At 61.9% G+C, this 57,671-nt stretch carries 48 protein-coding genes and 2 pseudogenes (2 of these 50 running past the window's edge); 22 read left to right on the top strand and 28 right to left on the bottom strand.

Translation table 11 applies throughout. The features are described from left to right. Positions 1 to 814, bottom strand: partial view of an aldehyde dehydrogenase gene (locus tag A7317_RS14900; RefSeq protein ID WP_024074616.1) — the 5' portion only. It extends 635 nt beyond the left edge of the window; 814 of the gene's 1,449 nt are visible here — the first part of the coding sequence; it begins with the start codon at positions 812 to 814; its stop codon lies beyond the left edge, outside the window. Between the two features lie 76 nt (positions 815 to 890). Next, positions 891 to 1,721, bottom strand: a complete 831-nt coding sequence (locus A7317_RS14905; RefSeq protein ID WP_010567568.1) for a p-hydroxycinnamoyl CoA hydratase/lyase — start codon at positions 1,719 to 1,721, stop codon at positions 891 to 893. A gap of 213 nt (positions 1,722 to 1,934) precedes the next feature. Here A7317_RS14905 and A7317_RS14910 point away from each other — a divergent pair, with 213 nt between their 5' ends. Next, positions 1,935 to 2,423: a MarR family winged helix-turn-helix transcriptional regulator gene (locus A7317_RS14910; protein ID WP_024074615.1), complete on the top strand. Its 489-nt coding sequence runs from the start codon at positions 1,935 to 1,937 to the stop codon at positions 2,421 to 2,423. A gap of 5 nt (positions 2,424 to 2,428) precedes the next feature. Here A7317_RS14910 and A7317_RS14915 read toward each other — a convergent pair whose 3' ends face one another. Continuing rightward, entirely contained in the window at positions 2,429 to 3,745 is a 1,317-nt protein-coding gene (locus A7317_RS14915; RefSeq protein WP_081329207.1) for an OprD family porin, read from the bottom strand. Positions 3,746 to 4,050: 305 nt separating this feature from the next. On the opposite strand from A7317_RS14915, the gene mhpT reads away from it, so the two are divergent. Continuing rightward, on the top strand, positions 4,051 to 5,280 hold the full coding sequence (gene mhpT / locus A7317_RS14920) for a 3-(3-hydroxy-phenyl)propionate transporter MhpT (protein WP_069076179.1): 1,230 nt from the start codon (positions 4,051 to 4,053) through the stop codon (positions 5,278 to 5,280). Here mhpT and A7317_RS14925 read toward each other — a convergent pair. From A7317_RS14925 to A7317_RS14935, 3 genes are all read right to left on the bottom strand, one after another. After that, positions 5,277 to 6,224, bottom strand: coding sequence for a SphA family protein (locus A7317_RS14925; RefSeq protein WP_069076180.1), 948 nt, complete (start codon positions 6,222 to 6,224; stop codon positions 5,277 to 5,279). The two genes, mhpT and A7317_RS14925, sit on opposite strands and share 4 nt — an antisense overlap. Positions 6,225 to 6,305: 81 nt before the next feature. Continuing rightward, on the bottom strand, positions 6,306 to 7,073 hold the full coding sequence (locus A7317_RS14930; protein ID WP_069076181.1) for a coniferyl-alcohol dehydrogenase: 768 nt from the start codon (positions 7,071 to 7,073) through the stop codon (positions 6,306 to 6,308). A 57-nt stretch (positions 7,074 to 7,130) separates the two neighbouring features. Continuing rightward, positions 7,131 to 8,606, bottom strand: coding sequence for a benzaldehyde dehydrogenase (locus A7317_RS14935; RefSeq protein ID WP_024074609.1), 1,476 nt, complete (start codon positions 8,604 to 8,606; stop codon positions 7,131 to 7,133). Positions 8,607 to 8,876: 270 nt separating this feature from the next. On the opposite strand from A7317_RS14935, the gene A7317_RS14940 reads away from it, so the two are divergent. Beyond that, complete coding sequence (locus tag A7317_RS14940; RefSeq protein WP_069076182.1) at positions 8,877 to 10,634, top strand: sigma-54-dependent Fis family transcriptional regulator; 1,758 nt, start codon at positions 8,877 to 8,879, stop codon at positions 10,632 to 10,634. A gap of 105 nt (positions 10,635 to 10,739) precedes the next feature. After that, entirely contained in the window at positions 10,740 to 11,351 is a 612-nt protein-coding gene (locus A7317_RS14945) for a TetR/AcrR family transcriptional regulator (protein WP_069076183.1), read from the top strand. A 19-nt stretch (positions 11,352 to 11,370) separates the two neighbouring features. On the opposite strand, the gene A7317_RS14950 is transcribed toward A7317_RS14945, so the two are convergent. The 11 genes from A7317_RS14950 to A7317_RS15000 all read right to left on the bottom strand — a co-directional run bounded on the left by A7317_RS14950 (position 11,371) and on the right by A7317_RS15000 (position 24,371). Then, positions 11,371 to 11,850: a DUF3237 domain-containing protein gene (locus tag A7317_RS14950; RefSeq protein WP_069076184.1), complete on the bottom strand. Its 480-nt coding sequence runs from the start codon at positions 11,848 to 11,850 to the stop codon at positions 11,371 to 11,373. Positions 11,851 to 11,892: 42 nt separating this feature from the next. Next, positions 11,893 to 12,996 (bottom strand): polyamine ABC transporter substrate-binding protein, encoded by a 1,104-nt coding sequence (locus tag A7317_RS14955; protein WP_069076185.1) that lies wholly within the window; start codon positions 12,994 to 12,996, stop codon positions 11,893 to 11,895. 40 nt (positions 12,997 to 13,036) lie between these two features. Next, positions 13,037 to 14,374, bottom strand: coding sequence for an alginate export family protein (locus A7317_RS14960; protein ID WP_069076186.1), 1,338 nt, complete (start codon positions 14,372 to 14,374; stop codon positions 13,037 to 13,039). A 117-nt stretch (positions 14,375 to 14,491) separates the two neighbouring features. Further along, entirely contained in the window at positions 14,492 to 15,754 is a 1,263-nt protein-coding gene (locus A7317_RS14965) for a serine hydrolase domain-containing protein (protein WP_069076187.1), read from the bottom strand. A 248-nt stretch (positions 15,755 to 16,002) separates the two neighbouring features. After that, positions 16,003 to 17,613 (bottom strand): gamma-glutamyltransferase family protein, encoded by a 1,611-nt coding sequence (locus A7317_RS14970; RefSeq protein WP_069076188.1) that lies wholly within the window; start codon positions 17,611 to 17,613, stop codon positions 16,003 to 16,005. A gap of 17 nt (positions 17,614 to 17,630) precedes the next feature. After that, a complete protein-coding gene (locus A7317_RS14975; protein WP_024074601.1) occupies positions 17,631 to 18,722 on the bottom strand; it encodes a polyamine ABC transporter substrate-binding protein in 1,092 nt (363 codons plus the stop codon). 20 nt (positions 18,723 to 18,742) lie between these two features. Then, positions 18,743 to 19,522 carry an amino acid ABC transporter ATP-binding protein gene (locus A7317_RS14980; RefSeq protein WP_024074600.1) on the bottom strand — a complete coding sequence of 260 codons (780 nt, stop codon included), beginning with the start codon at positions 19,520 to 19,522 and terminating at the stop codon, positions 18,743 to 18,745. Between the two features lie 2 nt (positions 19,523 to 19,524). Beyond that, positions 19,525 to 20,301 carry an amino acid ABC transporter permease gene (locus A7317_RS14985; RefSeq protein WP_024074599.1) on the bottom strand — a complete coding sequence of 259 codons (777 nt, stop codon included), beginning with the start codon at positions 20,299 to 20,301 and terminating at the stop codon, positions 19,525 to 19,527. A gap of 12 nt (positions 20,302 to 20,313) precedes the next feature. Then, positions 20,314 to 21,120, bottom strand: a complete 807-nt coding sequence (locus tag A7317_RS14990) for an ABC transporter substrate-binding protein (RefSeq protein ID WP_069076189.1) — start codon at positions 21,118 to 21,120, stop codon at positions 20,314 to 20,316. A gap of 74 nt (positions 21,121 to 21,194) precedes the next feature. Then, positions 21,195 to 21,863: a GntR family transcriptional regulator gene (locus A7317_RS14995; protein WP_024074597.1), complete on the bottom strand. Its 669-nt coding sequence runs from the start codon at positions 21,861 to 21,863 to the stop codon at positions 21,195 to 21,197. A 309-nt stretch (positions 21,864 to 22,172) separates the two neighbouring features. Further along, positions 22,173 to 24,371: a TonB-dependent receptor gene (locus A7317_RS15000; protein ID WP_069076190.1), complete on the bottom strand. Its 2,199-nt coding sequence runs from the start codon at positions 24,369 to 24,371 to the stop codon at positions 22,173 to 22,175. Positions 24,372 to 24,697: 326 nt separating this feature from the next. Between A7317_RS15000 and A7317_RS15005 the strand changes: the two genes are divergently transcribed. The 8 genes from A7317_RS15005 to A7317_RS15040 all read left to right on the top strand — a co-directional run bounded on the left by A7317_RS15005 (position 24,698) and on the right by A7317_RS15040 (position 33,205). Beyond that, complete coding sequence (locus tag A7317_RS15005) at positions 24,698 to 25,942, top strand: MFS transporter (protein ID WP_069076191.1); 1,245 nt, start codon at positions 24,698 to 24,700, stop codon at positions 25,940 to 25,942. A gap of 12 nt (positions 25,943 to 25,954) precedes the next feature. After that, complete coding sequence (locus A7317_RS15010; RefSeq protein ID WP_069076192.1) at positions 25,955 to 26,137, top strand: hypothetical protein; 183 nt, start codon at positions 25,955 to 25,957, stop codon at positions 26,135 to 26,137. Positions 26,138 to 26,183: 46 nt separating this feature from the next. Further along, complete coding sequence (locus A7317_RS15015; protein ID WP_024074593.1) at positions 26,184 to 26,699, top strand: sigma-70 family RNA polymerase sigma factor; 516 nt, start codon at positions 26,184 to 26,186, stop codon at positions 26,697 to 26,699. Next, positions 26,700 to 27,677, top strand: a complete 978-nt coding sequence (locus A7317_RS15020; protein ID WP_024074592.1) for a FecR domain-containing protein — start codon at positions 26,700 to 26,702, stop codon at positions 27,675 to 27,677. It abuts the gene before it with no gap. Positions 27,678 to 27,821: 144 nt separating this feature from the next. Then, positions 27,822 to 30,194, top strand: a complete 2,373-nt coding sequence (locus A7317_RS15025) for a TonB-dependent siderophore receptor (RefSeq protein WP_371128908.1) — start codon at positions 27,822 to 27,824, stop codon at positions 30,192 to 30,194. Positions 30,195 to 30,258: 64 nt separating this feature from the next. Further along, positions 30,259 to 31,413 carry an ABC transporter substrate-binding protein gene (locus A7317_RS15030; protein WP_069076193.1) on the top strand — a complete coding sequence of 385 codons (1,155 nt, stop codon included), beginning with the start codon at positions 30,259 to 30,261 and terminating at the stop codon, positions 31,411 to 31,413. After that, a complete protein-coding gene (locus A7317_RS15035) occupies positions 31,410 to 32,456 on the top strand; it encodes a FecCD family ABC transporter permease (protein ID WP_024074589.1) in 1,047 nt (348 codons plus the stop codon). Before A7317_RS15030 ends, A7317_RS15035 begins: the two co-directional genes overlap by 4 nt. Further along, complete coding sequence (locus tag A7317_RS15040) at positions 32,450 to 33,205, top strand: ABC transporter ATP-binding protein (RefSeq protein ID WP_069076194.1); 756 nt, start codon at positions 32,450 to 32,452, stop codon at positions 33,203 to 33,205. The genes A7317_RS15035 and A7317_RS15040 overlap by 7 nt, the downstream gene beginning before the upstream one ends. A 73-nt stretch (positions 33,206 to 33,278) precedes the next feature. On the opposite strand, the gene A7317_RS31605 is transcribed toward A7317_RS15040, so the two are convergent. From A7317_RS31605 to A7317_RS15050, 4 genes and pseudogenes are all read right to left on the bottom strand, one after another. Next, positions 33,279 to 34,139 carry a sensor histidine kinase gene (locus A7317_RS31605; protein ID WP_404940811.1) on the bottom strand — a complete coding sequence of 287 codons (861 nt, stop codon included), beginning with the start codon at positions 34,137 to 34,139 and terminating at the stop codon, positions 33,279 to 33,281. Then, a pseudogene (locus A7317_RS31610) lies at positions 34,140 to 34,628 on the bottom strand (response regulator transcription factor); the annotation flags it as partial. A gap of 54 nt (positions 34,629 to 34,682) precedes the next feature. Further along, positions 34,683 to 36,995: pseudogene (locus A7317_RS31615) on the bottom strand (ATP-binding protein); the annotation flags it as partial. A 25-nt stretch (positions 36,996 to 37,020) separates the two neighbouring features. Beyond that, positions 37,021 to 38,121, bottom strand: coding sequence for an ABC transporter substrate-binding protein (locus tag A7317_RS15050; protein ID WP_150095232.1), 1,101 nt, complete (start codon positions 38,119 to 38,121; stop codon positions 37,021 to 37,023). 475 nt (positions 38,122 to 38,596) lie between these two features. Here A7317_RS15050 and A7317_RS15055 point away from each other — a divergent pair, with 475 nt between their 5' ends. From A7317_RS15055 to A7317_RS15090, 8 genes are all read left to right on the top strand, one after another. After that, the gene (locus tag A7317_RS15055) at positions 38,597 to 39,649 is read left to right on the top strand and encodes an ABC transporter substrate-binding protein (protein ID WP_069076197.1); all 1,053 of its coding nucleotides are present in this window, start codon (positions 38,597 to 38,599) and stop codon (positions 39,647 to 39,649) included. 322 nt (positions 39,650 to 39,971) lie between these two features. After that, complete coding sequence (locus tag A7317_RS15060; protein ID WP_024074584.1) at positions 39,972 to 40,898, top strand: ABC transporter permease; 927 nt, start codon at positions 39,972 to 39,974, stop codon at positions 40,896 to 40,898. Beyond that, positions 40,899 to 41,693, top strand: coding sequence for an ABC transporter permease (locus A7317_RS15065; protein ID WP_024074583.1), 795 nt, complete (start codon positions 40,899 to 40,901; stop codon positions 41,691 to 41,693). A gap of 270 nt (positions 41,694 to 41,963) precedes the next feature. Then, complete coding sequence (locus tag A7317_RS15070; protein ID WP_069076198.1) at positions 41,964 to 43,424, top strand: NAD-dependent succinate-semialdehyde dehydrogenase; 1,461 nt, start codon at positions 41,964 to 41,966, stop codon at positions 43,422 to 43,424. A gap of 159 nt (positions 43,425 to 43,583) precedes the next feature. Then, positions 43,584 to 44,672 (top strand): ABC transporter ATP-binding protein, encoded by a 1,089-nt coding sequence (locus tag A7317_RS15075; RefSeq protein WP_024074581.1) that lies wholly within the window; start codon positions 43,584 to 43,586, stop codon positions 44,670 to 44,672. A 262-nt stretch (positions 44,673 to 44,934) separates the two neighbouring features. Beyond that, positions 44,935 to 46,221, top strand: coding sequence for a 4-aminobutyrate--2-oxoglutarate transaminase (gabT, locus tag A7317_RS15080; RefSeq protein ID WP_024074580.1), 1,287 nt, complete (start codon positions 44,935 to 44,937; stop codon positions 46,219 to 46,221). Between the two features lie 97 nt (positions 46,222 to 46,318). Further along, complete coding sequence (locus A7317_RS15085; RefSeq protein WP_024074579.1) at positions 46,319 to 47,005, top strand: hypothetical protein; 687 nt, start codon at positions 46,319 to 46,321, stop codon at positions 47,003 to 47,005. 38 nt (positions 47,006 to 47,043) lie between these two features. Beyond that, the gene (locus tag A7317_RS15090) at positions 47,044 to 47,535 is read left to right on the top strand and encodes an Lrp/AsnC family transcriptional regulator (RefSeq protein WP_024074578.1); all 492 of its coding nucleotides are present in this window, start codon (positions 47,044 to 47,046) and stop codon (positions 47,533 to 47,535) included. Between the two features lie 86 nt (positions 47,536 to 47,621). Here A7317_RS15090 and A7317_RS15095 read toward each other — a convergent pair whose 3' ends face one another. The 4 genes from A7317_RS15095 to A7317_RS15110 form a co-directional block, all read right to left on the bottom strand. After that, complete coding sequence (locus A7317_RS15095; RefSeq protein WP_024074576.1) at positions 47,622 to 48,332, bottom strand: cupin domain-containing protein; 711 nt, start codon at positions 48,330 to 48,332, stop codon at positions 47,622 to 47,624. 14 nt (positions 48,333 to 48,346) lie between these two features. Beyond that, positions 48,347 to 49,630 carry an NAD(P)/FAD-dependent oxidoreductase gene (locus A7317_RS15100; RefSeq protein ID WP_081329206.1) on the bottom strand — a complete coding sequence of 428 codons (1,284 nt, stop codon included), beginning with the start codon at positions 49,628 to 49,630 and terminating at the stop codon, positions 48,347 to 48,349. A gap of 60 nt (positions 49,631 to 49,690) precedes the next feature. Continuing rightward, positions 49,691 to 50,395, bottom strand: coding sequence for an HAD-IA family hydrolase (locus A7317_RS15105; protein WP_024074574.1), 705 nt, complete (start codon positions 50,393 to 50,395; stop codon positions 49,691 to 49,693). Between the two features lie 142 nt (positions 50,396 to 50,537). Next, positions 50,538 to 51,485 (bottom strand): LysR family transcriptional regulator, encoded by a 948-nt coding sequence (locus A7317_RS15110; RefSeq protein WP_024074573.1) that lies wholly within the window; start codon positions 51,483 to 51,485, stop codon positions 50,538 to 50,540. A 139-nt stretch (positions 51,486 to 51,624) separates the two neighbouring features. On the opposite strand from A7317_RS15110, the gene A7317_RS15115 reads away from it, so the two are divergent. Beyond that, positions 51,625 to 53,052, top strand: coding sequence for an aldehyde dehydrogenase family protein (locus A7317_RS15115; protein WP_024074572.1), 1,428 nt, complete (start codon positions 51,625 to 51,627; stop codon positions 53,050 to 53,052). A 37-nt stretch (positions 53,053 to 53,089) separates the two neighbouring features. On the opposite strand, the gene A7317_RS15120 is transcribed toward A7317_RS15115, so the two are convergent. From A7317_RS15120 to A7317_RS15130, 3 genes are all read right to left on the bottom strand, one after another. Continuing rightward, the gene (locus A7317_RS15120) at positions 53,090 to 54,823 is read right to left on the bottom strand and encodes a GMC family oxidoreductase (protein ID WP_024074571.1); all 1,734 of its coding nucleotides are present in this window, start codon (positions 54,821 to 54,823) and stop codon (positions 53,090 to 53,092) included. Between the two features lie 9 nt (positions 54,824 to 54,832). Further along, positions 54,833 to 55,882: an ABC transporter substrate-binding protein gene (locus A7317_RS15125; RefSeq protein ID WP_024074570.1), complete on the bottom strand. Its 1,050-nt coding sequence runs from the start codon at positions 55,880 to 55,882 to the stop codon at positions 54,833 to 54,835. A gap of 228 nt (positions 55,883 to 56,110) precedes the next feature. Continuing rightward, a complete protein-coding gene (locus A7317_RS15130) occupies positions 56,111 to 57,022 on the bottom strand; it encodes a LysR family transcriptional regulator (RefSeq protein WP_069076199.1) in 912 nt (303 codons plus the stop codon). Between the two features lie 107 nt (positions 57,023 to 57,129). Here A7317_RS15130 and A7317_RS15135 point away from each other — a divergent pair, with 107 nt between their 5' ends. Continuing rightward, on the top strand, positions 57,130 to 57,671 hold the 5' portion of the coding sequence (locus tag A7317_RS15135) for a tartrate dehydrogenase (RefSeq protein WP_069076200.1). 538 nt of this gene lie beyond the right edge of the window; only the first 542 of its 1,080 coding nucleotides appear in the window; the start codon lies at positions 57,130 to 57,132; its stop codon lies off the right edge, out of view.

Consider the following 57,671-nt stretch of genomic DNA (forward strand, 5'->3'; position numbering starts at 1 on the left):
CCGCCGCGACCGCAGCGTCGAGGTCGGCGTCGTCGAGCACCAGCAACGGCGCCTTGCCACCCAACTCCAGCAAAGCCGGCTTGAGGTGACGCGCCGAGAGCTCGCCGACAATCCGCCCCACATGGGTCGAACCGGTAAAGTTGACCCGGCGCACGGCCGGGTTGGCGATCAGCCGCGCGACAATCGCCGCGGCATCCGCCGGGGCATTGCTGATGACGTTGACCACGCCGTCACCCAGGCCGGCATCCTGCAACACCTGGCCGATCAGGCGGTGCACTGCCGGGCTCAGCTCCGAGGCCTTGAGCACCACGGTATTGCCGCAGGCCAGCGGCATGGCGATGGCACGGGTGGCGAGGATCACCGGGGCATTCCACGGCGCAATGCCCAGCACCACGCCGCACGGCTGACGCAAGGCCATGGCGAAGCTGCCGGGCACATCGGAGGGGATCACCTCACCGGTGATCTGGGTGGTCATCGACGCGGCTTCGCGCAGCATGTTGGCCGCCAGGCGCACGTTGAAGCCATACCAGTTGGCCATGGCGCCGGTCTCGCCGGCGGCGGCAATGAATTCGGCGCTGCGCGCCTGCAATTGCTCGGCAGCCTTGAGCAAGCGGGTGCGGCGTTCGTTGGGCGCCAGCGCCGCCCACGCGGGGAACGCGGCGTGAGCGGCCGCTACGGCGGCATCGGCATCTTCCAGGGTCGCGGCGGCAACCCGCGAGACCACTTCACCGGTCACCGGGTTGCGGCGTTCGAAGGTTCGACCGTCACGGGCGGGGCACGCCTGGCCGCCGATCAACAGGGGCACGTCCAGCATGGTGATTCCTCTTTATTGTCTTTATCGGGAATACGTTCAAGCAGGGTACAACGGCGCGGCCAGATGGCCGCGCCCTTCAGCGTTTATACGCCTGCAGGCCAGGCTTGATGCTCTTGTCGTCAAGGAACTGCTTCATGCCCTGCTCGCGGCCGCCTTCGGTGTCGAGCAGGCGCGACTGATCGAGCTTGGCGTAGAGGTAATCCTCGTTCTGCTCCCAGGTCAGTTCGCGGCAGCGCTTGAAGCCATGCTTGGCGGCACGCAGCACCACCGGGTTTTTCTCCAGCAGGTTGCGCGCCAGTTCAATGGTCACTTCGCGCAGTTGGGCCAGGGGCACGCTTTCGTTGACCAGGCCCATTTCGGCGGCTTTCTGCCCGCCAAACGTCTTGCCGGTCATGATGTAGTACAGCGATTGGCGATGGCCCACGGTATCGGCCATGGCTTTGCTCACCAGGTTGCCCGGTGGGATACCCCAGTTGATTTCCGAGAGGCCGAAAGTGGCTTCGTCGGCGCAGATCGCCAGGTCGCAGGCCACCAGTGGGCTGAAGCCGCCACCGAAGCACCAGCCATTGACCATGGCGATGGTGGGCTTGGCGTACATGCGCAGCAATTTCCATTGCCATTGCGAGGCTTCGCGGCGGATTTTCTCCTGGAGGATTTCCGGGCCGGCGTCCACCTCGCGAAAGTACTCCTTGAGGTCCATGCCAGCGGTCCAGGCTTCGCCGGCACCGGTCAACACCAGCACGCCGGCGGCAGGGTCCTGCTCGAGGGTTTCCAGCACGTCGATCATTTCCCGGTTCAGGGTCGGGCTCATGGCGTTGCGCTTTTCCGGACGATTGAGAATGACCCAGGCAATGCCTTCTTCGATCTCAACCTTGACGGTGGTCCAACGGCCTTCGTAATTGCTCATGGCGGTACGCTCTTGTTCTGGGTTTGAAGATGATTCGAAATTAAACCGCAAATATAGTTATGTCAATTAACTATTAATCCGCATAACCAATATTTTTTCGCTGTAAAACCTACGCTGTGCGGGCGTTATGAAAAGCCGGCATAGCCATGGCGCTCCAACCTCGGCAAACTAGATAGCCTTCTTAACCTCCACCTTCTGAGGATTGCACTGTTAATGGCCAAGCCTTCCAACCTCGCCGACGCCAGCCAGGCCCTGCCTGATCCCAACGAGGCACGCGTGCCAATGGATTCGGCCCTGGACGACCTGATCGGTTACGCCATGCGTCGCGCCCAGCTCAAGTTGTTCCAGAACCTGATTGGCCGTCTTTCCGACCACGACCTGCGCCCCGCCCAGTTCTCGGCCCTGGCAATCATCGAGCAGAACCCTGGCCTGATGCAGGCCGACCTGGCTCGCGCCCTGGCCATCGAGCCGCCCCAGGTGGTGCCGTTGCTGAACAAGCTGGAAAGCCGTGCGCTCGCGGTGCGAGTGCGTTGCAAGCCGGACAAGCGTTCCTACGGGATCTTCCTCAGCAAGACCGGCGAAACCCTGCTCAAGGAGCTCAAGGACATTGCCGCCCAGAGCGACCTCGACGCCACGGCCGCCCTCGACGGCCAGGAACGTGAAGAGCTGCTGCGCTTGCTGAAGAAGGTCTATCAGGACTGACCGGCTTACCAGAGCGCCACGGTGTAGAGCACCAGGAACCGGGTCTGGTTTTCATCGCGAAAGGCCGCGCCGCCTGGGAAGTCATTGCGGTAGATCGACTTGCGCGCCATCAACCCGACGTTCTTCAGCGGGCCGCTCTGGATCACATAGCCCAGCTCCATCTGGAACTCGCGCTCCTTGCGATCCTCGGCGTTGAACGCTGCCAGTTCGATGTTGTCGCCACGCACATACCGCAGCCGGCTCTTCAGCCCAGGCAGGCCCGATGCCGCGAAGTCATAGTCGTAGATCGCTTGCCACGTGCGCTCCTTGGCATTGAGAAAGTCCGAACTCATGGTCAGCTCACTCATGCCCATCAGCTCGGTGCCGGAGATATAGGGCGTGGCCGTCTGCCCACTGGAATGCATGTAGCCCAGGCTGAATCGGTGACCGCCCAGGCGGTAGCCGAATAACGCCGAGAGGTTGCGGTTATCCACGTTGCCCGCCTTGGCGCTGCCGTCCTCGCGACTGAAGAAACTGCGCAGGTCGCTGGTGAGCACGCCATCGCCCACGGGCAGATTGTGCAGCAGCGCCAGGGTGTCCTGCTGGTAGAGGTCCGCGATTTGCGAGTGATAGACGCGCAGGCTGAGGTCTTTGTTGACCTGGTAATCACCGCCCACGTACGCCAGGTGCGAGGTGGTGGCGGTGGGGTTGAAACGCCGGTTGGGCGAGGCGATGGTCATGGCCTGGTAGTCGGTGGAATCGCGCTTGTTGATGCGGTCGATGTAGCCGGTATTGAGGGTCAGGCCATCGATGTCCTTGGAGCTCAAGGTGGTGCCGCGAAAGGTTTGCGGCAACAGGCGCGAGGGGCTGGCAAAGGCGAACGGCAGGAAGATCGATACGTCGCCGGTCTTTACGGTGGTTTGTGCAAACCGCAACTTGGCGGTCGGTGCCAGGCGCGAGTATTCATCGGCGGCACGCTTATCACTGGCCGACACCGGCAACAACTCGGTGCCGCTGCGGTCCGGCGACGAGTCGAGCTTGACCCCCATCAGACCGCGGACATCCAGGCCAAAACCCAGCGGGCCTGGGGTATATCCCGACTCCAGGTTGACGATAAATGCCTGGGCCCATTCCCGCGCGGCGGTCTTCGCACCGTCGTCCTTGTAGTCGCGGTCCAGGTAGTAATTGCGCAGGGTCAACGTGCCGTGGCTGTCGTCGACAAAGCCTGCCGCCCAAAGCGGGGTGGGCAGCACGCTCAAGGCCAGCAACGCCATGAGCAGGCACGCAGGGTTGTTCGGCACACGGGCGACGGCTACAGCGTCTTCCATAGGGAGTTCTGGCATGTTCGTTGTCCATTTTTTGTTGTTGTTTTTGGGGTGGCACAGGCTCGGCCCACTGGGCTTGGCGAACAAAGAATGGAAACAGCCGACGCTGCTCGTCAACTGCGAATGACCGATAATCGAACATTAATAAAGATATCTATTTTTAAGTCGATCACAGATACGAACCACAACTACCTGTATTTAAAGTACTTATTTATTTATTTTGGCAATTTTCATCCGCCATTCATTTTTTAGTTATCTTTGTTATCTTAATCACCAGCAGCCATTCGTGCTTGCCACCACAACAAAAACAATGAGGTTTGCCCATGGACAGTCCATCGCGTCGTTCGACGCTGACTATCGCGTTGTGCTTTATCGTTGCGCTGATCGAGGGGTTCGATCTGCAGGCCGCCGGAACCGCTGCCGCAGGATTGCGCCAGAGTTTTGCCCTGGACCCGAAGATGCTCGGCTGGGTATTCAGCATCGGGATCATTGGCCTGCTGCCGGGGGCGTTCTTCGGTGGTTGGGTCGCTGACCGCATCGGGCGCAAGAAAATCCTGGTGATCGCCGTGCTGCTGTTCGGCCTGTTCTCCCTGAGCACTGCGTTTGTGGAAAGCTACCCGAACCTGCTGTTGGTGCGTTTTCTCACCGGCCTGGGGCTGGGCGCCGCGCTGCCCAACCTGATCGCGCTGTGCGCCGAAGCGGTCAGCGAACGCAACCGTGGTACCGCCATCAGCGTCATGTACTGCGGCGTACCGTTGGGGGGCGCATTGGCGGCCGTGGTGGCGATGTTTTCCAGTGAACACTGGCAGACCACCTTCATCATCGGCGGCCTGGCCCCCTTGCTCGCCGTGCCGTTGATGATCCTGTTGCTGCCTGAATCCACCGCCTTTCGCCAACAGCGCGACAACACCCCCGGCGCCCGCCCCTCCACCGGCCAGGCGCTGTTCGGCGAAGGTCGCGCCCGCACCACACTGGCCTTGTGGCTCAGCTACTTCTTCACCCTGACCGTGATGTACATGCTGCTGAACTGGCTGCCGTCGCTGTTGCTGGAGCAAGGTTTCAGCAAACCCCAGGCGGGCATGGTGCAGATGCTCTTCAATATCGGCGGCGCCCTGGGTTCGCTGCTCGGTGGCGTGCTGCTGGACCGGTGCAACGCCGTCAAAGTGGTGCTGTCCGTGTATGCCGGGTTGCTGGCGGCGTTGGCAGGGGTCGGGTTGTCGGTGGGCATCGTGCCCATGGCCATTGCCGGGTTTGCCGCCGGCCTGTTCGTCATGGCCGCGCAGTTGGTGCTGTACGCGTCGGCACCGCCCTCCTACCCCACCTCGGTGCGTGCCACCGGTGTCGGTGCAGCGGTGGCCGTCGGCCGCCTGGGTTCGGTAGCCGGGCCGCTGGCGGCCGGGCAACTGCTCGCCGCTGGCGCCGGCACCGCCGGGGTACTGCTGGCGACCTCCCCCGGCGTAGTGATCGCCGCACTGACCATCATCAGTGTGATGGTGCGTACGGCGCCACTGAACCTGCCCACCCCGGCAGCGGCCGGGCACACCAAGGCCTAGAACTTGTGCAGCCAGTTGAGCACCAGCTTGTTGCCCTGCGTACGGTTCTCAGCCTGCTGCTCGAAGTAAGCGTTCACCGATAGCACGTTCTCCTTGTTGAAGGCATAGACCAGGCCTGGGCCCACGGCCCAGACCTTCTCCCGACGCCCGCTCACGGCGTGCCCATCGACCTTGGTGTCGGTGATCTGCTTCAACCAGTAGCCGTTCACCCCCACGCTCAGTTGCTGGCTCAAGGCATATTGCAGCGTCAGGTTGGCATGCAACGCCTGGCCGGCCTGGGTATCGGAAACATCCCCAAAGCCGGCCTGCGGGTCATCATTCTTGCCATTCCACAGGTACATGAAACGCCCGCTCGCCGACCACTGCGGGTTGAACCAGTACGTCGCCGCGTAATACGGGTTGAATGACCAGAAATTGCTGCCGGGGTTGATCGAGCGCTTGCGGTCATAGGCCCCCACCGGCACCGAGATATCGGCTTCGACACGTTGGGTCAGCAGTGGGCTGCCATCGGCGCGGCTCAGGGTCGGCAGTTGCAGGAAGGGCCCCACAATCACATCACCAAAGCCAGCCCGCGAACTCAGCGCCGCATTGTTCAACCCATCGTCGACATCCACGTGGGCCAGGGAGGTGTTGATCAGGGTGAACCCCGGCATCGCACCATTGGCCAGGGGTTGGCCGAGGTAGATGATCTGGGTGGTAGGCGCCACCACCTCCAGGTCCTGCTTGGGCAATGCCAGCTTGTGGCCGTTGGCATCATTGAAGCGGCTGGCCCGGGAGTACGTCAGGTATTCCTCCAGGTACCAGCCCGGGCCGGCCGGCGCAGGTGAGCCGTCGTAGAAACTGGTGCTGCCCAGGTTGAGTCCGGGCAAATCGTAAGCGTGTGCAGTCGATGTCAGTGCGACAAAAGTCATGGCCGCAACCGCCCGCAAGATAGGCTTGAGCATCTTGTATGTCCTGTATTTTTGTTGTTGTTCAAGACCCCCGGCACGGTGGATCCGCACCGGGGTTTACCGCCGTTACAACCTTTACACGTAGGTCGCCGCCAACCCACCATCCACCGGCAGGTTGACCCCGTTGACCCAGCGCGCAGCGTCCGAGCAGAGGAAGGCGATCACCGCGGCCACCTCATCGGCCAGGGCCGGGCGGGTCATGCGCTGGTTGTCCGCGGCCACCCGCTCCGGCCCGAGCATGCTGACGAAATCGCCGAGAATCGGGGTGAACACCGGCCCCGGCGCGACGCAGTTGATACGTACCGAGTGATCACGAAACCAGCCCTGGGATTGCTGGAAGCTCCACACGATCAGCGCTTCCTTGAAGTACTGGTAACAGCTGGCCTGCTCCACCGGATTGGCCGCCAGCCACTGCTGCCCGGCCTCGAAGCTGTGCGTCGCGGCCAGGGCCTTGTGCAGTTCCAGGCGTTGCGGCCATTGCGCACCGAGGACCGAGGCGACATTGACGATGCTGCCGCCCGCCGGCATGCGTGGCAGCAGCGTTTGGGTGAGATGCCGCAACCCCAGGTAATTGACCTCGGCCACCGTTTGCACCGGCGCCGTACCGGGCACGCCGGCGATGTTGCACAGCCCATCGACGCGCGCCGGCAGGCGCGTCACCAGCGCATCGATGCTGGCCGGATCGCCCAGGTCGGCCTGGAAGAAGCCATCCAGGGTCAGTTGCGGTGCATGGCGATCGACACCGATCACCGTCGCCCCCTGGAAACGCGCGAGCCGTGCCAGCTCGGCGCCAATGCCGGAAGCGACACCGGTGACGATCAAGGTTTTGTTGTGCAGGTTCATGTTCAAGCCCTCTTGTTTTTGTATAGGCATGCGTGTTTCAACCCCATGGGCCGGGGCTTAGAAGGGATAGGTCGGCGGCGTATTTTTCACCGTGACCCATTGCCACTGGCTGTATTCGTCCCAGTCGGCCGGCCCGCCCACGCTGCCGCCATTGCCGGAGGCACCGCGCCCACCGAAAGGGTTGATGCATTCGTCGGCCACGGTCTGGTCGTTGATGTGCAGCAGGCCGCAGTCGAGCCGCTCGCCGATGGCCATGGCGCGCCCGACCGACGGCGAGATGATGGCCGCCGAGAGGCCGTACTCGGTGCGGTTGGCCAGTTCGATGGCCTCCTCGTCGGTGGTAAAACTGACGACCGTCGCCACCGGGCCGAAAATTTCATCCTCGAAGGCGCGCATGCCTGGACGCACACCACTGAGTACGGTGGGCTGGTAGAACAACCGGTCGTATTCGCCGCCCGCCTCCAACCGCGCGCCGGCCTGCAGGCTGTCGCTGACAATCTCGTGCACGCGCTGCAATTGCCGTTGATTGATCAACGGACCGAGTGCGGCTTCACCTCGCGCGGCATTGCCCACGGTCAGTGCCCGGGCCTTGTCCACCAACTTGCGCGTGAGGCGTTCGGCGATGGATTCATGGGCGAGAATCAAGCCGGTCGCCATGCAGATCTGCCCCTGGTGCAGCCAGGCGCCCCAGGCTGCGTTGCTCGCGGCCAGGTCCAGATCAGCGTCTTCAAGAACGATCAGGGGGTTTTTGCCGCCCAGTTCCAGCGCGACCTTTTTCAGATGCCGCCCGGCCACCTCGGCGACTTTGCGCCCGGCCGCCGTGGAACCGGTGAACGCGATCATCCGCACATTCGGGTCGCGGCACAGCGCTTCACCCGCCGGCGCGGCACCGGGCAATACGTGCAACAGCCCCTTGGGCAAACCCGCCTCTTCAAACAGCCGGGCGATGATAAAACCACCGCTGACCGGCGTCTGTGGATCGGGCTTGAGCACCACCGCATTCCCCGCAGCCAGGGCCGGCGCCACCGAGCGCAGCGACAGCACCAGGGGGAAATTGAACGGTGAAATCACCCCGACCACGCCATGGGGCTGACGCCGGGCGTAAGACAGGCGACCGGCCGCACTGGGCAGCACCAGCCCATGGGGTTGGGACAACAGCCCCGCCGCCTGATGCAGCAGCACAATGGCCTCGCGCACCTCGTGTTCGCCCTTGAACAGCGCGCCGCCGGTTTCCCGCGCGACGTACAGCGCCAGTTCGGCAAAGGCCTGCTGAGCCAGGTCCGCCGCCTTGCGAAACACCTCGGCGCGTTCCCGTGGGCCGAGGGCGGCCCATGCCGGCTGCGCCAGGGCCGCACTCCGGCAAGCGATGGCGATATCGGCCGGGTTGGCCATGGCGCACTGCATCAACGGCTCGCCGGTGGCCGGTTCGATCACCGCGCTCAGGGCTCCCGAAGCGGGTCTCCAATCGCCGTTGAACAGGCATTCGGACTCAAGGGCCCGCTGTAGAAAATGGGTGGTTTCAGACACTGACATGGCAACTCCCGGTTCTTGTAATTGTCATCGCCTGCACACTGTGCAAACGCCGCATCAAGCCTTGAGCAAAGGCTGTGCCGCTTGCACACCCTGGCGCTGACATAACGCGCCGAAGGCTCTGGACCAAGGGTTGCCACGCACGGCCCATGGACACCCCGCAGCGCGGCGGTAAAAACCAGGCCGCTGGCACTTGTTCAATTGATAAGGTTATGTTTAATAACTATCTTCGCAGTTGCTCATATCGTTCACTCGCTTTGCAGGGGCATAACAATGACTAATCCCCACAGCGCGCTGCCCGACGACCGGGTGGCCACCGCGTCTTACCATCCGAGGGGCGATAGCCGCCAACTCAGCGACAGCAGTTCACCGACGCCGGCGGAACTGACCGACTGCCTGTTCTTTTCTCCCGAAGACGGGCGGATCTGGCTCAACGATCAACGTATGTTGTTGCTGCACAGCTCGTCGTTTGGCGCCCTGCGCAGGGAGGTCATCGAGCGCCTGGGGCTGGAACAGGCGCGCGGCCTGTTCACCCGTGCCGGCTACGCGTCCGGTGCGCGGGATGCCCGGCTGATCCGCGAACGCTGGCCACAGGCGGATGCCGCAGCCGTGTTTCGCGCCGGCACACATCTGCACACCCTGGAAGGCATGACCAAGGTCGAGCCCCTGCACTTCAAGTTCGACGCCGACTCAGGCTTCTACGAAGGCGAATTTCTCTGGCACCACTCGTGCGAAGCCGACGAACATGTAGGTGCCTATGGCATCGGTCAGGATCCGGTGTGCTGGACAGAAACGGGCTATGCCATCGGTTTCGTCAGTGGCCTTTTCGGGCAAATGGTGATTTTCCGCGAAGTGGAGTGCCGCGGCATGGGCCACCGAAGTTGCCGGGTGATCGGCAAGACGGCCGAGCAATGGGGCGACGTCGAGCAGGACCTGCGCTACCTGAATGTGTCCCAGACCGTCAGCCGCCCCGCCGCCGCCCCTACGCTCGATAGCGCAATGGGCAACCGTGCCAGCGGCAGCCAGCCACCGCCGTTGGTGGGCGCCAGTGCCGCGTTCAATGCCGCGATGCAGGCCCTGCAGCGCGTCGCGCTGACGCCCGCCACCGTGCTGATCAGCGGTGAGTCAGGGGTGGGTAAGGAGATGTTCGCACGCCAGTTGCACCAGCTCAGCTGTCGCCGTGACAGCCCGTTCGTGGCGCTCAATTGCGCGGCCATCCCGGATAACCTGATCGAAGCCGAACTCTTCGGTGTCGAACGTGGGGCGTATACCGGCGCGACACACTCACGTCCCGGACGTTTCGAGCGAGCCCAGGGCGGGACACTGTTTCTGGATGAAATCACCAGCCTCAGCCTGACCGGGCAAAGCAAACTGCTGCGGGCCTTGCAGGAGCGCGAGATCGAACGGGTCGGCGGCGTGCGCGGCATCAAGGTGGATGTGCGGGTGGTCGCCGCTACCAACCTGGACCTGCGCAAAGCCGTCGCTGACGGCACGTTTCGCGAAGACCTGTTCTACCGGCTGAATGTCTACCCCATCGCCCTGCCGCCCCTGCGGGAACGCCGCGACGACATCCCGCTGTTGATCAACGCGTTCCTGACGCGCTTCTGCCAGGAATATGCGCGCACCCCCGTGGGCCTGACCATGCGCGCCCTGAAGGTGTTGCTGCGCTACGACTTCGCGGGCAATGTGCGCGAGCTGCAAAACCTGATCGAGCGCGGCCTGATCGCCAGTAACGAAGGCCAGGCCATCGACCTGGTGCACCTGTTTCGCAACGAACCAATGCCGGCCGATCCCTACGGCCTGGACGATCACGGCAGCCTGTCAAACACCGGGCAAGTGCCCCGCCCTGCACTGTTGGATACGCTTGGCCAACTGGAACAGGGGTTTTCCATCGAGGGCCTGGAATCGCGCCTGATCAATGAGGCGCTGCAACAGAACTCAGGCAACCTGGCCGCTGCGGCCAGGCTCGTGGGACTGAGCCGGGCGCAATTTGCCTACCGCCTGAAGAAACATCGGCGGCAGGCGCCTTGAATGGCAATTAGAGCTTTAAAAGCTTTACCCAATTAAGTATTTTGCAGGGATACCGGGCCGACAAGCGCCTGGTGCCCCTCTTTTTACTCGTGACAAGGACCTCCCGTGAGCGGACTGCGTGAACGTCAGAAAGCCGAACGCCGGCAAGCCATTAGCAAGGCGGCGATCGAACTGTTCGAGCGCCAGGGTTTCCAGAACACCACCATCGAACAGATCGCCAGCCAGGCCGGGGTGTCGCCGCCCACGGTGTTCAAGTACTTCGGCAACAAGCAGGAAATCATCCTGGAAATCCTGCACCACGCCGATCAACGCGCCATCACTGACACGCGCAGCCTGATCCGGGAAATAGAGGATCCGGTCGAGGCGCTGTGCTACCTGGAACGGCTGCTGACGGGTTATGCCTTGGAAGTCATGCACCCCAGCCTGTGGCGCGAACTGCTGCCATTGATCCTGTTCGGTGGCAGCAATGAACTGCCCGAAGGTTATCGGGCCATGAACGATGCGCTCAGGGCCGAAATCAGCGAGCTGCTGCGCGAACTGCAACGGGCCGGCAAGCTGCGCCCGCAACTCGATGTGGAGTTGGCCGCGTTCCTGCTGAACGACTATTCGCACCTGCAACTGTTCCGGCTGGTGAACCAGGAACACCCGGATATCGACGCGCACTCTACCCAGGTCCGGCGTATCACCGAGTTGCTGTTCTACGGAATGCAGGCCTGAAAGCTTTCAGGGTCGGGGCTCAGTAAAAGCGATAGCAACGAATCACCACCTGGTCGGCGCCCGGGTAATGCACCAGGCCGATAAAACTTGAACGGGTGAGCCAGTCCAGCCGCCCCTTGGGCACCTGGAACACCGGCGTGCAGGTGCAGCGGTACTCCGTCTCAGGAATCGGCCATTGGCCGTCGCGCTCCAACTGGCGCCCATACTCGGTCATGCTCAGCACCCCCAGGTTACGGATGTTGATCACCTCACCTTCGTCGGTCCTCAAGCTGTAGCGGGCATCCAGTTGACCGACGCCATCCGGGCGCAAAAGAAAGCAATCTTCTCCGCCCACCAGGACCTGGCCGCTGATGCCGACCCCGTCGAAATCCCCGCCCACAATCGGGTAATTGCAGCGCAGGCCTTCAATGCTGTCGCCCAGCATCACACCCGGCCCTATCGCGACGCGAAGGGTCAGCACCCGCTGCAAGTTGGGGGCAATGTCCATCCGTTCAGTCATGGCAAGCTCCAAGCCCGGCGCGCACGCACCGGGCCACACTGATCAGCGGTTGCTCTTGATGGCGGTCCAGGTGCGGGTACGGATGCGTTCCACCGCAGCCGGGATCGGCTCCAGGGCGAACAGGGTCTTGCGCGCGGGCTCCGGCACATACATGTTGGGGTTGTTACGGATGCTGGCGTCCACCAGCGCGGTGGCGTCCTTGTTCGGGTTGGGATAGCCGATTTTGTTGCTGATGCGCGCAATCACGTCCGGGCGCAGGATGTAATTGATGAACACATGAGCCTCTGCAAGGTCGGGCGCGTTGGCCGGGATCATCATCACATCCGACCACATCGGCGCGCCTTCCCTCGGCAATGCCATTTCGACCTTGACGCCCTTGCCAGCGGCATCCGCCAATTGCTTGGCCAGCGCGACACCGCCGGACCAGCCCACGCCCACACAGATATCACCGTTGGCCAGGTCCATGCCGTAGCGCGACGAGTTGAAGTAGGTGATGTAAGGGCGAATCTTCATCATTGCGGCCTGAGCCTGCACATAGTCCTCGCGCTTCTGGCTATTGGGGTCGAGGCCCTTGTAGTGCAAGGCAATCGGCAGGATCTCGTTGCCGGCGTCGAGGAAGCCGACCCCGCAGCTGGCGAGCTTGGCGAGGTTTTCTTCGTTGAAGATGATGTCCCAACTGTTCATCTGCACGTCGGGGCCCAGGGCTTTGCGCACCTTGTCGACGTTGTAGCCGATCAATGTGGTGCCCCACAGGTAAGGCGCGGCGTAGCGGTTGCCGTTGTCACCCACAGCTTCCAGGGATTGCATGAACTGCGGGTCCAGGTGCTGCCAGTTCGGCAACTGCTTGCGGTCCAGTGGCTGCACCGCTCCGGCGGTGATCAAGTGCCCCAGGTTGGCGGTGCCGGGGAACACCACGTCATACCCGGAGTTGCCCGTCAGCAGCTTGGACTCCATGGTTTCGGAACTGTCGAACACATCGTAAATCGGACGAATGCCGGTTTCGTCCTGGAAGCTCTTGAGCACTTCGGGCGGCAGGTATTCGATCCAATTGTAGATCCGTACCGTCCGCTCTTCAGCCAGGCAAAAACCACTGATCAGCAACGAAGTGACAGTGCCCAGCAAGGTATTACGCAAAAACCTGTTCATGATCCAAACACTCCAGCGCGGCCACGATGGCTCGCGGCACTTAATAGCGATAGGTGAAATACAGTTCCAGCGCACTGAACGTCTGGTCATCGCCGAATACCTGTTTGGCGGCGGCCAGTGGCTTGACCCAGTTGTAGGACAGCGACGTATAGAACGACGGCGTGGGCGTCCAGTCGAGGAAAACCACACTTTCGTCAGCAAAGCGCCGATCGCTGACCGGTGCGCCCATGTAGTTTTTCTCGTCCAGCCAGAACTGGTAGTGGATCGCGCCGAGGGTCAGGGTTTCGTTGAGGTGGGTCTTGAGGGAGAACTGCTGGACGTTTTCGTTGCTGTTGAACAGCAGGTAGTTGCCGACCACGTCCCCGACCAGCCAGGTGCTCCAGTCGACGAAGCCTTTGCTCAGTGGGTCCCAGGCTTTTTGCCGGTTGTCGGTGAGGTTGTCGTCGCCGGAAAAGCTCGCGTAACGGTAGCCGAGGATCGGCGTCAGCGGCACGGTGCTGAAGGCGTAGTCGGCCTGGGCGTACCAGGCGTTGGCATCGTAGTCGACCCCCTCGCCGCTGCCGCGCTCCAGCGCGTACTCGGCATTCAGCGTCAGCGCCTGTACGCCGGGCACCTTGGCGTTGAGCGCCCGCAGGTTGTACACCTGCATGCCGTCCCGACGGCGCGGGAGCGTGCTGCCCCTGGGGCCAAGGGCATTGACCTTCATGGCCATGGCGCCGAGCGTCACCTGGTCATCGAGGTTGTAATCGAGGTTGACGCCGGTCATGCGGAAATCGCCCAAGTCATCATCGGTGCGCAAGGTGAAGGCCTGGGACTTCAGCGCGCCATGATCCCAGGCGAGGATCGCCGAATCCTTGAACGCGGTTCGCGGGCCGAGCCAGTAGGCGCCATCCTTGTATTGGTCGAGGTTACCGTCCATGACGATGAACCCCGTACCGATCATGTAGTTCTGGCGGCCGGCGGTGAACTTCCATTCGCCGGCGCGGAAACCGCCGTAGAGTTCTTCGGCGGCGACCCTGCCGTCGGAGCTACGGCTGAAGCCCCCCGCATCGCCATCGCCAAACGTGCTCGCGCCCACCAGGGAACCGCCCGCCAGCAGGCTGAAGTCCGGTTGCAGCGCATACTCGAGTTTGACCCCGGGTTTTACGTAGACCTCTTGCCAGTTGATCCTGGCGCCGCCGTTTTTGCCGTTGCGCGCATCGACCTGGCCGCTGCCGAAGTTGACGCCACGGGTAAACAGCGTCGCCCCGCCCACCGTGAGATTGACTTCACCCTTGAGATCGCCGTCCTCAAAGGTGTAGCCCGCCAACGCGACATGACTGGTCAGGGGTAAGCCGAGCGCTAACAGCGCTCGGGAAAAACGCTTGGTGAAAACCATAAGAAGCTCCTGTGGAATTATTGTTGTTACAGGGCAGTCAATGGCGACGCAGAGCGCCGCCAACACCTGGGCAAGCCAGGTGAATAGAACGCAAAACTCTTATTTTTTAGGCGTGGGTCAGTGACTCAGTTGCGCGGCGATCGCGCGCAGCATGCGCACGCTGTCGTTATCGAACGGGCTGACCGCATCGGTGAGCGACGATTGCTTGACGATCACCACGCCGGACGGCTTGTCGATAAACAGGTATTGGCCGTGGATGCCCCCAGCCATCAGGGCTTGGCTGTGGTCGTTGAACACGTACCACTGGCTGCGATAGGACGCACCCGGCGTCCAGCTCGAGAACTCGGCATTTTGCGCGTAGACCGAAGGATCAGCGCCGGCGGCGATACGGGCCACGGTCTCGGGCGACAGCAGCTCAACGCCGTCCTGGTGACCGTCGTTGGCCAGCAGGCGGCCGAAACGTGCCATGTCTCTCAAGGTTGCGCTGAAGCCCGCCCCGGCCACGTTACGGCCCCAGGGATCGGCCATGAAATAACCATCGCGGTCGCATCCCAGGCGAACCCAGATCTCTTCCAGCATCTGACTGCAGGCCTTGCCCGAGGCACGTTCCATGACCCATGCCAAGGCTTCGGTGGTTGCGGTCACGTAATGGAAAAAACCACCGTGGCTGCCGCGCTTCTTGAGAGACGGCAAGTACTGGTACAACGAGTCGAACTGGGCGTACTGCGCCGGTGCCGGTTGAAAGCCGCAGGCATAACCATACTGCGAGCTCTCAGAGCTGGGGTCGTCATACACCTCGCTGTAGTCGATGCCCACCGCCATATCGAACAACTGACGCACCGTGGCATCGCCAAACGCACTGCCCACCAGCTCAGGCACGTAGTACGCGACGGACAGCTCGGGCTTGAGCGTGCCGTTGGAAACCAGCTGTTCACCAAGGGTGCCGATCAGCGACTTGGTCACCGAGAACATGATGTGCCGGTCATCCGCACGCTGACCGTTGAAGTAGCGCTCGAACAACACCGTGTCGCCCTGCAGCACCAGAAAGGCGTCGGTCTGGCTGGCGACAAGGTGTTCGATAACACTGATGCTCAACCCGCATTCGCTGTCGAAACACAGCTGATCCAGCGCGTTGGGCGCTTCCTTGAGCTGACCGGCAGGCCCTGGACCCGCCGCCACATCGATGGTGGGACGCAGCCGCGCCAGATGACGGAAGCCCCACTGGCTGAAGGGTGCGCGCATCCAGTTGTGCCACGTGACTCGGTGTTTGGGTTCGGCGGGGAAGCCCTGCATCAGCTGGGGGGTGATGCGATTGGCCGAGGGCGACTCAGTGGCCTCGATGTAAAGAGTCGCAAGAAAAGACGGGGGTGTATGACTCATCGGGATAACCCTGAAGATGACTCTGCATGAAAGCAGATGCAGGGAAATAATTACCCGATATTTTATTTTAGTCAATAAAACTTTTTATCAAGAAACGCTAATTCCACCGCCTTTGAATCCCAGCGGATTGCCGGCTGCGGAGGATGCCGCTGCCGGGCAATCTGGGCCGAAAGCCCGTGCCATAGGAAAGCCTCGACGACCCGCTACGAGTCGCCGTGACATGCTCAGACGAGGGCTGCGCCAGGCGGTTACCACACGGCAATATGGGAGTCCGCCCGCGGTTCAGTGCCTGCGCAGAGCACCCCGCTGACCGGGTCGCGCAGGATGATTTGCCCACGCCCGTAGTCGGTCAGGTCGCTGGCGATCTGCACGTCATGCCCACGCCGGGCCAGGGCATTGGCCAGGTCACGGGAGGCGCCCTGCTCGATGCCGACCTTCATGTCGCCCAGCCATTGCCAGCGTGGCGCATCCAGCGCGGCCTGGGGGTTGAGGCCGAAGTCCACCAGGTTCATCACCATCTGCACGTGGCCCTGGGGCTGCATATAGCCGCCCATCACGCCGAACGGGCCAAGGGCTTGGCCATCCTTGGTGAGGAAGCCGGGGATGATGGTGTGGAAGGTTTTCTTGCCCGCGGCCAGGCAGTTGGCGTGGGTCGGGTCGAGGCTGAATTCCTGCCCACGGTTCTGCAGCGCAATGCCACTGTCGGGCAGCACCACGCCGGAGCCGAAGCCGTGGTAGTTGCTCTGGATGAACGAGACCATATTGCCTTCAGCGTCCGCCGTGGCCAGGTACACCGTGCCGCTGGCGTGCGGGTCACCGGGTTTGGGCGGCTGTGCCTGTTCGCCGATCTGCGCGCGGCGGCGCGTGCTGTAGTCGTCGCTGAGCAGGTCGGCGACTGCCACGCGCATATGCAGAGGGTCGGTGATGTAGTGCAGGCCGTCGCTGTAGGCGAGCTTCATCGCCTCGAGCTGGCGGTGCCAGGTCTGTTGGCTGTCGCGGTGATCAAAGGTGAAGCCTTCGAGGATTTTCAGCGCCATCAGCGCCACCATGCCCTGGCCGCTCGGTGGGATTTCCCACACGTCCACGCCACGGTAGTTGATGTGGATCGGGTCCACCCACTGCGCGCGGTAATCCTTGAGATCACTGGCGCGCAAGTAGCCACCGCTGGCCCGCGAATGGGCATCCAGGCGTGCGGCCAGGGCGCCGCGATACAGGCTTTCGCAACGGCTGGTGGCGAGTTCTTCCAGGGTGCGCGCCTGGGCCGGGTTGCGGAAGATCTCCCCTGCCCGAGGCGCGCGGCCGTCGATCAGGAAGGTATCGAACCAGGCGTCCAGCACCGGGTCGCGATGGGGGGTGAATTCATCCAGCGCGATCTGCCATTGATGGGCAACCACCGGCGACAGCGGGAAACCATCACGCGCCAGGCTGATGGCCGGTTGCAGCAGCTCGGCAAACGGCAGCTTGCCGAAGCGTTGCGACAGCTCCGCCCAGGCCGACGGGCAGCCGGGCACGGTGACCGGGGTCCAGCCGTACAGCGGCATCCGATCGTGCCCCGCGGCCTTGACCGCGTCGATACTCAAGGCGGCCGGCGCGTGGCCGTTGCCGTTCAGGCCGTGCAACTGGCCCTTGCACCACACCAAGGCAAAGGCATCGCCGCCCAGGCCGCAGCCGGTGGGCTCCACCACCGTGAGCGCCGCCGCCGTGGCAATCGCCGCGTCGATGGCATTGCCGCCCTTTTGCATGATCTCGATACCCGCCTGGGCGGCCAGGGGCTGGGATGCGGCGACCATGCCGCGACGCGCGAACACGCACTGGCGTTGCGATGGATAGGGGTACTCGTGAGCAGAAAATTTCAACATAGCAAAGGCTCTTCGATTTATTGGCCGGATTTGATCCGGTTCCATTCCCGGGTCATCAGGCGCTGGATGTTTTCCGGCAGGTCGGCGGAGACAAAGGTGTGGCTGATGACGTCATCGCCGGGGTAGATCCCCGGGTTACCGCTGACCTTGGGGTCCATCAGCGGCGTGGCGTCCTTGTTCGGGTTGGCGTAGCCGACGTAGTCGCTGATCGGCGCGATCACGTCGGGACGCAGCAGGTAGTTGATCAGGGCGTGGGCATTGGCTGTGTTACCGGCGTCCTTGGGAATCGCCAGCATGTCGAACCACAGGTTCACGCCTTCCTTGGGCATCAGGTAGCGAATGTCGATATTTTTACCGGCGTCCTTGGCCCGGCTCTGAGCCTGCATCACGTCGCCGGAATAACCGACGGCCACGCAGATATCGCCGTTGGCCAGGTCAGCGGTGTATTTCGACGAGTTGAAGTAGGTCACCGACGGCCGCAGCGCCATCAGGCGTTTGGAGGCTTGCTTGTAGTCGTCGGGCTTGACGCTGTTGGGGTCCAGGCCCAGGTAGAGCATGACCTGGGGAATGATCTTCACCGGCGCATCGAGGAAGGCCACGCCGCAACTTTTCAGCTTGGCCAGGTTGCCAGGCTCGAAGACCATCGACCACGAGTCCAGCACCACGTCCTTGCCCAGCACGGCGCGCACTTTTTCTGCGTTGTAGCCGATGCCCACGGTGCCCCACATATACGGCACGGCGTAGCGGTTGCCGGGGTCGGCGGCTTCCAGGCGTTGCATCAGGCGCGGGTCGAGGTGCTTCCAGTTATCCAGCAGCGCGCGTTGCAGCGGCTGGTAGGCGCCGGCGCGAATCTGCTTGGACAGGAACTGGCTGGACGGCACGACCACGTCATACCCCGAGTGCCCGGAAAGCAACTTGGCTTCGAGCATTTCGTTGGTGTCGAAAATGTCGTACTGCACCTTGATGCCGCTGTCTTTCTCAAAGTTCTTCACGGTGTCGGGGCCGATGTAATCGGACCAGTTATAGACCTTCACCACCGACTCGGCGGCCTGGGTCACGGGGACAAGGGCGGCACAGCACAGAGCAGCAAACAAACGCGATAAACGCATGGTGATTTTCCTTGCAAGGGTCATAACACGCGGCTGAGAAAGGCCCGGGTACGCGGGTGGCTGGGGTGGCTGAAAATCTGCTCCGGCGGGCCTTGTTCGATGAGCTCCCCCTGATCGAGCACCACCACACGGTCGGCCACTTCACGGGCAAAGCCCATTTCATGGGTGACCACCACCATGGTCATGCCCTCTTCGGCCAGCGTCTTCATGACCTGCAGGACTTCGCCGACGGTTTCCGGGTCGAGCGCGCTGGTGGGTTCGTCGAACAACATGGCCTGGGGTTTCATTGCCAGGGCACGGGCAATCGCGACCCGTTGCTGCTGGCCACCGGAAAGCATCGATGGGTAATGGCTGGCCTTGTCCGCCAGCCCGACCCGTGCCAGCAAGCCATGAGCCTGTTCCAGCGCCTCGGCACGCGGTACGCCGAGCACCTGGATCGGGGCTTCGATGATGTTTTCCAGGGCAGTCATATGGGGGAACAGGTTGAAGCGCTGGAACACCATGCCGATGTCGCGACGTTGCCGGGCAATGTTGCGCTCCGAATCGCGCACCAGGCTGCCGTCGCTGCGCTCGCGATAACCCATGGCGCGGCCGTTGACGCGGATGCGTCCAGCCTGGATGTCTTCCAGCAGGTTGATGCAGCGGATAAAAGTGGTCTTGCCGGAACCGGAGGCGCCAATCAGCACCACCACCTCGCCGCGTCGCACCTGCAGCGAAATCCCCTTGAGAATCTGCAGCGTGCCGAACGATTTGTGGATATCCAGGGCTTCGATGATCAGTTCTTCACTTTGGTGCGCCATGGTTAACGTCCCCTCAGCAATTTCAGGGTGCTGCGGCCGAACATGCGGCTGGATGCCGGCGGCGGTGCGGCAGGCCGATCGGACTGGCTGAAACGCGTCTCCAGCCAGCGCTGGAAAAAGCCCCACAGGGTCGTCAGCGTCAAGAAGTAGAGCGCGACCACCAGATACAGCTCGAATACGCGAAAGGTCGCCGAGGTGATCATCTGGGTGCTGAGCAGCAACTCTTGCACGCCAATCACACTGACCAGGGTGGTGTTCTTGAGCATCACATTGAACTCGTTGCCCAGCGGCGGCACGATCACCCGGAACGCCTGAGGCAACACGATGCGGCGCATCAGCTTGGCGAACGGCATGCCCAGGGAGCGCCCGGCTTCATACTGGCCCTTGTCCACCGCACCGATGCCGGCGCGGATGATCTCGGCCATGTACGCCCCTTCATTGAGGCCCAGGGCAATGATCGCCGCCTGGATATTACCGGGCACGACCAGGCCGAACAGCGCAATGTCCTCAAATCGGAAGATGCCGCCCGCCGCCAAGGCCGTGTAGAGAAAGACGATCTGCACCAGCAACGGCGTACCGCGCATCAACCACACATAAAAACGCACCGGCAGGTGCAACAGCGGGTTTTTCGACAAGCGCAGCAGCGCGGCCGCCAGCCCCAGGACACAACCGAGCGCCATCGCCAGCACGCTGATCAGGCAGGTCAGCCAGAGCCCGGTGAGGTACACCCCGCTCGGCTGCAACAGGTACTGCCAGAACACATCCCAATTGAAATTCATCGCTGGCAAACCTCAGTCGAGTGTGTCGCTGCTGACATGCCATTTGTTCAGCAATTGCCCATAGCTGCCGTCACTGCGCATATCACTGATCACCTGCTGAACGGCGGCGGTCAGTTGCGGGTCATCCTTGCGAATCCCCAGGCCGGTGAGGATGCGACTGAAAGCCGGCACGCCCTCCTGGAACAGCTCCGGCGCCATCGCCGCGTAGTAACCGGCGGTCTCCACGGTGGTGCCGTAGGCGTCGACCTGGTTGATGCGCAGCGCCTGGAATGCATCGGTGTCGGTGTTGTAGACCACCAGCTTCATCGGTGGCTTGCCGGCCTTGGTCAGGCTTTCATTCTGGGTATCGAGCAGGGTCTTGATGGTGGAGCCGTTGAGCACGGCCACTTTGTGCCCGGACAAGTCATCCAGCGCCTTGATGCCCTTGGGGTTGCCCTTGGGGACCACCACCGACTGGCTGGAATACATGTAGTTGACGATGTCGATGACCTGCCGCCGCTCAGGCTTGTCGAACAGCTGGTCGACGATCATGTCGCACTGCTGGGCGAGCAGCGCCGGGACCAGCCCGGAGAACGGAATCACCCGCCACTGCACCGGCTTGTCACCCAGGCGCTTGGCAATTTCCAGGCCCAGGTCGACGGTGAGCCCGCGCGGTTTCTGGTTTTCGTCGAAGGACACCAGGGGCGGTGAATCCATCCCCGAGCAATACGTGAGCTTATCGACTTTCTGCAGGCGCTCCGGCACCTGGGGCGCGGCAAACGCCCCTTGCGTGCAGAGACCCAGGGTTACAGCCACCAGCAAGGCGCGGCGTTTATGCATGACCAGACACTCCAGTTCGTTGAACAACGGGGGCAGGACTCAATGTCAAAACACAGTCGGGCTTGGGCCCGCTTCTATTTTTCCGATTGCAGGAATTGAATCAGCGCCGGCACGGTGCCTTCGATGTGTTCGCGCACCACCGCTTCGGCACGGGCGGCATCCCCGGCACGGATGGCATCGAGGATCACCGCGTGCTCCTGGCGTGCGCTGAGCGGTTTGTCACCGTGTTGCAACCACAACCGCATAGGCGCCTCGACCAGCGAGTACAGCGCCGAGATCTGCTTCATCAAGCGCGGACGCCCGCTGAGGCTGCAGAGCAATTCATGGAAGGCACGGTGGCGGCTGACCCACTCGGCGCTGTCGTCGCGGTAATCGTCCATCTCGTCCAGCAGGCGCTCCAGCGCCGCCAGTTGGCGTTCGCCGATACGGCTGGTGGCAACGCGCACCGCCAGGCCTTCGAGGGCGCTGCGCATTTCAAACACTTCGTGCAATTCATCGATATCCACGCCGCTGACGACCGCGCCACGGTTGGGCCGCAGGGTCACCAGGCCCTGCGCGTCCAGGCGGCGAAAAGCCTCGCGTACCGGCATGCGGCTCATCCCGAGCTCGGTGGCAATGTCCTCTGCAATCAGGCGATCACCCTTGCGATAACGGCCGTTGCAAATGGCATTGAGCAGAAAACTGTAGGCCTCCTCCTCGGCGGTGAGGGGCTGGCGGTCAACGTAAGCGGAGGCAAATTGCATCGGACAGCACCTTTTGAATTTTTGTATCCAATTATCCACGAATACAAAAAAGCAGGATGCGTGCCAATTCTTCGGTTACGCGTCAAGTGATTGATTTGGCAGAAATCGCCGGAAAACCCGCGTCAGCCTGGCGCATGGGGTCAAGGCGCGGTGCTACCAAATAGCTCAAGGGGTGCGCCGTTAATGGGCACAACTGCAAGCGCAGTAACAGTCGAGTCGCAGCAGCGGCGCCGTTGCTGCGCGTCGTGAGTCCGGGTGGGGTCGGGACCGCGGCCAACTCGCCCCGCGCGTCCCGCGTACCGGCCCCCGTCAAAAATCGACGGTAGCCGAGAGTTGCAAAGTGCGCGGATACCCTGGCGAAAATGCACCATAGGAGGCCACGCCAGACCAATACTCACGGTCGAATACGTTCTGTACCGTGGCGCGGAAAGTCGTCGGCCGCCCTTCGATTTTGGTGGCATAGCGCGCGCCTGCATCAATACGGGTCCAGGCATCCAGCGTTTGGGTGTTGGCCTGGTTGACGTACTGGCTGTCGGTATAGATCGCACCGCCGGTGAGGGTAAAACCTTCCAGCCACGGGGTGTCATATTCTGCCCATAGGTTGGCCTGGATATCCGGCACTCCCACCGGTTTATTGCCGCGGTTGGCGGCAGTGGCCGAATCCGTCAACTCACCCTCCAGGAAGGTCACACCGCCCATCAAGCGCGTGCCCGGCGCCACCTCACCGAACACGCTCAGCTCGACGCCACGGTTACGCTGTTCTGCCTGTACCGAGAACAGATTGTTAGCGCCTACCTCTCCGCTGGGCTTTTCTATCTGGAACAGTGCCAGGGTGGTCATGAAGGTAGCGTGCTCGTACTTCACGCCAATCTCGTGCTGCTTGGACTTATAGGGTGCGAAGGTTTCCCCGGAGTTGTCCGCCGTGCCTGGGGCAATGTCGCCTTTGCTCAAGCCTTCCACGTAGTTGTAGTAGAAAGACACATCGTCCCACGGTTTGACCACCACGCCGACCAAAGGCGTAGTGGCATTGTCTTTATAGCGGGAGCTGACGGCGCCGGCAGCATTGTAGTTGCGCGACTCGATGTATTGTCGGCGCACGCCCAAGGTCAGTTGGAAGCGATCATCCAGAAAGCCCAGGGTGTCGGTCAGCGCCACGCCGGACAACTCCGACTCGGAGATGCGCAGCACCTTCGGGGTGCTGATGTACTGCTTGGGTGTGTCCACCGGATGGTAAATATTCGAGCGAATGTCCGTGCCGTTAGTGATGCCCCGCGAGAGTTCATCCTGGTAACGGGTGGCCATCAACGTGGTGATATGGGTCACCGGGCCCGTGGCAAACAGCCCGCGGATCCCCATATCCGCGGTGGAACGATCAACATTGAATTTGTAGTAGCCAGGTATATTACTGGTGTCGCCGGCATCATTGAGGATACGTGGCACCTGGTCGGACATGCGTTTCACATCCGAGCGCCCCCCACCCGCATGGGCGAACACCGTGAGTGAATCGCTCAAGTCATATTCACCGCCCAGCAAAGCCGACTGCTCCTTGGTGTCTGACCAACCCCACTTTTGCGGCAGGCTTGTACGGCCGTCTGGGGCCGAAGGCACCTGCACACCGGGTGCGACGGTGAAGGGGCGCGAGGCGCCTTCAAAGCTCTCTTTCTGGCTGATGTAGTCGAGATTCAGGCGCAACCGCTCACCGCGGTAATCCAGGGCAATCGCACCGATCCCTACGTCGCGACTCTGGTTGTCAACGGCCGTATCCCCGCCTTGAAGGCTGCCGTTGAAACGTACGCCAAACTGGTTTTCTTCACCAAACCGGCGACTGATATCCAAGTGCCCGCCCACTTGGGAGTCCGAGGCGTAACTGCCGGTAAAACGAGTCAGGTCCTCCTCCAGCGGCCGCTTAGGCACGATATTGATGACACCACCAACCCCACTGTTGGGGGAGATGCCATACATCAAGGCGCCCGGCCCCTTGAGCACTTCGATGCGCTCGGCGTATTCGGTAAACGCCCGATAGTTAGGCGCTACGCCATAAACGCCGTCGTAGGCCAGTTCACCCAAGTTGCCTTCGCCGATGGCAAAGCCGCGAATGAAGAACGAGTCGACGATCCCGCCTGTCTGCCCCGTCGAGCGCACCGAGGGGTCGCGCTCCAGGGCATCGGCAGCGGTCACGGTTTGCAGGTCAGCGAGGGTTTTGGCGGTGTAGCTGGTGACGTTGAAAGGCGTGTCCATCACGTCTTTGTTACCCATCATGCCCAGGCGTGCACCACGCGCCACCTGCCCGCCGGCGAGCACCTCGGGCAACGCTGTCGGGCCGTTGTAGCGGCCGTCGATCGTGGTGGTGTCGAGGGTCAGGGGGGGCGTATCGGCCTCCGTGGCGACAGGCGCTTGCGTCTCAGCCCAGGCATTGGCGCCCGCGGCGACCATGACGAAATTCAACAGGGCGGTCCGAATGGCAAGGGTTAACACGCGTTCACCGCTGGGTCGACTGACAACAGGCATGACAAGAGGATCCTTTCAACGAGGGAAATAGGAATTACTCTTAATGCCAGTCGACATGGGAAAAAGTATCATCCCGACCTGTTTTTTTTGAAAACCCAGCGAACGCAGCCTGCTGATCCGCAATGTTGGCGATAGCCGAACATGCGCTCCGCTACTGCAAGAGCGCGGTTACACCTGACAACCGCCTGTGCGGCCTGGCATCCTCCTCGCGGTACATGTCGACGCTATCGCGCCGCTGCACATGCATTGGATGCAGGACGCCAACTACCGTTGACAACCCCCCCTGACTAACCCGTTCGCAGCTGTTCAACCACCGAGGCCGTCTCATGTCCCAAACCGGTGTTATCCAGGGTTCGAGTGTGAGAATCCTCATTTATCTTCTGTTCGCGATCCAACTGGTCTCCATGGGCGCGATGGAAATGAGCGGGCCGTTCTGGCCCGTGCACCTGCGTGGGCTGGCCTCTTCGGAGTCGGTGTTCAGCTTCGCCAGCATCGCCGTGTACGTCGGGCCGATGCTGGGCATCATGGTGACCAGTGCGTTCTGGGGGCGTATCGGTGATCGACACGGGCATAAATTGATGATGATCCGCGCACTCGCAGGGTTGTCCTTGACCCAGCTCGGGTTGGCGTTTTCCACTGATATCTGGGTCATCTTGGTCCTGCGTTTCCTGCAAGGTGCGTTTGCCGGCTATATCGCCCCTGCGCAAGCGTATGGGGTCAGTATCGAAGCGCCGTCACGGCGGGCCCGGCTGTTTGCGATTTTGCAGATATCGACAAATGTCGGCTCATTGCTGGGCGCGGTCGTTGGCGGCTTGATCCTCGATTACGCGACGTTCTTCTGGATCAATATCGTCGCCTCTGCACTCTGTGCCGTGTGTACCCTGATAGCCGCCGTGACCTTGCCGAACGTTCCCCCAGTGCCCAAAAAACCGGCGGCGACTTCCGCCCCGCCTGCCTCGGGCACCAGCAGGGTATGGCGCGACTTTCCGCAGTTGTCTCTGCTGTGCGTCATGGGGATTCTGCTGCTGGCGCGCATGCTGCCCCAGACCTCGTTCTCGCTGTATGTCAGCGCGACATTCGAGGTCAGTCACTCAGTGGTTGGCCTGTGCTATGGCCTGCTGGCACTGGGCTTCATCCTCTCGGCGAGCGCCTGGTCGCGCTACTTTGAGCACCGGTCTCAAGCACAAACGCTGCAGCGCATCACCTACATCGTCGTCGGTTGTATCGGGTTAACCGCCGTGGCGGGATTTACGCGCAATCCCGGCATATTTGTCGTCGCCTACTTTGTTTGGGGGGTACTGCTGGGCGCGACCACCCCCGTGCTGATGGCGTTGATCTCGAAAACCGCCGACAGCTCGCGCCAAGGCTACGTATTGGGTATCGCCCAAAGTACCGCGCAATTCGCTTCGATTGCCGGCATCTCCATCGGTGGCTTGCTCAACCAGGTCTACGGCCTGCAATACACCTATCTTTTCGTGTGCCTGGCCTATGCGGTAGCGCTGATGCCGATGCTGGCGTTGCGGTACAGATCGGCGGCCACGCGCTCCAGCCTTGTTGCAGACAGCAACTGAACAAGGAACTGCATGCGTGCCGACACACCCGCTGTCGAACACCTGATCCATTTCAACAACACCGGCGCGGCGCTGATGCGTGACGCTTCACACTACAGCACCGAAGCTGAAATCGATGGGTTGATTGACGCCTTGACGCGCCTGCCATGCGCCGGATTGACCGAAGATGATCGCGCTTGCGTTCCAGTCGCTTAGTCAACTAGCATTGGGAATACTTCTCAATAACATAAAACCTGCCGCCATGAGCGAAACCCTCTCCGCCAACCACCCCAACCGTCTGCGCGCAATCGAGGCCCTGTACAGCGGGCACCACGGCTGGCTGTATGCCACGCTGAAGAGAAAGCTGGGTAACGCCATGGATGCGGCGGATTTGGCGCAGGACACCTTCACCCGGATCCTGGCATCACAGGTCACGGTGATTGACCAGCCACGGGCGTACTTGAGCTGCGTGGCCAAGGGTATCCTGATCAACTGGTACCAGCGCAAGGCACTGGAACGCGCCTACCTGGAGGCACTGGCGAATGTGCCCGCCCACGAAGCGCCGTCGCCCGAGACGCACTTTCTGGTGCTGGAAACCCTGCACGAAATCGACGCCATGCTCGATACCCTGGCGCCGCAGGTCAAACGCGCATTCCTGCTGTCGCAGATCAACGGCCTCAAGTACGACGACATCGCCGAGCAACTGGGTGTATCGCTGATCACCGTCAAGCGCTACATGAAACAGGCTTTCGTACAATGCCTGATGCTGGTGGAGTGAATGCTCGGTCTGCGCAAGGAGCCGCCGCTGGACCCGCAGGTACTCGAAGAAGCCGCCGAGTGGCTGATGCGCTTGAGCGAGCGCGAACTGACGGACCACGAACGCGCCGAATGGGAACGCTGGAAGATCAGCACCCCCGAGCGTAACCGCGCGTGGTCACGGGCAACATTGCTGCAGAGCAAGTTCGGCGGTTTACCACCCTCCCTGGCGATGTCGGCCCTCGATCGACCGAACAGCCCGGAACGCCGCGCCCTGCTGGGCAAACTGGCGCTCCTGTTGGCGGTGGTGCCGGTGAGTTGGGGCGGTTGGAAGCTGGCACAATCGCAGCAATGGTCAGCGGGCTACCGCACCGATGTTGGCCAGCGTCGCGAACTTACCCTGGCCGATGGTTCGCACCTCACCCTGAACACCGATACCGCCATCGACGTCGTGTTCGACGACCGCCAACGGCTTATTCACTTGCGCGAAGGCGAAATCCTGGTGCAAACCGCGGTCGACACGCCCCCCCTGCCCCGGCCGTTCCTGATCAGCACCCGCCAAGGCCGCATGCAAGCCCTGGGCACGCGCTTTACTGTACGTGAGTCAAGCCCGCGCACTCACCTGGCGGTACTCGATGGCGCGGTAAAAGTGACGCTGGCCGATAACAGCCAGGCGGCCCCGCTGATCGTCAATGCCGGGCAGCGTACCGACTTTTCCGCGCAGACGTTTGGTTCGCTGACGCAGGCTGACCGCTACGCCGGTTCATGGGCCCAAGGCATGTTGATGGCCGACAGGATGCGCCTGGCCGACTTCGTCGCTGAACTGGCGCGCTACCGCCGAGGCTTCATACGCTGCGATCCGGCCATTGCCGACCTGCGCGTTTCCGGCGCTTTCCCGATCAGCGATACCGATCGCACCTTGAATATGCTGGTGCAGACTTACCCCGTGCTGGTGACCGGGCATTTGCGCGGTTATTGGGTGACCTTGTCTCCCGCCTGACCGTGCGCAAAATAAACGGTGGCCGGGTGATACTTTTTCCACTCTCGGCTGGCAAAGGTAGGAACAGCCTTTTTCTCTTGTCCTTTGGGTCATCCTTTCATGCTCGTAGCACGGCCCCTGCGTCCGGCCCGTCCGTTCAAACCCATGGTCCACGGCGCAGTACTCAGCGTGCTGCTGGCCTGGTCCGTGTGCGCGCTGGCTTCAGCGGCGGTGCCGGTGCAATTGGATTCGGTCGCGGTGCGTGCTTACCACATTGCCCCAGGCCCGCTCGGTGCAACGCTCTCGAACTTTGCCGTGGACGCCGGCATTGCCCTGTCATTCGAACCGTCGATCACGCAAGGCCTGACCAGCCCTGAGCTGAGCGGCACCTATTCGACACAGGCAGCCGTCACCCGCCTGCTGGACGGCAGTGGCCTGGCGATGGTGTTGCGCAGCGACGGCAGCTACACCCTGGTCCAACGCACGGTCACGTTGTCGGCCACCACCGTGACGGCCCCGGAAAAACCCGGCAGCAGCAGCCTGCCACCCGTGTACTCGGGTGGCCAGGTGGCCACCGGCGGGCGCCTCGGCTTACTCGGCAATACGGACGTGATGGACGCCCCCTTCAGCGTCAGCACCTATACCGCAGCCCTGATAAAGGACCAGCAAGCAACAACCGTGGGTGATGTGCTCGAACGCGACTCCTCGGTTCGCGCTACCGGCCAGGCAGGCGGGATTGTCGACTCCTTCTTCATCCGTGGTTTTCCAGTGGGCGAAGGCAACCTCGGCGAACTCGCGTTCGATGGGGTGTACGGCGTGGCCTCCAATTACCGCGTATTTACCGACTACGCCGAGCGCATCGAGGTGGTCAAGGGCCCCGGCGCCCTGCTCTACGGCATGTCGCCCAACAGCGCTGTCGGCGGCGTCATCAACGTAGTGCCCAAGCGTTCCCTGGACGAGGACCTGACGCGAGTGACCGCCAGTTACGCCCAGGACTTTCAACTCGGCACTCACCTCGACGTGAGCCGGCGGTTTGGCGAAGATCGGCGATTCGGGGTGCGCGTCAATGGGCGTCTACAAGCAGGTGATACCGCGATCGATGAGCAATCGCGGGATGTCGGGGTCGGTGCCATCGCCTTGGATTACCAGGGTGATCGCCTGCGTACCACCTTGGACCTGATCACCCAAAAGGAACAATTCGACGCGGCCTCACGCCCGTTCCTGATTGCAGACGGTGTGCCGATTCCCCCTGCCGCCAACGGGCGTACCAACGTGAGCCAGGCGTGGGGCTGGTCGAAAACCCTGGATGAATCGGCACTGCTGGGCGGCGAATATGACCTCAGCGACGCACTGACCCTGTTCGGCCATGCCGGCGGTGGGAAGTCTGATGTGGCACGCCTGTCCGACCAGACCCCGACCATCATCAACAGCGCCGGCGACACCTCGTCGACGCCCGGCTACTACAAGTTCAAGGTACGACGCTACACGGTCGACGTCGGTGCCCGACTGCGTTTCGACACTGGGCCGATCAGCCACAGCAGCACGCTGCAAGTCACCCGCTACCGCGATGAATTGTCGCGCGGCATCATTTCCAGCACGCCCATCCTGTCGAACATTTACCAGCCGATCGAGCGCCCCAAGGTTGACATCGCAACGCCAGCGACGCCGAAAGTCTCGGCAACCGAATTGTCCGGGGTAGCTGTTGCCGACACCTTGTCGATACTCGACCAACGCGTCCAAGTCACTGCGGGCCTGCGCAAGCAGAGCATTCGCTCCAACAACTACAACACCGCCGGCGCCGTAACCACCGCTTACGACGACGGCAAGACTACGCCGCTGTTCGGGCTGGTTGTACGGCCCTGGGAGCGGGTGTCGTTCTATTACAACTACCTCGAAGGCTTGAGCAAGGGCGATATCGCCCCGGCCACGGCCTCGAACGCAGGCCAGGTCTTTGCCCCCTACGTCTCACGCCAGCATGAAGTCGGGGTCAAACTCGACTACGGCACGGTCATGTCCACCCTTGCGTTGTTCCAGATTACGAAACCTAGCGGCGAGCTGTCAGGCGGTGCCTTTTCGGTCCAAGGCGAACAGCGCAATCGTGGACTGGAACTGAATGTCTCCGGCGAGGCCGGCCCAGGTACGCGCCTGCTCGGCGGCGTGACCCTGCTGGACGCACAACTGACCGAAACAGGCGTGGCGGCCAACAGAGGCAACAAGCCGATTGGCGTGCCCAATGTCCAGGCCAACCTCTGGGCCGAATGGGATGTGCCGCAGGTCGAGGGGCTGACGCTGACCAGCGGAGCCTTGTACACCGCCAGCCAATACGTGGACCAGGCCAACACGCAGGCGCTGGATCCGTGGACACGCTTCGACGTCGGTGCGCGCTACAGCACCCGCATCGCCCAGCGCCCGACGATATTGCGCGTCACCGTCCAGAACGTGTTCGACCGCGAGTATTGGTCGGGCGTGGCCTCCTATGGCGCGTTCTCTCAAGGTTCACCACGTACCGTTCTACTGTCGACCTCGGTCGATTTCTGAAACCTTCGGTGCCGTTCGGCAAGTTGAATCGCCCCCCGGCCCGGCCACAGCAAAGGCTCTAACCATGGGTACCATTGTTCGACGCAGCTACGCCATTGCCGCGCTGCTATTCGCTGGATTGGCAGGCTGGTCACTGGCTTCAACAGCGGCCGAGCCGGATACAGCGCGCAGCACCGTCACCGATTTGCTCGGGCGCGAGATCAAGGTGCACCTGCCGGTCAGGCGAGTCATTCTCGGTGAGGGCCGCCAGTTGTACCTGGTCGCCGCGTTGGATACGCAAAACCCCATTGAACGTATCGTCGGCTGGCGCAAGGATTTGATCCAGTCCGACCCTGACACCTATGGCGCTTATCTGCGTAAGTTTCCCGCCATCGCCAAAATCCCCACGTTTGGCGGTTTCGAAGAGGGTACCTTCGACATCGAGCAGGCCATCTCCCTGCATCCCGATGTGATCATCCTCAACATCGAGGCCCAGCACGCCACCGAGGATGCCCGCTACATCGAGAAACTCGACGCCTTGGGGATTCCCGTGGTGTACGTCGACTTTCGCAACCACCCCATGCAGAACACCGAGCCCACCATGCGCCTGTTCGGCCAGCTATTTGGCAAAGAAGCGCGCGCCGAAGCGTTCATCGATTTTCGCAACCAGCAGATCCGCCGCGTCACCGACGTCATCAAAGCGCAGCACCCTTCGCGCCCGCGCGTGTTCATCGAGCGCATAGGCGGCTACACCGAAGATTGTTGCCTGAGTTTCGGCAATGAAAACTTTGGTCTTTTCGTCGACATGGCCGGCGGTGACAACATTGCCAGGAACATCATCCCCAGCACCTTCGGCCAGTTGAACCCCGAGCAGGTGATCGTCGCCAACCCGCAACACGTGGTGGTCACCAGCGCGAATTGGGAAGCCTTTGCTCCCGGTGGCCGTTGGGTCGGTGTCGGCCCCGGCGCCGACATGGCACAAGCCCGGCGCAAGCTGGCGTGGTATACCCAGCGTCCGGCCTATGCCGGGATCAAGGCGCAGGATGACCAGGCATTCCACGCCATCTGGCATCAGTTCTACAACAGCCCTTATCAATTTGTGGCCATCCAGCAATTGGCCAAATGGTTTCATCCGACACTGTTTACCGACCTGGACCCTGACGCTTCGTTTCGCGAGTTGCACGAGCGATTCCTGCCAGTGCCCTATGAGCCGGGTTACTTCGTGAGCCTCAAGCCATGACGGCGGTGATCCAGCGCGACACCTACAGGCGCCTGGTCCTGCGCAAACGCCTGATCCTCGGCGCCCTGGCCCTGCTGTTGATGGGCAGCGTGCTACTCGACCTGGCGCTGGGCCCGGCGAGCTACAGCTTCAGCGACGTCCTGGGCGCGCTGATCGCGCCGGACAGTGCCCCCGCGCAGATTCGCGTAGTGATGTGGGATATCCGCCTGCCGATCGCCCTGATGGCGGTGGCGGTGGGCGCGGCGTTGTCATTGGCCGGGGCCCAGATGCAGACCATCCTCAACAACCCGCTGGCCAGCCCCTTCACCCTGGGCATTTCTGCCGCCGCCAGTTTTGGCGCGGCCATGGGGCTGGCGTTTGGTGTGGCACTGTTTCCATTGGCCGCGCAGTACATGGTGCCGCTGAACGCGTTCATCATGGCCATGCTCTCGGCGTTGCTGATTCACTTCCTGAGCATGCGTCGCGGGGTCACCGCGGAAACCATCGTGCTGCTGGGTATCGCCCTCGTGTTCACGTTTAACGCGTTATTGGCCCTGGTGCAGTTTTTCGCCACCGAACAAGCCGTGGCAGCCGTGGTGTTCTGGACCATGGGCAGCTTGACCAAAGCCACCTGGCCGAAACTTGGGGTGATCTGCCTGGTGATCGTGATCACCCTGCCGATCTTTGCCAAACGCGCCTGGGCCCTGACCGCGCTGCGACTGGGCGACGATAAGGCCGCCAGTTTCGGGATCAACGTACGCAGCCTGCGCTTTCAAACGTTGATCATGGTCAGCCTGCTCGCCTCGTTCCCCGTGGCCTTTGTTGGCACCATCGGCTTTATCGGGCTGGTCGGCCCGCATATTGCGCGGATGTTGATCGGCGAGGATCAGCGCTTCTTCCTGCCGGCCTCACTGCTGACCGGCGCACTGATTCTGTCCGCCAGTTCGGTGGTGAGCAAAACCCTGATCCCGGGCGCGATCTTCCCGATCGGGGTCGTCACGTCATTGATCGGCGTGCCGTTCTTCATATCTCTGATCCTCAGCGGGAAGAAAAACGCATGGTGAAGATTCAGTTGCAAGACCTGGGTGCCCGCTATGGCCAGCGCACGATTATCCGTGGCGTTACCACTGCCGCGTTCACCGGCGGCCAGGTAGTCGCGGTGGTGGGGCCCAATGCGGCGGGCAAGTCCACCCTGTTCAAACGCATGGCCGGGCTGATCGACGGGCCTGGCCAGGTGATCCTGCAGGACTCGAAAAAGGGCCAGCAAGGCATCTGCTACATGCCCCAGGGCTTGAATGCCAGTGCGCGGTTGACGGTCTACGAATCGGTGCTCCTGGCCCGCAAGCAACTGTCGCCGCAATGGACCGTCCACGATGACGAGCTGAAGCGGGTGGACGAGATGCTCGACGCCCTTGGCATCAGCGACTTGTCCTTTCAAAACCTGGGCGAACTCAGTGGGGGCCAACAGCAACTGGTGTCCATCGCCCAGACATTGGTGCGCGAACCGGAAATCCTGTTGATGGACGAACCCACCAGCGCCCTCGATATGCATCGCCAGGTGCAAGTGCTGAAATTCATGGGCGCCTTGACCCGTAAACAGCAGGTCATTGTGTTTATCGCCCTGCATGACCTGAACCAGGCTTTGCACTTTGCCGATCAGGTATTGGTGATTGCCGACGGCACCGCCCAGGGCAGCGGCGCGAGTCATGAGGTGATCACCGAACGCATGCTGCGCGAGGTGTACCAGGTTGAAGCGCGGATCGAGCAGTGCAGTCGGGGACAACGACATATTTTGATCGACGGTATTACGTGAAGGCGTACCCAACGCAAGCCACGGGTTCAGCCACGCACCTATCATCGACCAGCCAGATGCGCCGATTCAGTGTTCATCCCTTATTCTGCTGGGCATCAAGGGGGACATCGAGGATGAAGGTTGCGCCTTGTCCAGCCCCGTCGCTGCGCACGGTCAAGCTGCCACCCATTTCCTGCGCAGCGAGCGCGCAGCTGTGCAGGCCGAAACCGTGACCGTCCTGGCGCGTCGTGAAGCCATGGGAAAAGATGCGCACCAGATGCTCTGGCGTAATCCCGTTGCCGTTATCGGCCACCGTGATACGCAATACTGGCCCGTGCGCAACAGAGGCGTTGAACGTGATGGCCGGGCTGCGATCGATCACGCCGTCCAACGCCTGCTTGGCATTCCTGATCAGGTTCATCAGGATCAGCAGCACCCGGTGCCGGTCCAGCGACAGCAGGGGCAAGTCGGCAATCTCCTTGACCACCGTCACCTCCTGACGCCCCCGTGGTCCGGCACTCATGCGCAAGGCGTCATCGATTAATTCCGAGATCGCTATTGTCTCGACGACACTGACGGCAACGGCATAGGACTGCTGGGCTGCGACAATGGTTTTGATGTGGTCAATGCCCTTGGTGAGTTGCCCGAGTTCTTCGATGATGCCCTGTTGCTCTGCCGTCACCACTGTCGCCAGCTTGAGCAGGTAGTCGGGCAGCATCTTCCCTTTGTTGTCTCGGGTGAGGAAATCGCTCAGGTCATGGACGTGTTCGTTCATCAGCTGAGCCACCTTGCCCAGGCCCTGGGCTTTGGAGTTGCGCATCTGGCCGCTGACCAGCTCTGCCGATACGTTCACGCTGTTGAGGACATTGCCGACGTTGTGCAGCACCGTAGTGGCAATTTCGGCCATGCCCGCCTGACGGGATTTTGCGTTCAGTTCGGCTTGCACCTGGCTCATGCGCAGGGCCGCGCGTACGCGAGCCTTGAGCTCCAGCGGCGAGAAGGGTTTGGCGATATAGTCATCGGCGCCACTCTCCAGCCCGGAGACGCAGGCCTCGCTGCCGCCGCGGGCGGTCAACAGGATCACGGGCAGATGAGCGAAGCCGGCGCTGGCTTTGATTCTGGCGGTCAGGCCAAAGCCGTCGAGCTTGGGCATCATCACGTCCGAGAGAACGACATCGATGGGTCGACGCTGCAGTATTGCCCAGGCCTGTTCTCCATCGGCTGCGGTGGCGACAATGTAGTCGTCGCGCAAAAGTTCGTTGAGGTAGCTGAGCATTTCCGGGTTGTCGTCGACCACCAGTACTTTGGATCGCAAGGCGTGTTCCGGGTGGGGCTCGTCGTCTGCGACTTGCGTCGACGCCGGGTCGCCGCGACTGCCTTGGCGGCCGTCGTCGAAACGCAGGTAGCGCTGCTCGGTGGTGCTCGGTGCTGACCGCTCGTGCATCCTATTGCTGGCGTCGATCGGCACGATGCTTTGCTCGGCCCCCAGCGGAAGTCGCACAAAGAAGCATGAGCCGCGTCCAGGTTCGCTGTTGACGCCAACTTCGCCCCCCATCCGTTCGGCCAGATACTTGACCAGGGCCAGACCAATGCCTGTGCCGCTGTAATGGCGCGTGGCGGAATTGTCGATCTGGGAAAAACGCTGGAACAACAACGGCAGTTTGTCAGGCGCAATGCCAATCCCCGAGTCTTGCACCGCGAGTTCAAATCGCTCGCCATCAATCGGCGTCACGGCCACGTGCACGGTGCCGCCAGCGGGCGTGAACTTGATAGCATTGCTCACCAGGTTAAGCACGATCTTCTCGAAGTGTCGGGGGTCCAGGAACACCGTGCCGAGCGCGGCGTCGATGCTGCAGGTCAAGGTGCAGCCTTTGCCCTGCGCCACCAGCGCGGCATCCTCGGCCAGCACACCTACCGCCTTGTTCAAGTCAACGGACGTTGGAAACAACTCCACCTTGCCGGCTTCGGCCTTGGAAAAGTCGAGGATCTCATTCACCCGGCTCATCAAGCGCAGCGCATTGCGTTGGGCGCGCTCGACTTGCACACGCCAGTCCGCGGGCGGGGTGGTCACCGCTGAGAGCTGCTCCAGGGGGGCGAGAATCAGGGTCAGGGGGGTGCGCAGTTCGTGACTGACCGTGGCAACGAAATCGCTCTTGGCCCGGTTAGCCGTCTCGGCCTGGTTGCGCGCCTGAATGAGTTCGACGGCCTGCGCCTCCAACACCTCGGTCTGCCGGTGCAGCGTGTCGGTCCGTTCATCGACCATTCTCTCCAAAGAGGCCTGGACCTGCTGTCGTTCGGCTTCGGCCTCGGCCTCCAGCACCCGGATGCGCAAAGCATTCTCCTGGAACACCCGCACCGCACGGGTCATGATCCCAATCTCATCGCCGCGCCCGGCGCTGGCGATCTCGGCGCTCAGGTCACCGGCAGCGAGCCGGCGCATGACCGAGGCCAGGGCAACGATGGGCTGCGCAACAAACCGCGAGGTGCTCCAGGCGATGGCACCGGCCAGCAGGATGGCGACGGCGCCCGCGATGATCGTCGCGAGCATGCCGCGATCCTTGTGGACCAAGGCGTCTGAACGCGCTTGGCCAGCGAAGCGTGCAACCAACAGGCCTGCGCTGCGGGCCTCGTTGCGAACTTGGTCGCGCGCGTCACTCAAGGCATTGCTCGCCTGATGGAACCTGGCGAATGCGGCCCGGTAGCCGGCGATCTGATCGCTGACCGTCTGGGGCGTAGCGTCGGTCTGCGGCCCTACCGATGAAGGGAGAACGCGCGCGAGACGGGAGAGTTCATCGAGGATGGCATCGACAGCGCTGGCGACCTCGGCCGAGGGTGCCAGGCGAAACGACAACGTCTGCGCCTCCAGGGTGGCCACACGCTCGGCGAAACGCTTGGACAATGCGGCCGCATTTTGCAGCAAACCGGTGGCGGCCTGAATGTCGCTGGCTTCGTGGGCAACGTGCTCCTCCACTTCACCCAGCATGACTTCGAGGCGTTCGGCCACGTCCCCAACGGTGCCGAGATGCCGCAAAGCCTCGCCACCGCGAAGCTTGGGTGCCGCGCCAAGCTGCTCGACCGCCAGGCAGGCGGCAGCGACCGCCGTCGCCAACTGCCCCAGGGTCTCCACCTCCTGCGGCGCTCCCATCAACTCGCGCAATTGCTCGACCACGGGCGGCAATGCCGCGCAGGCGCTGCTCGCCGCAGTGGCGGCCGCCCCATCACCGGTCACCAGCACCTTGGCCACATTGGCGGTGATGATCCGTTCGCCGTTGCGCAGGATATCCAGGATACGGTGGGCACTCTCAATATTGCTCACCCGCGCCTGGTGGTCAGTGGCGCGGGCACCAAGCGTCTTCAGCCCATCGGCGATGCCCTGTTCGACGACGATCGTCGCCTCTCGCATTCGATCGTAGTGGGCGGTCATGTTCTCCGTTTCGCCATCCATGGTCAGGGTCGCCGCCCGCAAGGCGGCGATCGCCCCGGCGAGCCGTTCCAGGCTGCCCTTGAGCGATTGCGCTTCTGCCACCGGAATGGCGGCAAGGCCGGTGATAGCCGTCGCCACCATGCCTTCGGCCTGGGACAAGCTTTCCTGATCGCGGGTGGCAATGAAGTTTTCCACCCGCCCGGTGGCACCGTTGACCGAAGCCAGAATTTCTGCGGAATGGCTGGCGGAATCCACCGCCCGCACCATGCCTCGCAGGCCGTAGAGGTTCACCAGCGATACCGCCAGCATCAAGAACACCAGTGCGGCAACTGCCAGGCCAATCCTGACGGCAATGGGCCTGGCCGTGGCCGATTTGAATGTCAACATCGGGGCCTCGCCTCCTCGCCCGCCACTACTGCTTCGTCACCTCCGGCAACGGCGCCGGCGACACCGTGTTGTTGATGGCAGCGTCGATCATCGCCGCAACGGAAGCCTGGCTGTAGGAAGGATTGGCGGCGCCGCCCACTGGCATAGTGGCGAGCCAGGCGTCCAAGTCTTTTGCGTCAATACGCACCAGCGGCACCTCGACGAACTTCGGCACCTGCTTGCCCGCCAGGATCTGCTGGGCTACCCAGAAACCCACCTGAGAGACGCTCGGGGAGGCAGAGACAGAGACGGTCTCGTAGCCATTGGCATCGCGCTCCTGTTTCCACAGGGCGAGCTCGTCCTGACGGTTGCCCATCACGATGATCGGCAACGGACGTCCCGCCGCCTTGAACGCCATGGCCGCCCCATAACCGTCGCCCCCCTGAGTCGCCACGGCATCAATGTTGGGCAGCGATAGCAGCGCCAGCGCCACCTCCTTGCGGGCCACAGAAGCCGTCCAGTTCCCGTACACGGTCTTGGCGAATCTCAGGCCCGGATAGTCGCTGGCGGCCTTGCGAATGCCGTCGCTGATGTTTTTATCGGTGGCATCGCCGGCAATGCCACGGATCTCCAGCAACGTTCCGTTGCCCTTCAGACGCTCGGCGATGTAATCCATTTCCACACGGCCCATGGCAGACCAGTTGTAATCCACGGTATAGACGCATTGCTCGGTGACCAGGCTGGCCATGACCACCACCACGATGCCGGCGTTGCAGGCATCGCGGATCACCCCATTGAGGGCCGTGTCAGACGCGGCCAGGATGACGATGGCATTGACGCCCTTGACGATCATGTCCTGGATATGGGCCGCTTGTTCCGACGCCGAGTTATTAGCGCTGACCACCGGAGCCTCCCGGATCAAGCCATCCTTCTGCGCCTGGAGCGCCATCGCCTGCCAATTGCTCACCATCACCTTGCGGAAATCGCTGCCCGCGTAGGAGTTGCTGAAGGCAATGCTATAGCTTGCGGTAGGGCCACCGGCGATGCCGCCGTCGGCAGCCTGGGCTGGATTGGCGGCAACCATTGCCAGCCCGGTCACGCAGCCGGCGAGGTGCCATAAAATTTTGTGGATGGGTTGAGTGTTCATACTGCTCTCCATCTTCTTAGGATTTACCCACAGCAATCCACCTGCACTTGCCGACAGCCTGGATCGACTGATTGATTTGGTTGATCTGGTTGGAGAAGCCGCCCGGCGGAATGGAGATTGACAGTCATCATAGTATCAAAGTGCCCGCTTCGCCCGCGGCCATAGAGAATTTCAACCAATGCTTGCATGAGCCCGCGCCCCCCCAGCTAGACCGACGCCACGCCAAACACCGCATCGGATAGATCCCCCAGCGAAACCGCTACGGACGAGACGCTCTCGACGCCCTCCCCTGCAGTCGACGCACGAAATACCGTGACCGTTGCGAATTTCGCAATAAACAGCTTTTTATCCGCACATTCATAGCCGCTTCACTCGTGGGCAAGCCAGTACATTAGACCTCCATGGTCCCGCAGAGCGACCGACAACAAAAACGACAGCTCGCCCAAGAAATCTGCCAACCATTCGGAGTCTTTCCATGAGCACATTGCGCACTACAGCTTTCAAACTCGCGAGCCTGGCCCTGTTCCTCGGTGGCGCTACCCAGGCCATGGCAGAGGACATCACATTCGTTTCCCAGGGCGGTGCCTACCAGGACGCCCAGAGCAAGGCGATTCTCGAGCCGGCCGCGAAAAAACTCGGCTTGACGCTCAAGCAGGACAGTTCACCGAAGGCTTATCCGATCATCAAGACCCAGGTCGAGAGCGGCAAAGTCACCTGGGATGTGGTCGACCTGCCCACTGGTGATTGCATCCGAGGCGAGGCCGAAGGCCTGTTCGAGAAGCTCGACCTGTCGCTGGTTCCCAACGCCGCGCAGATACCCGACAGCCTCAAGGACGACTACAGCGTCGGCTACATCAGTTACTCCACGGTGCTGGCGTATCGCACGGACGCCTTCAAGGGCGACAACGTACCCAAGACCTGGGCCGATTTTTGGAACACCAAGAAGTTTCCAGGCCAACGTTCCCTGCGCAACTTGCCGCGCCCGACCCTGGAAATCGCGTTGTTGGCAGACGGCGTGCCGGTGGACAAGCTCTACCCACTGGACGTTGATCGCGCCTTCAAGAAGCTCGAACAGATCAAGCCCGACATTGCCACCTGGTGGACATCCGGCGGGCAGTCGGCGCAGCTGATCAGCGACGGTGAAGTGGACATGATCCAGGCCTGGAATGGCCGCATCACCGCCGTGCAGGCCGCCGGGGCGCCGGTGGCCTTCGATTACAACCAGGGCGTGCTGGAAACCAACTCACTGTGCGTACTCAAGGGTTCCCCGCACAAGGTGGCGGCGATGAAGTTCGTCAACGAAGCCATCGATGCGCAGCTCCAGGCGGCACTGCCGATGATCATCGACTACGGCCCGTTGAATCCCGAGGCATTCAAGACCGGCGTGATCCCGGCCGAGCGTGAAGCCAAGCTGCCGTCCGCCCCCGAGAACATCTCCCGCCAGGCCCTGCTCTCGGCGCAATGGTGGGCCTCGCAGGACGGGGTCAAGGCTGAAGAGCGCTGGCTGGCCTTCGTCCAGAAAAAATAACCGCCGATTGATGCTGCGCCGCGGGCCAGACGCCTCGGCGCAGGACATGCCGTCTGCCTCCCCGATTTCGACATAAAGCACTTCGGCACCGGCCAATTCCACCCGCTTCGTTCGTTGGCATCCCGGTACATTAGACCTGAGGGTCCCGCAGAGTGAGCTATGCAGACAACTCGCGCTCGCCCTACGTACCTGCCCACCATTGGGAGTTCCCTACATGACACTATCCGAGCACCGCACCTTGCAGTCCGTGAGGACGATTGCCGCCAGCACTGTCCGCCAGCGCTGGATTCCCTCCAGCCCCCTGCAGTGACGAGAGGTCTTTATGTCAAACGCCTATCTCGCCAAATCCATGCCCGACTCCAGCGACCAGCCCCAACCGCCGTTGAGCAGCGAACAGGCCCTGGCCCGCGAAGAGCGCAAGGAACACACCTCGATGCTGTTGCTACTCACCCCCGCGCTGGTGATAGTGGTGGTGCTGCTGATCATGCCCCTGTGCTGGCTGGCCTTGCAGTCGGTCCAGACCGAGGAAGGGTTTTCCCTGGCCAACTACGTCCGGATTTTCCAGGAAACCATCTACTGGGACACCTTCGCCCTGACCTTCAAGATCAGCTTCATGGTGACCATCCTGTCGGTCGTGATGGGTTTCCCCATCGCCTACGCCGCCTCGCGCCTGCAGGGTCTCTGGGCCAACCTCATCCTGATCTGCGTGATCCTGCCGTTCTGGACCAGCGTATTGGTGCGTGCCTATGCCTGGCTGGTGCTGCTACAACGCCGCGGGCTGGTCAACCAGACGCTGATGGACCTGGGGATCATCGACCAGCCCCTGACACTGATGCACAACACCACCGGCACGGTGATCGGCACCCTGCACGTGATGTTGCCCTTCATGGTCCTGCCGCTGTATTCGGTGATGAAGAAGATTCCCCAGGACCTCATGCAAGCGTCGGAAAGCCTGGGCGCAAAACCCTTCTACACCTTCCGCCGCGTGTTCCTGCCAATGGCGGCGCCCGGGATCATGGCCGGTTCGATCCTGGTCTTCGTCATTTGCCTGGGCTTCTTCATCACCCCTGAATTGCTCGGTGGCGGTCGCACGATCCTGGTGTCGATGCTGGTGCAACGCAATGTCGAGCTGTACCACGCCTGGGGCGCCGCCAGTGCGGTCGGCCTGGTGCTGCTGTTCGTGGTGTTCCTGATTTTCTGGGGCATCAATCGCTTCATTCCCATCGAACGCATTCTGGGAGCTCGCTAAATGAACCTGCTTGCCAACCTGCGTCACCTGCGCCTGTCCCACGTGCTGTTCACCGTGGTGGTCGCGGCGATCCTGCTGTACCTGATCATCCCGGTGTTGATCGTGGTGCCCATGTCGTTCTCCGAAGCACGCTTCCTGCAGTTCCCGCCCAAACAATGGTCTTTCCATTGGTACGAGGCGTTCTTCAACAGTGTGGAGTGGATGTCAGCGGCACGGGTCAGCCTGATCACGGCATTCTTCACCATGGCAATCAGCCTGCCGATCGGCATGGCGGCCGCCTACGCCATCAACAACTCGAGCCTGAAGGTGGTGCGTACGTTGCAGATCATTCTGCTGCTGCCGATGATGGTGCCGATCATCCTGATCGCCGCCGGCGTGTTCTTCGTGTATGCCCGGGTCGGCCTGATCAGCACGCTGACCGGGCTGGTGCTGGCGCACATTATGCTCGCCCTGCCCTATGTGATCATCGCGCTGCTGGCCGGCCTGCGTAATTTCGACATGTCGCAGGAAATGGTGGCACGCAGCCTGGGCATGAACCGCTTCCGCGCGTTCATGGCCGTGACCCTGCCGCAGATCAAGCCGAGCGTGGTGTCGGCCACGCTGTTCGCCTTCATCACCTCGCTGGATGAAACCGTGGTGGCCTTGTTCATCTCCGGTGGCGACAACCAGACGCTGACCAAGCGCATGTTCACGGCGCTGCGCGACGAGATCGACCCGACCATTGCCGCAATCAGTTCGATCCTGATCCTGGCCTCCCTGATCCTGGTGCTGATCGCCGGGCGCAACAAGCACTGATCCTTCCTCAAAAACGCCTTTGCCCGCGTGGGCGGTGTGCTGGACATCATCAATGTCCGCGCGGCACCGCCCACGCGGGCAAAGGCGTTTCCGGGGCTTTGTTCCTTACCCGCCGATCACACGACCCAGGCAATTTCCAGCCCCAGCACAGCCTGCCGTCACGCGCCTCATTTCAGCATCTATCACCCGTGCGCAGGCGTATCTCGGCATCGGCCACTGGACGGGGCTTTTTACAATGGGCCCATCGTTCGCACCCTCAAGGCCCTGATCATGTTGAAAAACCAACTGCGTGACCCTTCCCTGCTTGTCGAACGCGCCTACGTCAACGGCGCCTGGATCGAGGCCGATGACGGCGCGACGATCGACGTGACCAACCCCACCGATGGCAGCGTGATTGCCCGGGTGCCGGCGTTGCAGGCCGCTGAAACCCGCCGCGCGATCGAGGCCTCGCGAGCGCGCTTCGTCGCCTGGCGCGAAGTGCCTGCTGCTGAACGCGCGCGCTATCTGGAGGTGTGGTTTGGCCTGATCATGGAAAACCAGGAAGACCTGGCGCTGATCATGACCACCGAACAAGGTAAACCGCTGACCGAGTCCCGTGGCGAAATCGCCTACGGCGCCAGTTTCGTCAAGTGGTTCGCTGAAGAAGCCCGGCGAGTTTATGGCGACACGATCCCTTCGCCTGCCGCCGACCGGCGCATTCTGGTGCTCAAGCAGCCGATTGGCGTCGTCGCGGCCATCACCCCCTGGAACTTCCCGAACGCGATGATCACCCGCAAATGCGCCCCCGCCCTGGCGGCCGGTTGCACGGTATTGGTCAAGCCGTCGGAGATGACCCCGCTGTCGGCCCTGGCACTGGCGGTACTGGCTGAGCGCGCGGGCATCCCGGCCGGCGTGTTCAACGTCCTGACCGGCCTGCCTGCCGGGGTCGGCGGCGAGATGACCGCCAACCCCGATGTGCGCAAACTGTCGTTCACCGGTTCCACCCGGATCGGTCAGTTGCTGATGAGCCAGTGCGCCGCCACCATCAAGCGCCTGAGCCTGGAACTGGGCGGCAACGCGCCGTTCATTGTCTTTGACGACGCCGACCTTGACCTGGCCATCGCCGGCGTCATGCAAAGCAAATTCCGCAATGCCGGCCAGACCTGCGTGTGCGCCAACCGCATCCTGGTGCAGGACGGCATCTACGATCGTTTCGCCGAACGCCTGTGCGCTGCCGTTGCCGAGTTGAAAGTCGGCAACGGCCTGCAAAGCGGTGTCACCATCGGACCACTGATCAACGCCGCCGCCGTGGACAAGGTGGCACGGCACATCAACGACGCCCTGGAGAAAGGCGCGAGCATCGCCATCGGCGGCGTACCTCAAGGCGAGGGGCTGTATGTGCAGCCGACCGTGCTGCGCGACGCCAACGCCGACATGCTGCTGGCCACGGAAGAAACCTTCGGCCCGGTCGCTCCACTTTTCCGTTTCAAGGATGAGGCCGAGGCACTGACCCTGGCCAATGCCACGCCCTACGGCCTCGGCGCGTACTACTTCACCCAGGACATGCGCCGCGCCTGGCGTATGGGCGAACGCCTGGAGTTCGGCATGGTCGGGCTCAACACCGGGATCATTTCCATGGAGGTGGCGCCCTTCGGTGGCATGAAGCAATCGGGCACCGGCCGCGAAGGTTCCAAGTATGGCCTGGACGAGTTTCTCGAGGTAAAGGCCTGGCACATCGGCGGCCTGGACTGATTGAGGCGGGCATAAAGCAGCCTGTGGTCCCCCACTCGCACCGGACAGCAGATCATGTTGGTCCGGCCCCCCAAAACGGCACGAACCAGGCCCATGCCTGTGTTCAGATAACCAGCAGGCTTATCGGGCAATCCCTGGTTCTACAGAGGACGACGCTTCATGAATTTCACTGAAGGTTTTGAATCGGTCAGCGTTAACAAGGTGTGCAAGCACTACGGCAACCTCAAGGCTTTGAACAACGTGGACCTCAAGGTCGAAGCCGGGGAATTCATGTCATTGCTGGGCCCGTCCGGTTCAGGCAAAACCACCTTGTTGAGCATTCTGGGTGGTTTTATCAGGGTCAGTTCCGGCAGCATTTTATTCGGCGAACGCGACGTCACTCTGATGCCGCCGCACAAACGCGAAATCGGCGTGGTATTTCAGAACTACGCGCTGTTCCCGCACATGACTGTCGGCGAAAACGTGGCCTTTCCACTGCGTGCCCGTGGCGAAAGCGCCAGCAAAAGCCGCGACCGGGTCAAGAGCGCCCTGGCAACCGTGGAACTGACGGGCTACGAAGACCGCAACATCGCGGCGCTGTCTGGCGGGCAGCGCCAGCGCGTGGCCCTGGCCCGCGCCATCGTCTTCGAACCCAAGCTGATCCTGATGGATGAGCCCCTGTCGGCCCTGGACAAGCAACTGCGCGAAATCATGCAGATCGAGCTGCGAGCCCTGCACAAGCGCCTGGGCGCCACCATGATCTACGTGACCCACGATCAGCGCGAAGCCCTGACCATGAGCGACCGTATCGCAATCATGCGCGGCGGCCAGCTGGTACAGGTCGACACACCGCGCCGCCTGCACGATCACCCGGCCGACGATTTCGTCGCCAGCTTCATCGGCGAGAGCACCCTGGTGCCGCTGCAACGCAGTGCGGACAACGGCTTGACCCTGGGCAGCACAGCACTGCGCACCACCCGTCCGGTGCCGGCATCGGGCGATGTATTCCTGGCCCTGCAATCGGAAAAACTGCTGCTGGACAACAACAGCTCGGGGCCGGAATGGAACCGTCTGCGTGGCCGCGTGGCAGACATCGTTTTCCAGGGCGAAAGCCTGAAGGTGTTCGTCGACCTCGAAGGTGGGCCAACGGTCAGCCTGCGCCAACCCAGCCATCACGAAGGCAACCTCAGCCTGCCGCCCATCGGCGCCCCCATGATGATGCGCCTGCATCCGGAAGACACCATCGTCGTGCCACGCGCCGGGGTTTGATTCAGCCAGAACCTATCGGCTCATGGCAGCACGGTTTGCCGGCGTCAACCATTCAAGGTCCCGCCGACAAATCGCACGGCCATGGGCCGATGTCGTTTCTGACGCAAACGATACCCTGCGCCCTGCGCAGCGAAATATTTCGTCACACCCCTGCAAAACAGTCGATCACAGCGCGCGGCACCCCAAGTTCAGCGCTTGTGGTTCCGGGCAATCCTTATCCTGATGACATCACCCGCCACCTTCGGCGTTCACGGAGATCGAGATGAATTCTGCACTGACTGAAAACCAACGCCTGCTGGCCCTGCGCGAACAGCATGTACCGCGTGGTATCGCCACCGCCCACCCGGTGGTCGCGGCGCGCGCGCAGGGCGCCGAACTGTGGGATGTCGATGGCAAGCGTTACCTGGACTTTGTCGGCGGCATCGGCGTGCTCAACGTCGGCCATAACCATCCGAAGGTGGTCGAGGCGGTGCGTCGGCAGGTCGGCGAGATCTCCCATGCCAGCTTCCAGGTGGTGGCCTACGAAAACTACATTCAGGTCGCCGCGCGCCTGAACAAACTGATCGGCGGCGACGCCCACTACAAAAGCGTGCTGTTCACGTCCGGTGCCGAAGCCGTCGAAAACGCGGTGAAGATCGCCCGTGGCTACACCAATCGCACCGCGGTTATTTCCTTCCGCGGTGGCTTCCACGGCCGTACCCTGCTGGGCGTGACCCTGACCGGCATGAGCCAGCCCTACAAGCAGAACTTCGGCCCCTTCCCCGCCGAGATCTATCACGCCACCTACCCCAACGCCTATCGCGGCGTCAGCAGCGATGATGCGCTGGCCGAGCTGGACGAGCTGTTCGCCACCGACGTGGCGCCGGACCGTGTCGCCGCGATCATCATCGAACCGGTCCAGGGCGATGGCGGCTTCCTTGCGGCACCCAAAGAATTCCTGCAAGCCCTGCGCGCCCGCTGCACCCAGCACGGCATCGTGCTGATCCTCGATGAGATCCAGGCGGGCTTCGGCCGTACCGGCACGATGTTCGGCTTCCAGCATGCCGACATCCAGCCCGACCTGGTGACCGTCGCCAAGAGCCTGGCCGGCGGCATGCCATTGTCGGGCGTGGTCGGTCGCGCCGAGATCATGGACGCACCGACGCCGGGCGGCCTGGGCGGCACCTATGGTGGCAACGCAGTAGCTTGTGCTGCGGCACTGGCCGTGCTGGACCTGTTCGAAGAGCAGGATCTGCTGGCACAGGGCGAGACACTGGCAGCCCAACTGCATGACGGGTTGCTGGCCTTGCAGAAACGTTACCCGAGAATCGGTGACGTGCGCGGCCTGGGCTTCATGCAGGCGATCGAAATGATCGCCGACGATGCCGCCCGTAGCCCCGATGCAGCACTGGCGCAAAAGGTCATCGATGAAGCCCGAAACGCCGGTTTGCTGGTGATCAAGTGCGGTGTACATCGCAACGTAGTGCGTTTCCTCGCGCCGCTGGTGACCACTCCAGAGCAAGTGGCAGAAGCCTTGCAGATGCTCGACAAAGCGTTGGCCGCCTGCTGAGTGCAGTAACGGTAACACCCGGCCCGACCTGTCCCGGCAGTGTCGGGCCCTGGGCTGAATCATGATGGAACCGGCATGGCCTACTCAGGAGCAAGTCATGAGAGTCACCCAATACAAGGCGTTGGGCTTGTCATTCAGCACGTTGGTTGACCGCGAACGGGGCATCCTCGAAGGCCTGCGACCGCTGGCAGTGCAAAGTGAATCCAGCGCCAGTGATGCGCAGCTACTCAGTACTTACCGACAGGTGGCGCAAGAGCTTGCCAGCCGTGCACCGCAGATCAGCGCAGCGGCTTTCCACGGCCAGCTCTACCATCGTGTGGCGCAACATTTGCAAACCATTCCGGGCTGGGATGAAAGTGTGGCATTCAGTAGCTCTTCATCCTGGTGGCCGATTTTCGAAGACGCCCCCGGTGCCCTCCAGTACCTGGGCAAGTTCTACCGTTTGATACTGATTGCCCCACCCCAGGGTATCGATGTACTTGCCCTGGCCCGTCGCTTGCCGGTCGAATTCGATGCGATCATTGAACCCAGCGACGAGGATTGGCACAACAGCCTGGAGAGCGAGTTGCATCGCCTGGGGCTGGAGCGATCGGAACTGTTACCGGTGCGCAGCACGGAAAGCGATGACCCGTGGAACGAGCGGGTGGATTTTCCGGTTTGCACACTACGGCGCGGCCATGACCAGCCGTGGAACCATTCGCCTCAGGCAATGGACGGCAAGCGCTGTGAATACGCCAGCCTCGCTGACTTGGCCCATGCCCATCAAAAGGCATTGCACACCTGAGTACGACGGCCCTGATTTGACATTGCGAGGACTGATCAATGGACGCTGCAACCAAGCTCGACCGTATCGACATCAACATCCTGGTCCAATTGCAGAAGGACGGGCGCATGACCAACGTCAGCCTCGCCGAAGCCGTTGGACTGTCGCCCAGCCCTTGCCTGCAACGTGTCAAACGCCTGGAGGCCGCCGGGTACATCAGCGGCTATGAAGCCCACGTCAATCTGGCCAAGTTCGCCAACTCGGTGACCGTGTTCACCGAAATGACCCTCTCGGATCACAAGCGTGCCGACTTCGTGAAGTTCGAATCGAGCATCCGCAACATCGACGAAGTGCTCGAGTGCCACTTGATCAGCGGCGGCTACGACTACCTGGTGCGCTTCCTGTGCAGCAGCATCCAGCACTATCAGGAGCTGATGGAATCGATCCTCGACAAGGAAATCGGCATCGAGAAGTACTTCAGCTACATCGTGATCAAATCGCCGGTGGTCAAGAGCACCGTGCCGTTGCGCAGCCTGGTTCGGGCGGTCTAAAAAAAACCTGCAGCGGTGCGGCTGGCCGTACCGTTGGCCAGCGCGCCGCTGCAGGTCGGATGGATCCTGCCGGCCCTTTGCCGAACTCACGACAAGATGCAGAACACCTTGCGTACGGTCTCTTCGCTGACCCACGCATTGGTGGCGCCCTGGGGCACGATCACCGTTTCTCCCGCCCGCACATGATGGCTGTCGCCCTGTTCAGCCCGCAACGTCACCGAGCCTTCAAGGATAAACATCAGCTCGCTGTAACCCGGCTCGACCTGCTTGCGCGCGTACGCCTCGCATTGCCACAGCCCGACACGCAGGTTGCCGGCGCTGAACAGGGTTTCGCTCCAGGCCTTGGGCGTCGCGGTCAACAGCACACTGGCTGCCGGCGGACTCGCCGGTGCAAGCGCCTGGGACAGGTCGATCCTGATCGGAAGGCGGGGCATTTGCGTGGAGGCTGAAAGCCCCGGAAACACCATGAACAGCCGGCGCAATTGCCCGTGATGGTGCCAACGCACACGGAGTCCACGAGGCACGACGAAGCAATCCCCTGCCGTCAGTTGCAGGTCAAAACCCTCACCCTGCAAACGCAGTTCTCCGGCTTCAACCACACCCAGTTCAACCCAGGGAAACGCCTCGATCAACAGGTTCGCACCGGTGCTGACACTACTGCCTGCGGCATAGCCCTGCACGGGGTCGTGGAAGTTGATGACTCGCCCGGCCGCCAGCGGATCGCCCTGCAGGGCGAATGCGGCGCAGGGCAATTGACGATCAGTGTAGGGGTGGGAGTAATGCAGAATCGGTGGCATACCTTAACGCTCGCTCATCGGCCGATGATGTCTAGAAATTGCTGCCAGCCCGCCGCCAGGCGAACGCCCGGCGCGCGGAAGGCATGCAGAGGAATGGGGTTGAAATGCTCGCCCGCGAGCAAACCGAGCTCGACCTTCTCGCCCGCCGTCATGGCGGCCAGTTGCTTGCCCATCCAGGTCGACATCGCGACCCCGCCACCGTTGTAGCCAATGGCGTAGTAGCTGCGTTCATCGAGCTGGCCGGCATGGGGAAGATAATCCAAGGTCATGGCCACCAGGCCCGACCAGCGATAAGCAATAGGCTGGTCGCGCAGGATCGGGAAAACGTCGCCCATGCTGCGCTGCAAAGCATCGAAGGCGCTTTGTGAATCGCCTTTGCCGAACGCTCCCCGCCCACCAAAAATCAAGCGATCACCGATAACGCGGAACCAGCGCAACATGCGCTTGGTGTCACCACACACCTGCCCACCCGGCATGATTGTGGCAAGGATGTGCGGTGGCAGTGACTCAGTGGCGATGATCGCGCTGCGGAAAGGAATCAAGCGTCGGTGCAGCGTATCGGTGGCGCGGGTCTGGTCGGAATAACCATTGGTAGCGTAGATCACTTGCTTGGCACTGACCCGCCCTTGCGGCGTCTGCACGATCACCCGATCGCCTTCGCGACGGACCTGCTCGGCCGGGCTGTTGATGAACATTTTCACGCTATGGCCGGCCAAGTGGCGGGCCATGCCGCGCGCGTAGTTCAAAGGGTGGATACCGCCGGCCTTGGGGGTCAGCAGGCCGCCGGCGAAGATCGTCGAGCCGGTCATTTCCCGCACCTGGTCGGCCGAGATCATCCGTGATGACGTACCGCCGGTTTCACGCTTGATCCAGTTCGCGGTCGACTCCAGCGCGCCCAGCGCGTGGACATTGTGCGCCGCCGCGATGTGCCCGCCCAGATGCAGCTCGGCCCCGGTCAGGCCAAGGGTTTCAACCATCTCCACCAGGCTGTCCACCGCGGCATAACCGGTGTGGTACATCTGCAACGCAGTGTCACGACCAAAGCGCGCCATGAGCGTGGGAAAGCCCACCCGGAACTTCGGTGACACCACACCGCCGTTACGTCCGCTCGCGCCCCAGGCCAGGGTATTGGCCTCGACGATGAGGGGCTCGCGACCACTGCGGGCAATGTGATGGGCTGCCGAGAGGCCGGTGTAACCCGCACCAATGATCACCACGTCGCACTGCCGCTCGCCTTCCAGGGATTGCAGCGCAGGTGCCGGTTGGGCGGTGGCCGCCCATAAGCTCTGAACAGTCATGCCAGCCTCTCGACTCAATAAGGATTGGCGCTCACGGCCAAGGCCCAAGCGCCGAGGGGATCAACCCAGCTCTTTCTCGACCGCGTCGGCCAATTGCGCCAGCGAAGTGAAGTGGTAATGCGGCTCGGTGCGTTCCGATTCGAGGGTGCCGCCGGTGCCTTTCTGGGCAAAACGACGCTCGATCCAGCAGGTCTGATAACCCAGGCGCATGGCCACGCCGATGTCGTGGTACTGACTCTGGGCAACGTGCAGGATGTTCTCGAACAGAATGCCCTGGGTCGCCAGCACACCACGGGTGTAGGCAAAGAACTGCGGATCGGGTTTCTCGAAGCGCACATCGTCGACGGTGACCCGTACGTCGAACGGCTGGTCGAGGGTTTCGGCCATGTAGTTCAGCGCCCAGATCTGCGAGTTGGTGGTGGCCACCAGCTTGAAGTGCTTGCGCAGGCGCTTGAGCGCTTCGACAGAATCAGGGAAGGCCGGGAAGTTCTTCACCGCCTGCGCCAGGCCCTTGGCATAGTCGTCGTTGTCCGGCAGCCCCAACTTGGACGCGATGACGTGGTAGCAACGCTCCAGGTCATCCGGCCACCAGCCCGAATCAGTCGAGGCACGGGCCTCGCGATAAGCTTTGAGGATGTCGTCGTCGCTGCGGGCCTTGCCCGCTTCACCCGCGACTTCGCGTACATGGGCCAGGATTCCGGCTTCGAAATCGATCAGGGTACCGACAACGTCGAACGTCAGGGCTTTGAACTGCTTGAAAGACATAGGGCGCTCCGCAAGAAAAGTCGTAAGGGTGAAGCTGACTGGACAGGCCCATTATCTGCCCGCATTCTCGCGAAATATTTTGTTTTGCCCTACCCCTGAGGCATAACCTACTGTTTTTTTACTCGACGTGCCGCACCTGTGCTCAATGGCTCGATTCCAGGGCGGCAAGCAGCCCCAGATGAGGGTAAAGCGCGTCGATCCTGAGCATGTCCTCACGCATCTCCTCGATGATCCAGTCACGCACGCTTTCCACGATCGGGCGCACTGGACGATTGGCCGGAACGACCAGGCAGCAACGCCGGGAGTTGACCCGAAAAGAGTCCGTCGCCGGCACCAGCTCGCCTTTGCATAAGGAGTTCGACACCACGTTCAACCATCCCAGCGCCATGCCCTGGCCCAACAAGGCGGCCTGTACCACCACGGCATAATCGGAGAACACCAGCGCGTTGTCGGCGCGTCCCGGCGTTTCAAAAGCGGCGGCCCAGCCGCGGTCCTGGTTGTCCATGCTGATCAGCGTCGGCACCTGTTTTTTAGCCTTGCCCTGAACGACATCCGCCAGGTACTGGGCGTTGCACACAGGCAGGGTAATTTCTGGAATAACCAGTGTATCCGTGGCCTTCAGGCTGCCCGCCTCGAGGTAACGCATGCCCAGATCGACGTCCACCAAGGGGCCGCCGATCCTACCGGACATCAATTGATAGCGCATGTCGACAGTGGGGAATCGCTGGCTGAAACGACTCATGCGCGGCATCAGCCAATGGGTGGTGAACGCCGTCGACACCGACAGCGTCACGGTCTCGATGCCCGTCGCCCGTGCCTCGATTTCACTGATTGCCGACTCGATGGTACTGAAGCCTTCCTGCACGCGACGGTACAAAATGCTGCCGCTTTCCGTCAGCCTCGCCCCACCATGAACACGCTCGAAAAGCTGCACGCCAAGGTGCTCTTCCAGGCGCGACAACATGCGACTCACGGCCGGTTGGCTGACGCACAGTTCATCCGCCGCCCGGGTGAAGCTGCCACATCGAGCGGCCGCCTCGAAGACGAACAATGAGCTGGAACTGGGAACCTTGCGACGTAGATTAGACATGACCTGAGTTTATGCCTGGCACAACTATTAGTAAATTGTCCCGAACAAAATACCCCGCCTATTCTGGTGAGCGGCTGCGTAAGGCGACCCACGGATATTCGGCGCGGCACTCCTCTCCCTCACGAGACCCTTCCCTGCTATGAAAAACACCTTGAAGTTTTACATCGATGGCCGCTGGGTAGAGCCTCACAGCTTCGATCGCCTGCCCGTGATCAACCCTGCCACCGAGCAGGCATTCTGCGAAATCGCCATGGGAGACCTGAACGATGTCGAGTCTGCCGTCATGGCCGCCCGGCGCGCTTTTCCAGGGTTCTCGCGCACGTCACCCGCGCAGCGCAAACAACTGCTGCAACGGATTCTGGATGTCTTCATGGCGCGCTACGATGAAATCGCTGACGCCATCGTCCAGGAAGTCGGTGCCCCGAAAGCCTTGTCCCACGCCTGGCAAGCCGGGATCGGCAAACGTCACCTGGAGCAACTGCTGCGCACCCTCGACACGTTCGAGTTCCAGAAATCCCGTGGCACCACATTGATTACCCACGAGCCTGTGGGTGTGGTGGCGCTGATCACACCCTGGAACTGGCCGATCAATCAGATCGTCTGCAAGGTCGCGCCGGCCCTCGCCGCCGGCTGCACCATGGTCCTCAAGCCGAGTGAAATCGCACCGATCAATGCCTTGCTGTTCGCTGAGGTCATGCATGAGGCCGGCGTGCCGGCGGGCGTTTTCAACCTGATCAACGGCGACGGCCCGACGGTGGGTGCTGCCCTGTCTGCACACCCACACGTGGACATGGTTTCGTTTACCGGTTCGACCCGCGCAGGGACGGAAATCGCGCGCCTGGCCGCACCGACCGTCAAGCGTGTGCATCAGGAATTGGGCGGAAAATCGGCCAACATCTTGCTCGACGATGTCGACCTGCAAGCGGCAGTGACCAACGGTGTAGACAGTTGCTTTGGCAATAGCGGGCAATCCTGCAATGCGCCTACGCGCATGCTGGTGCCCGTCGCGCTGCACGACCAGGCCGTGGACATCGCCCGTCGCGCCGCGCAAAAACATATCGTTGGCGCGCCCGATAAGGACGCCACGACCATGGGCCCGGTGATCAGTCAACGCCAATACGACAGCATCCAGCGAATGCTTGCCATCGGCATCGACGAAGGTGCACAACTGGTGTGCGGCGGTCCAGGTCGCCCCGATCACCTGCCCCAGGGTTACTACGTACAGCCGACGATCTTCGCCCAGGTCACCCAGGATATGACCATCGCCCGCGAAGAAATTTTCGGACCGGTGCTGGTCATCCAGGCCTACGAGGATGAAGCGCACGCAGTCCGCATGGCTAACGACAGCGTGTTCGGGCTGGCGGCTTACGTTCAATCGACGGACCAGGCGCGGGCCCGCGACGTTGCCCTGCAAATGCGTGCCGGCAGTGTGTACATCAACTATCCGAGTTGGGATTCCGGCGCGCCGTTTGGTGGCTACAAGCAATCGGGCAACGGCCGTGAGTACGCCGAATGGGGGCTGGAGGCGTTTCTGGAAGTGAAGGGAATTGTCGGTTGGGGAGCTTGATGCCCCCGCCCTGACAGGCTCGCCGGCCAGGTGATGGCTACAGTCGAGCCGCCACCGTGGCCACACTGCCTGACATTTTTGCCTCAGCCTTGATCAGATCGGCCATGCGCTCGGTGATCATCAGGGTCGGGACGTTGGTATTGGCGCAGGGAATCGAAGGCATCAGCGAAGCGTCACACACCCGCAACCCGGCGACACCGATCACGCGGCCATCACCGGTGGTGACTGCCAGCGGATCATCGGCGCGCCCCATGCGGCAAGTGCCTGACGGGTGCCAGGTGCCACCGACATTGCGCTGCACGAACTCGGTCAGGGCCTGGTCATCGGCGAGCAGCTTTTTCAGGGTGACCCCCTGAGTCACCAGGCCCTGAATCAGCAAGCCCCGCAACGGCCCGGCGATATCCAGCAACACGCTCAAGGCGCCGCGTTGCAGTGCATTGAACCAGCCCGGCATTGCGACCCTGGCCACTCGTGGTGAGTAACTCGATGGAAACACCACACTGCATTCCCGGTTCAAGGCGGGCGCCGACAAGGTCTGGGCGCCGAAGCGCAATGCCTGCTTCAGACGTTCGAGGTCGCGGCCATCGCTGAGCATGTCGAAGCGTACGTGCGGTTCCTCATGGGGATCGCTGGATGTCAGGCGCAGATGACCACGGGAATAGGATTTGTTGACCCAGAAAAACATCGTGCCCAGTCGATAACCGATCGAATGCCAGCCTGATCGAGAAAGGATTGCGCCATGCATATCACACGGCACCGTGTCATCCAGCCCGGATGAAAAACGCACGATGGCCTGCTCATGGTGCTCTTCGGGAAACGCCGTGCGGCCTTCGCGATTGAGCAGCGCAGACACCGCAATCGAAGGATGCTCCATCAGGTTGGCCCCCACCCCTGGCCGGTCCACCACCGGGGCAATGCCCAGAGAAGTCAGGTCGTCCGCCGGACCAATCCCACTGCGTAGCAACACCGCAGGGCTGTGGATCGCACCGGCACAGACGATGACTTCACGCGCCCGCAAGGACTCGACGACGCCATGACTGTCGATAATCCTGGCGCCTGTCGCCCGACCGGCCTCAATCAACACCCGATCCACCACGCAGCGGGTGCGCAGGGTCAGGTTCTGGCGTTTGCGCACCTCATCGGTCAGATAACACACCGATGTCGGGATTCGCTCGCCCTGCTCGCTGACGCCAATGGCACCCACGAACACGCCCTCCTCCCAGAGCCCATTCTGATCGGCCTTGTGCTCGAGGCCACGCCCGCCCAGGACCTTCATCACACCTTTGACGAAAGGCGAAAGGCGCTCCGATGGCGTACGCCGGATCCTGACCGGGCCGTCGCGGCCATGCAGCGCCTGGTCCTGTGGCCCGCAAAAGTCGGTGTCGTTTTCCAGCTTGCGAAAGTACGGCAGGCAGGTGTTCCAGCTCCAACCTTCGGCCCCCAGCGCCTGCCATTCGTCATAGTCGGCGGGCGCACCACGGTTGGTCATCAGGGCGTTGATCGCCGAGCCCCCACCGAGGATCCGCGCCTGCTCATAGCGCCGGGTGGCACCGGCACGCTGGCCCATCAACGCGGTCAGGCGCTGCCAGATATTGCTGGCATCCAGATAGGCGCGCCCCGGGTAACGGCTACGTATCTCGGCGGGCATCGTGTGCAGGGAAATATCGCGCCCCGCCTCGATCAGACACACCTGTTTGTCGGGGTCCTCCGAGAGCCGGGCGGCCAGCACGCAGCCGGCCGAACCACCGCCCAGAATCAAATAATCGATCATGCCGACACCTTACTGAACGAATTTGAGCCAGCGATCCTTGGCGGCAATCCCTTCAGCGGAGGCCCACCACTCTTCCGACATCAGCGCTTGCCTGGCCGCGTTATCCGGCGAGCTTGGCAGTTCCTTGGCCCGCTCGGGGGTAATTTTCCCCGTGGCGAACGCCGCCGGGTTACCTGGACCGTAGTCAATGTAGAGCGGCAGGTTGGCTTGCAATTCAGGCGATACCGCTTCGTTGAGGAACTTCACAGCCGCCGCATAGTTGGGGGCATTTTTCAGGATGCACAACTGGGTGTTTTGCAGCAGGCCGTCGTTGTAGGTGAAGGCCACGTCCGGATTACTCTTTTGCACGGCGCTGGCTCGACCGTTCCAGATCATCAGCATGTCGACTTCGCCATCGGCGAGCAGTTGCGCCGACTGACCACCCGAGGTCCACCACACGGCAATGTTCGGCTTGATCTGCTCGAGACGCTTGTAGGCGCGGTCGACATCCAGCGGGTAAAGCTTGTCACGGGGCACGCCGTCAGACAGCAGCGCCGCCTCCAGGGTGCTCATCGGATCGTTACGCAAGGCACGCACGCCGGGGAAGTTCTTCACGTCCCAGAATTCGGCCCAGGTCTGCGGCACTTTCTTCAGGTTTTTCTTGTTGTAGCCAATGACCGACGAGTAGAACTCGTAGGCCACCGAATACGGAGTGCGGTAGGCCGCCGGCATGTTCTGTACGTTCGGCAGCTTGCTCAGGTCCAGCGGTTCGATAAGCCCTTCCTTGCCACCGCGCAGGCAGTTGGAGGGTGGTGTATCGATCACATCCCAGACCGGTTTTTTCGCTTCGCCCTGGGCCTTGACCATCGGCCAGGCGTCGGGGGCGCTGTCCTGCTTGATGGTAATGTTCAGCAGTTTGGCTGCCGGATCCAGAATGGCCTTGGTCTGGGCCTCCTGGTAAGCACCGCCTTGGGAGACAAAGGTGATTTCCGCGGCCACGGCGGGCATCGCGCACGCCACCGAAAGACTCAACAGGGAAATGACGGAACCGAACGCTTGAGCAACAGACAAGGTTTTCATGGCAAATCATCCTGGACGTAGATTAATTCGGCAGCGTTAAAACCTCGACTGAACACCCTGCACCCACGTGCTTTGCTCAGGTTTGATTTTATTGTTCGACCGAGCGGGACATTTCGACGTTACAAGAGCATGACAGCAGAGGGCAATGCACGAATAGTCAGAGATGTCATAACCTCAGATCATGCTTATTTCTACAGGCACCTGCCCTCGTTCGCGCGGGCCACTCGCCTACTTGAGCGCCGCGAACGGCAAGCGTCTGGCCAGCTCCTGCGCGAGGTAACGGGCGAACACCGAGATGCGTTGCGGAGTATGCCGGCGATGCTGATAGACCACGAAGATATCGGCCCTGGGCGCCTGGTAATCGCTCAGAACCGCCCGCAGGCGCCCGCTTTCAAGGTGATCCTGAACATTCCAGCGAGAACGCAGGATCAGTCCATGCCCGTCCAGGGCCAGGCGTAACGCGACTTCTCCATCGTTGCTCGACAGCGTTCCGCTGACCTTGTGCGAGTAATCCTGGCCATCCTTGCTGAAACGCCAGATCGCGTAATCACTGCCGAACTGACGCAGCACGATGCAGTTATGCCGGACCAGATCCTCCACCCCTGACAGAGCAGGCATAGCTTCAAGGTATTGCGGGGAAGCACAGAGAATGCGCGGGTTTTCCAGCAGGCGCATAGCGATCAGTCGCGAATCGGGTGGCTCGCCCATGCACACGCTCATGTCGAACTGGTCATCCAGCAAGCTCGAAGGCTGGCTGGACAACTCCAGGGAAAGCTCCAACTCCGGGTGCAATCGGGCAAAGCTGGAGACCACCGGTGCCAGGTGTTGTCGACCGAAACCCAGGGTGCCGTTGATCCGCAAGCGTCCCTGCAACGTCGGCTGTCGGCGATTGAGCGCACTCTCCAGCTCTTCCAGTTGCCGCAGGATCGGCCGTCCTCCTTCCAGGTACAAGGTCCCTTCCGGAGTCAGCGACAGTCGCCGGGTGGTGCGCTGCAGCAACTGCACGCCCAGACGCGCTTCAAGCTGGCTCAGGCGTTTGCTCACCGCTGGCAACGACAGGCCGAGGTGCCGCGCCACTTCGGTGAGACTGCCGCGTGTCGCCACCTGCTGGAAGAAACTCAAGTCATCGATCATCGCCATGATTCTTTCCTTAAAACTAAGAATGGCTTTCGCTCAAGGCTAATTATTAATACAGGGCCACTGCATACACTGGCAATCAGTCCACATCAATCCCAGGAGTCGAACCCATGAGCAAAGCCCAGTACAAAATCGCGGTGATCCCCGGCGACGGCATCGGCAAGGAAGTCATGCCCGAAGGCGTGCGCGTACTCGACGCCGTGGCGACCAAACACGACCTGGAACTGCAATGGGACTGGTTCGATTTCGCCAGCGCCGATTACTACCTGGCCCACGGCAAAATGATGCCCGACGACTGGTTCGACATTCTCAAAGACTACGACGCGATCTATTTCGGTGCGGTGGGCTGGCCAGACGTCGTGCCTGATCACATTTCCCTGTGGGATTCGCTGCTGCAGTTCCGTCGTGAGTTCGACCAATACGTCAACCTGCGCCCGTGCCGCCTGATGCCGGGGGTAAAGGCGCCGCTGGCCAATCGCGCGCCCGGCGACATCGACTTCTGGGTCGTACGGGAAAACACCGAAGGCGAATACTCCAGCGTCGGCGGCAAGATGTTTCCCGGCACCGACCGGGAAATCGTCTTACAGGAGACCGTCATGACCCGCGTCGGCGTCGACCGCATTCTCAAGTTCGCCTACGACCTGGCTCTGAG

This window comes from Pseudomonas fluorescens (assembly GCF_001708445.1).
GTDB lineage: Bacteria > Pseudomonadota > Gammaproteobacteria > Pseudomonadales > Pseudomonadaceae > Aquipseudomonas > Aquipseudomonas gorinensis.

Bases quoted from the DNA above. Each gene is read 5' to 3' on its own strand.
- A7317_RS15110 (WP_024074573.1), bottom strand. From the start codon at position 51,485: ATGTCTAATCTACGTCGCAAGGTTCCCAGTTCCAGCTCATTGTTCGTC.
- A7317_RS14915 (WP_081329207.1), bottom strand. From the start codon at position 3,745: ATGCCAGAACTCCCTATGGAAGACGCTGTAGCCGTCGCCCGTGTGCCG.
- A7317_RS14955 (WP_069076185.1), bottom strand. From the start codon at position 12,996: ATGAACAGGTTTTTGCGTAATACCTTGCTGGGCACTGTCACTTCGTTG.
- A7317_RS15020 (WP_024074592.1), top strand. From the start codon at position 26,700: ATGCTCGGTCTGCGCAAGGAGCCGCCGCTGGACCCGCAGGTACTCGAA.
- A7317_RS14935 (WP_024074609.1), bottom strand. From the start codon at position 8,606: ATGTCAGTGTCTGAAACCACCCATTTTCTACAGCGGGCCCTTGAGTCC.
- A7317_RS15040 (WP_069076194.1), top strand. From the start codon at position 32,450: ATGGTGAAGATTCAGTTGCAAGACCTGGGTGCCCGCTATGGCCAGCGC.
- A7317_RS14940 (WP_069076182.1), top strand. From the start codon at position 8,877: ATGACTAATCCCCACAGCGCGCTGCCCGACGACCGGGTGGCCACCGCG.
- A7317_RS15090 (WP_024074578.1), top strand. From the start codon at position 47,044: ATGGACGCTGCAACCAAGCTCGACCGTATCGACATCAACATCCTGGTC.
- gabT (WP_024074580.1), top strand. From the start codon at position 44,935: ATGAATTCTGCACTGACTGAAAACCAACGCCTGCTGGCCCTGCGCGAA.
- A7317_RS15000 (WP_069076190.1), bottom strand. From the start codon at position 24,371: ATGCCTGTTGTCAGTCGACCCAGCGGTGAACGCGTGTTAACCCTTGCC.
- A7317_RS15115 (WP_024074572.1), top strand. From the start codon at position 51,625: ATGAAAAACACCTTGAAGTTTTACATCGATGGCCGCTGGGTAGAGCCT.
- A7317_RS15015 (WP_024074593.1), top strand. From the start codon at position 26,184: ATGAGCGAAACCCTCTCCGCCAACCACCCCAACCGTCTGCGCGCAATC.
- A7317_RS14990 (WP_069076189.1), bottom strand. From the start codon at position 21,120: ATGCATAAACGCCGCGCCTTGCTGGTGGCTGTAACCCTGGGTCTCTGC.
- A7317_RS15030 (WP_069076193.1), top strand. From the start codon at position 30,259: ATGGGTACCATTGTTCGACGCAGCTACGCCATTGCCGCGCTGCTATTC.
- A7317_RS31605 (WP_404940811.1), bottom strand. From the start codon at position 34,139: ATGAGCCAGGTGCAAGCCGAACTGAACGCAAAATCCCGTCAGGCGGGC.
- A7317_RS15035 (WP_024074589.1), top strand. From the start codon at position 31,410: ATGACGGCGGTGATCCAGCGCGACACCTACAGGCGCCTGGTCCTGCGC.
- A7317_RS15105 (WP_024074574.1), bottom strand. From the start codon at position 50,395: ATGTCTTTCAAGCAGTTCAAAGCCCTGACGTTCGACGTTGTCGGTACC.
- A7317_RS15130 (WP_069076199.1), bottom strand. From the start codon at position 57,022: ATGGCGATGATCGATGACTTGAGTTTCTTCCAGCAGGTGGCGACACGC.
- A7317_RS15060 (WP_024074584.1), top strand. From the start codon at position 39,972: ATGTCAAACGCCTATCTCGCCAAATCCATGCCCGACTCCAGCGACCAG.
- A7317_RS15120 (WP_024074571.1), bottom strand. From the start codon at position 54,823: ATGATCGATTATTTGATTCTGGGCGGTGGTTCGGCCGGCTGCGTGCTG.
- A7317_RS14965 (WP_069076187.1), bottom strand. From the start codon at position 15,754: ATGAGTCATACACCCCCGTCTTTTCTTGCGACTCTTTACATCGAGGCC.
- mhpT (WP_069076179.1), top strand. From the start codon at position 4,051: ATGGACAGTCCATCGCGTCGTTCGACGCTGACTATCGCGTTGTGCTTT.
- A7317_RS15075 (WP_024074581.1), top strand. From the start codon at position 43,584: ATGAATTTCACTGAAGGTTTTGAATCGGTCAGCGTTAACAAGGTGTGC.
- A7317_RS15100 (WP_081329206.1), bottom strand. From the start codon at position 49,630: ATGACTGTTCAGAGCTTATGGGCGGCCACCGCCCAACCGGCACCTGCG.
- A7317_RS14975 (WP_024074601.1), bottom strand. From the start codon at position 18,722: ATGCGTTTATCGCGTTTGTTTGCTGCTCTGTGCTGTGCCGCCCTTGTC.
- A7317_RS14950 (WP_069076184.1), bottom strand. From the start codon at position 11,850: ATGACTGAACGGATGGACATTGCCCCCAACTTGCAGCGGGTGCTGACC.
- A7317_RS15005 (WP_069076191.1), top strand. From the start codon at position 24,698: ATGTCCCAAACCGGTGTTATCCAGGGTTCGAGTGTGAGAATCCTCATT.
- A7317_RS15065 (WP_024074583.1), top strand. From the start codon at position 40,899: ATGAACCTGCTTGCCAACCTGCGTCACCTGCGCCTGTCCCACGTGCTG.
- A7317_RS14985 (WP_024074599.1), bottom strand. From the start codon at position 20,301: ATGAATTTCAATTGGGATGTGTTCTGGCAGTACCTGTTGCAGCCGAGC.
- A7317_RS15050 (WP_150095232.1), bottom strand. From the start codon at position 38,121: ATGAACACTCAACCCATCCACAAAATTTTATGGCACCTCGCCGGCTGC.
- A7317_RS14910 (WP_024074615.1), top strand. From the start codon at position 1,935: ATGGCCAAGCCTTCCAACCTCGCCGACGCCAGCCAGGCCCTGCCTGAT.
- A7317_RS14905 (WP_010567568.1), bottom strand. From the start codon at position 1,721: ATGAGCAATTACGAAGGCCGTTGGACCACCGTCAAGGTTGAGATCGAA.
- A7317_RS15070 (WP_069076198.1), top strand. From the start codon at position 41,964: ATGTTGAAAAACCAACTGCGTGACCCTTCCCTGCTTGTCGAACGCGCC.
- A7317_RS14980 (WP_024074600.1), bottom strand. From the start codon at position 19,522: ATGGCGCACCAAAGTGAAGAACTGATCATCGAAGCCCTGGATATCCAC.
- A7317_RS14995 (WP_024074597.1), bottom strand. From the start codon at position 21,863: ATGCAATTTGCCTCCGCTTACGTTGACCGCCAGCCCCTCACCGCCGAG.
- A7317_RS15125 (WP_024074570.1), bottom strand. From the start codon at position 55,882: ATGAAAACCTTGTCTGTTGCTCAAGCGTTCGGTTCCGTCATTTCCCTG.
- A7317_RS15025 (WP_371128908.1), top strand. From the start codon at position 27,822: ATGGTCCACGGCGCAGTACTCAGCGTGCTGCTGGCCTGGTCCGTGTGC.
- A7317_RS15085 (WP_024074579.1), top strand. From the start codon at position 46,319: ATGAGAGTCACCCAATACAAGGCGTTGGGCTTGTCATTCAGCACGTTG.
- A7317_RS14960 (WP_069076186.1), bottom strand. From the start codon at position 14,374: ATGGTTTTCACCAAGCGTTTTTCCCGAGCGCTGTTAGCGCTCGGCTTA.
- A7317_RS15010 (WP_069076192.1), top strand. From the start codon at position 25,955: ATGCGTGCCGACACACCCGCTGTCGAACACCTGATCCATTTCAACAAC.
- A7317_RS14925 (WP_069076180.1), bottom strand. From the start codon at position 6,224: ATGCTCAAGCCTATCTTGCGGGCGGTTGCGGCCATGACTTTTGTCGCA.
- A7317_RS14930 (WP_069076181.1), bottom strand. From the start codon at position 7,073: ATGAACCTGCACAACAAAACCTTGATCGTCACCGGTGTCGCTTCCGGC.
- A7317_RS15095 (WP_024074576.1), bottom strand. From the start codon at position 48,332: ATGCCACCGATTCTGCATTACTCCCACCCCTACACTGATCGTCAATTG.
- A7317_RS14970 (WP_069076188.1), bottom strand. From the start codon at position 17,613: ATGTTGAAATTTTCTGCTCACGAGTACCCCTATCCATCGCAACGCCAG.
- A7317_RS15055 (WP_069076197.1), top strand. From the start codon at position 38,597: ATGAGCACATTGCGCACTACAGCTTTCAAACTCGCGAGCCTGGCCCTG.